52 protein-coding genes and 2 tRNA genes (1 of these 54 running past the window's edge) are annotated in these 57,671 nt (G+C 33.1%); 37 read left to right on the forward strand and 17 right to left on the reverse strand.

Translation table 11 applies throughout. The features are described 5' to 3' along the window. The 12 genes from CF599_RS19720 to CF599_RS08145 form a co-directional block, all read left to right on the forward strand. A partial coding sequence (locus tag CF599_RS19720) for a hypothetical protein (RefSeq protein ID WP_216821871.1) occupies positions 1-270 on the forward strand: 270 nt, incomplete at its 5' end. A gap of 319 nt (positions 271-589) precedes the next feature. After that, positions 590-961, forward strand: coding sequence for a hypothetical protein (locus CF599_RS08095; RefSeq protein WP_254050258.1), 372 nt, complete (start codon positions 590-592; stop codon positions 959-961). Between the two features lie 841 nt (positions 962-1,802). Then, a complete protein-coding gene (locus CF599_RS19815; protein ID WP_254050259.1) occupies positions 1,803-1,967 on the forward strand; it encodes an RHS repeat-associated core domain-containing protein in 165 nt (54 codons plus the stop codon). An 11-nt stretch (positions 1,968-1,978) separates the two neighbouring features. Further along, complete coding sequence (locus CF599_RS19820; RefSeq protein WP_254050260.1) at positions 1,979-2,149, forward strand: hypothetical protein; 171 nt, start codon at positions 1,979-1,981, stop codon at positions 2,147-2,149. Continuing rightward, positions 2,091-2,792, forward strand: a complete 702-nt coding sequence (locus CF599_RS08110) for a hypothetical protein (protein WP_121965535.1) — start codon at positions 2,091-2,093, stop codon at positions 2,790-2,792. Before CF599_RS19820 ends, CF599_RS08110 begins: the two co-directional genes overlap by 59 nt. Positions 2,793-3,096: 304 nt before the next feature. Beyond that, positions 3,097-3,624: a hypothetical protein gene (locus tag CF599_RS08115; protein ID WP_121965536.1), complete on the forward strand. Its 528-nt coding sequence runs from the start codon at positions 3,097-3,099 to the stop codon at positions 3,622-3,624. A gap of 285 nt (positions 3,625-3,909) precedes the next feature. After that, positions 3,910-5,019: a sensor histidine kinase gene (locus tag CF599_RS08120; protein ID WP_121965537.1), complete on the forward strand. Its 1,110-nt coding sequence runs from the start codon at positions 3,910-3,912 to the stop codon at positions 5,017-5,019. Between the two features lie 17 nt (positions 5,020-5,036). Then, positions 5,037-5,795, forward strand: coding sequence for a LytTR family DNA-binding domain-containing protein (locus tag CF599_RS08125; RefSeq protein ID WP_121965538.1), 759 nt, complete (start codon positions 5,037-5,039; stop codon positions 5,793-5,795). 305 nt (positions 5,796-6,100) lie between these two features. After that, positions 6,101-7,285 (forward strand): efflux RND transporter periplasmic adaptor subunit, encoded by a 1,185-nt coding sequence (locus tag CF599_RS08130; RefSeq protein WP_121965539.1) that lies wholly within the window; start codon positions 6,101-6,103, stop codon positions 7,283-7,285. A gap of 45 nt (positions 7,286-7,330) precedes the next feature. Further along, positions 7,331-10,492, forward strand: coding sequence for an efflux RND transporter permease subunit (locus CF599_RS08135; protein WP_121965540.1), 3,162 nt, complete (start codon positions 7,331-7,333; stop codon positions 10,490-10,492). A gap of 29 nt (positions 10,493-10,521) precedes the next feature. Then, complete coding sequence (locus tag CF599_RS08140; protein WP_121965541.1) at positions 10,522-11,913, forward strand: efflux transporter outer membrane subunit; 1,392 nt, start codon at positions 10,522-10,524, stop codon at positions 11,911-11,913. Between the two features lie 142 nt (positions 11,914-12,055). Beyond that, positions 12,056-13,213, forward strand: a complete 1,158-nt coding sequence (locus CF599_RS08145) for a biotin/lipoyl-binding protein (protein ID WP_121965542.1) — start codon at positions 12,056-12,058, stop codon at positions 13,211-13,213. A 151-nt stretch (positions 13,214-13,364) separates the two neighbouring features. Here the strand turns inward: CF599_RS08145 and CF599_RS08150 are convergent, their stop codons facing one another. The 4 genes from CF599_RS08150 to CF599_RS08165 are packed head-to-tail and all read right to left on the reverse strand — an operon-like array spanning position 13,365 to position 16,576. Further along, a complete protein-coding gene (locus tag CF599_RS08150; protein ID WP_143824804.1) occupies positions 13,365-14,258 on the reverse strand; it encodes a hypothetical protein in 894 nt (297 codons plus the stop codon). A gap of 2 nt (positions 14,259-14,260) precedes the next feature. Further along, on the reverse strand, positions 14,261-15,181 hold the full coding sequence (locus CF599_RS08155; protein ID WP_121965544.1) for a DUF6175 family protein: 921 nt from the start codon (positions 15,179-15,181) through the stop codon (positions 14,261-14,263). After that, a complete protein-coding gene (locus CF599_RS08160; RefSeq protein WP_121965545.1) occupies positions 15,181-15,657 on the reverse strand; it encodes a hypothetical protein in 477 nt (158 codons plus the stop codon). The genes CF599_RS08155 and CF599_RS08160 overlap by 1 nt, the downstream gene beginning before the upstream one ends. A 19-nt stretch (positions 15,658-15,676) precedes the next feature. Continuing rightward, entirely contained in the window at positions 15,677-16,576 is a 900-nt protein-coding gene (locus tag CF599_RS08165; RefSeq protein ID WP_121965546.1) for a CsgG/HfaB family protein, read from the reverse strand. Positions 16,577-16,960: 384 nt separating this feature from the next. Here CF599_RS08165 and CF599_RS08170 point away from each other — a divergent pair, with 384 nt between their 5' ends. After that, positions 16,961-18,175 (forward strand): LuxR C-terminal-related transcriptional regulator, encoded by a 1,215-nt coding sequence (locus CF599_RS08170; RefSeq protein WP_121965547.1) that lies wholly within the window; start codon positions 16,961-16,963, stop codon positions 18,173-18,175. 2 nt (positions 18,176-18,177) lie between these two features. Then, positions 18,178-19,371, forward strand: coding sequence for a response regulator transcription factor (locus CF599_RS08175; RefSeq protein ID WP_121965548.1), 1,194 nt, complete (start codon positions 18,178-18,180; stop codon positions 19,369-19,371). A gap of 38 nt (positions 19,372-19,409) precedes the next feature. On the opposite strand, the gene CF599_RS08180 is transcribed toward CF599_RS08175, so the two are convergent. The 4 genes from CF599_RS08180 to CF599_RS08195 form a co-directional block, all read right to left on the reverse strand. Next, positions 19,410-19,817, reverse strand: coding sequence for a hypothetical protein (locus CF599_RS08180; RefSeq protein ID WP_143824805.1), 408 nt, complete (start codon positions 19,815-19,817; stop codon positions 19,410-19,412). A 27-nt stretch (positions 19,818-19,844) separates the two neighbouring features. Continuing rightward, positions 19,845-20,306 (reverse strand): hypothetical protein, encoded by a 462-nt coding sequence (locus CF599_RS08185; protein ID WP_121965550.1) that lies wholly within the window; start codon positions 20,304-20,306, stop codon positions 19,845-19,847. A gap of 474 nt (positions 20,307-20,780) precedes the next feature. Then, positions 20,781-21,713, reverse strand: a complete 933-nt coding sequence (locus CF599_RS08190) for a hypothetical protein (protein WP_121965551.1) — start codon at positions 21,711-21,713, stop codon at positions 20,781-20,783. A 267-nt stretch (positions 21,714-21,980) separates the two neighbouring features. After that, a tRNA-Ser gene (locus CF599_RS08195) sits at positions 21,981-22,065 on the reverse strand. A 257-nt stretch (positions 22,066-22,322) separates the two neighbouring features. Between CF599_RS08195 and CF599_RS08200 the strand changes: the two genes are divergently transcribed. From CF599_RS08200 to CF599_RS08225, 6 genes are all read left to right on the forward strand, one after another. Further along, positions 22,323-22,901, forward strand: a complete 579-nt coding sequence (locus tag CF599_RS08200) for a Crp/Fnr family transcriptional regulator (RefSeq protein ID WP_121965552.1) — start codon at positions 22,323-22,325, stop codon at positions 22,899-22,901. A 113-nt stretch (positions 22,902-23,014) separates the two neighbouring features. Further along, positions 23,015-23,440 (forward strand): acetyltransferase, encoded by a 426-nt coding sequence (locus CF599_RS08205; RefSeq protein WP_121965553.1) that lies wholly within the window; start codon positions 23,015-23,017, stop codon positions 23,438-23,440. Positions 23,441-23,764: 324 nt separating this feature from the next. Beyond that, complete coding sequence (locus CF599_RS08210) at positions 23,765-23,941, forward strand: histone H1 (RefSeq protein WP_121965554.1); 177 nt, start codon at positions 23,765-23,767, stop codon at positions 23,939-23,941. A 73-nt stretch (positions 23,942-24,014) separates the two neighbouring features. Beyond that, the gene (locus tag CF599_RS08215; RefSeq protein ID WP_121965555.1) at positions 24,015-24,665 is read left to right on the forward strand and encodes a metallophosphoesterase; all 651 of its coding nucleotides are present in this window, start codon (positions 24,015-24,017) and stop codon (positions 24,663-24,665) included. A gap of 190 nt (positions 24,666-24,855) precedes the next feature. Then, a complete protein-coding gene (locus CF599_RS08220; RefSeq protein WP_121965589.1) occupies positions 24,856-26,262 on the forward strand; it encodes a PLP-dependent aminotransferase family protein in 1,407 nt (468 codons plus the stop codon). 84 nt (positions 26,263-26,346) lie between these two features. Further along, positions 26,347-26,859 (forward strand): hypothetical protein, encoded by a 513-nt coding sequence (locus tag CF599_RS08225; RefSeq protein WP_121965556.1) that lies wholly within the window; start codon positions 26,347-26,349, stop codon positions 26,857-26,859. Positions 26,860-26,925: 66 nt separating this feature from the next. Here the strand turns inward: CF599_RS08225 and CF599_RS08230 are convergent, their stop codons facing one another. From CF599_RS08230 to CF599_RS08245, 4 genes are all read right to left on the reverse strand, one after another. Next, positions 26,926-27,732 carry a hypothetical protein gene (locus CF599_RS08230; RefSeq protein ID WP_121965557.1) on the reverse strand — a complete coding sequence of 269 codons (807 nt, stop codon included), beginning with the start codon at positions 27,730-27,732 and terminating at the stop codon, positions 26,926-26,928. A 27-nt stretch (positions 27,733-27,759) separates the two neighbouring features. Next, positions 27,760-28,275 (reverse strand): GNAT family N-acetyltransferase, encoded by a 516-nt coding sequence (locus CF599_RS08235; RefSeq protein ID WP_121965558.1) that lies wholly within the window; start codon positions 28,273-28,275, stop codon positions 27,760-27,762. Between the two features lie 531 nt (positions 28,276-28,806). Then, positions 28,807-29,532, reverse strand: a complete 726-nt coding sequence (locus CF599_RS08240) for an SDR family oxidoreductase (protein WP_121965559.1) — start codon at positions 29,530-29,532, stop codon at positions 28,807-28,809. Between the two features lie 182 nt (positions 29,533-29,714). After that, positions 29,715-30,491 carry a DUF3667 domain-containing protein gene (locus CF599_RS08245; protein ID WP_121965560.1) on the reverse strand — a complete coding sequence of 259 codons (777 nt, stop codon included), beginning with the start codon at positions 30,489-30,491 and terminating at the stop codon, positions 29,715-29,717. Between the two features lie 279 nt (positions 30,492-30,770). Between CF599_RS08245 and CF599_RS08250 the strand changes: the two genes are divergently transcribed. Next, positions 30,771-32,450 (forward strand): alpha/beta hydrolase-fold protein, encoded by a 1,680-nt coding sequence (locus CF599_RS08250; protein WP_121965561.1) that lies wholly within the window; start codon positions 30,771-30,773, stop codon positions 32,448-32,450. A 98-nt stretch (positions 32,451-32,548) separates the two neighbouring features. Here the strand turns inward: CF599_RS08250 and CF599_RS08255 are convergent, their stop codons facing one another. After that, positions 32,549-33,091, reverse strand: a complete 543-nt coding sequence (locus CF599_RS08255; protein ID WP_143824806.1) for a cysteine hydrolase family protein — start codon at positions 33,089-33,091, stop codon at positions 32,549-32,551. Between the two features lie 93 nt (positions 33,092-33,184). Here CF599_RS08255 and CF599_RS08260 point away from each other — a divergent pair, with 93 nt between their 5' ends. From CF599_RS08260 to CF599_RS08270, 3 genes are all read left to right on the forward strand, one after another. Continuing rightward, positions 33,185-33,733, forward strand: a complete 549-nt coding sequence (locus CF599_RS08260) for a GNAT family N-acetyltransferase (RefSeq protein ID WP_121965563.1) — start codon at positions 33,185-33,187, stop codon at positions 33,731-33,733. Positions 33,734-33,884: 151 nt separating this feature from the next. Further along, positions 33,885-34,451, forward strand: coding sequence for a hypothetical protein (locus tag CF599_RS08265; protein WP_121965564.1), 567 nt, complete (start codon positions 33,885-33,887; stop codon positions 34,449-34,451). A gap of 267 nt (positions 34,452-34,718) precedes the next feature. Further along, complete coding sequence (locus CF599_RS08270; RefSeq protein WP_158221774.1) at positions 34,719-35,732, forward strand: S41 family peptidase; 1,014 nt, start codon at positions 34,719-34,721, stop codon at positions 35,730-35,732. Between the two features lie 68 nt (positions 35,733-35,800). Here the strand turns inward: CF599_RS08270 and CF599_RS08275 are convergent, their stop codons facing one another. Beyond that, a complete protein-coding gene (locus CF599_RS08275; RefSeq protein ID WP_121965566.1) occupies positions 35,801-36,643 on the reverse strand; it encodes a hypothetical protein in 843 nt (280 codons plus the stop codon). Between the two features lie 455 nt (positions 36,644-37,098). After that, positions 37,099-37,183 (reverse strand) — tRNA-Ser (locus tag CF599_RS08285). Between the two features lie 687 nt (positions 37,184-37,870). On the opposite strand from CF599_RS08285, the gene thrS reads away from it, so the two are divergent. The 5 genes from thrS (at position 37,871) to CF599_RS08310 (ending at position 41,777) form a co-directional block, all read left to right on the forward strand. Beyond that, the gene (gene thrS / locus CF599_RS08290) at positions 37,871-39,823 is read left to right on the forward strand and encodes a threonine--tRNA ligase (protein WP_121965568.1); all 1,953 of its coding nucleotides are present in this window, start codon (positions 37,871-37,873) and stop codon (positions 39,821-39,823) included. Positions 39,824-39,874: 51 nt separating this feature from the next. Further along, a complete protein-coding gene (gene infC / locus CF599_RS08295; RefSeq protein ID WP_121965569.1) occupies positions 39,875-40,423 on the forward strand; it encodes a translation initiation factor IF-3 in 549 nt (182 codons plus the stop codon). Between the two features lie 53 nt (positions 40,424-40,476). Continuing rightward, a complete protein-coding gene (gene rpmI, locus CF599_RS08300; RefSeq protein ID WP_121965570.1) occupies positions 40,477-40,674 on the forward strand; it encodes a 50S ribosomal protein L35 in 198 nt (65 codons plus the stop codon). A gap of 103 nt (positions 40,675-40,777) precedes the next feature. Further along, a complete protein-coding gene (gene rplT, locus CF599_RS08305; protein WP_121965571.1) occupies positions 40,778-41,122 on the forward strand; it encodes a 50S ribosomal protein L20 in 345 nt (114 codons plus the stop codon). 136 nt (positions 41,123-41,258) lie between these two features. Further along, the gene (locus tag CF599_RS08310) at positions 41,259-41,777 is read left to right on the forward strand and encodes a class IV adenylate cyclase (RefSeq protein WP_121965572.1); all 519 of its coding nucleotides are present in this window, start codon (positions 41,259-41,261) and stop codon (positions 41,775-41,777) included. Between the two features lie 66 nt (positions 41,778-41,843). On the opposite strand, the gene CF599_RS08315 is transcribed toward CF599_RS08310, so the two are convergent. Then, positions 41,844-42,533: a cell division ATP-binding protein FtsE gene (locus tag CF599_RS08315; protein WP_121965573.1), complete on the reverse strand. Its 690-nt coding sequence runs from the start codon at positions 42,531-42,533 to the stop codon at positions 41,844-41,846. Positions 42,534-42,970: 437 nt separating this feature from the next. On the opposite strand from CF599_RS08315, the gene CF599_RS08320 reads away from it, so the two are divergent. The 8 genes from CF599_RS08320 to secDF all read left to right on the forward strand — a co-directional run bounded on the left by CF599_RS08320 (position 42,971) and on the right by secDF (position 56,658). Then, a complete protein-coding gene (locus CF599_RS08320) occupies positions 42,971-43,315 on the forward strand; it encodes a CidA/LrgA family protein (protein ID WP_121965574.1) in 345 nt (114 codons plus the stop codon). After that, the gene (locus CF599_RS08325) at positions 43,312-44,010 is read left to right on the forward strand and encodes an LrgB family protein (protein ID WP_121965575.1); all 699 of its coding nucleotides are present in this window, start codon (positions 43,312-43,314) and stop codon (positions 44,008-44,010) included. The genes CF599_RS08320 and CF599_RS08325 overlap by 4 nt, the downstream gene beginning before the upstream one ends. A 246-nt stretch (positions 44,011-44,256) precedes the next feature. Then, on the forward strand, positions 44,257-47,280 hold the full coding sequence (locus CF599_RS08330; RefSeq protein WP_121965576.1) for a tetratricopeptide repeat protein: 3,024 nt from the start codon (positions 44,257-44,259) through the stop codon (positions 47,278-47,280). 25 nt (positions 47,281-47,305) lie between these two features. Then, a complete protein-coding gene (locus tag CF599_RS08335) occupies positions 47,306-49,069 on the forward strand; it encodes a TonB-dependent receptor (RefSeq protein ID WP_121965577.1) in 1,764 nt (587 codons plus the stop codon). A 123-nt stretch (positions 49,070-49,192) separates the two neighbouring features. Continuing rightward, positions 49,193-49,690 carry a hypothetical protein gene (locus tag CF599_RS08340; RefSeq protein WP_254050262.1) on the forward strand — a complete coding sequence of 166 codons (498 nt, stop codon included), beginning with the start codon at positions 49,193-49,195 and terminating at the stop codon, positions 49,688-49,690. A gap of 834 nt (positions 49,691-50,524) precedes the next feature. After that, entirely contained in the window at positions 50,525-52,465 is a 1,941-nt protein-coding gene (gyrB, locus tag CF599_RS08345; RefSeq protein ID WP_121965578.1) for a DNA topoisomerase (ATP-hydrolyzing) subunit B, read from the forward strand. 119 nt (positions 52,466-52,584) lie between these two features. Then, positions 52,585-53,514, forward strand: a complete 930-nt coding sequence (mdh, locus tag CF599_RS08350; RefSeq protein WP_121965579.1) for a malate dehydrogenase — start codon at positions 52,585-52,587, stop codon at positions 53,512-53,514. A gap of 141 nt (positions 53,515-53,655) precedes the next feature. Further along, complete coding sequence (gene secDF / locus CF599_RS08355; protein WP_121965580.1) at positions 53,656-56,658, forward strand: protein translocase subunit SecDF; 3,003 nt, start codon at positions 53,656-53,658, stop codon at positions 56,656-56,658. A gap of 230 nt (positions 56,659-56,888) precedes the next feature. On the opposite strand, the gene CF599_RS08360 is transcribed toward secDF, so the two are convergent. Next, on the reverse strand, positions 56,889-57,671 hold the end of the coding sequence (locus tag CF599_RS08360) for a M48 family metalloprotease (RefSeq protein ID WP_121965581.1). 1,266 nt of this gene lie beyond the right edge of the window; the window shows 783 of its 2,049 coding nt (coding positions 1,267-2,049); its start codon lies beyond the right edge, outside the window — the gene reads right to left on this strand; the stop codon is at positions 56,889-56,891.

The raw sequence follows: 57,671 nt of genomic DNA on the forward strand, positions 1-57,671 counted from the left end.
TTTACTAGAAAAATATGTACTTTTACTCATCGTGTTTATTGTTTTGCAAGACTAAACTACGATAACTTTTTAGAAGTCAGCTTGCTGGCTTCTTTTTTTTTATCGGACAACAATGATTATAACCAAAAACGGAGCATAGAGTTTAGAGTGTCTATAACCATTCTTATGGTTTTATTCTCCCTTGTTTTGCTTGGATATATGTTGGTTCGAGTTCAATATAAAGCTGCGGAAAGAAATTATTTAGAAAGCAGATCGGATATAAATTATTAGAGATTATAATAATAAAGGTCCTGATTTTGTTTATGCTTTATGGGCTTATAGTAGTACCAATGTTAGGGCATGAAATAGTATATATAAAATAGATTTGAGTGTATGTTAATAGGACTTATTATTTGATTAATATTATGTTTCTGTGTTAGAACTGCAGATGTGGGGGGAAGGAATCTTAATGGAATGATTGAGGCTGCTAGTACAGATGGATTATCAATAACACTAGGGATGGGGAATTTCTGTAACTCCTGAATCTGTAATTATCCTTTAACATGTCCATACAAGAGTTTCATAGTAGAATTCAAAATAAACAAAAAATATGGAGAATAACACCATCAAACCACTAGTAGATTTTAAAGAATTAGTAGAGAGTCATCTGACATATTATATTGTATCTAAGTTGACATTTGAAGAGTATAAAAGTTTTGTCTTTTATTTTTTTACAGAGTTAAATAGGGTTAGAAATGAGGGAGTTAAGAAAGAAGAGGTAGATACTTTTTTAAATAAACATTATAGTAATGTTATGGTTTCTTCTGATGATAATGATGTAATGTTTGAAAGAAAATTTACAGCTATAATGGAAGAGTTAACAGAGTTTTGTTCATCTCCACATTTTTGGAAAACGGATTTTACTATATATATGCAAAAATGGGGAAGGCTTTTTTTAATTAGTTGGTTTAAACAGATTTAGTGTATATAGAATAAGAGGTGAATATTTGAGTATTAGTGGGGCAGACTATAGTTATGACAGCTATGGTAACTTAGAAGTAGATTTGAGTGCATGTTAATTGGACTTATTGTTTGGTTAATGTTATGTTTAGGTGTTAGTGGAGGTGCTATAGTTTTATCTAAAAACTAGAAAATGACTACAGTAAATCTACCTAATGGAACTAATCGTACCAATATGGATAATACATTTGCTCCATTCTTAATTCCTATTTTTATAGAATGAATAATGGAATTAATTCTGTGAAATTAATTAATAGAATGAAATTTGATAATGTTTAAATTATTAATAATGGAGAGCTTGATAACAGAAAACAAAATAGTTCATCAGGCTCTTTGTAAAAAAGAAGTTATATGAAGCTGAAAATTTTACACATATTTATAATTGTTTTTTTTCTACTGATAGGTATTAGTTATAATAATTCACAAGCTTACCCTATTGTACTATTTATTTCAGAAACAATAAAAAAGAATGTAGAAAATGACTTTGCATTTAGTATATCTTTTGAAGGTTTAAATTTTAATCTATTACTTCTAGAATTATTGATTGTATTAATTTTTATGTTGTGGTCATTAGTTGTAAAGAACAATATATTAAAGTTGATTTCGGTTGTATGTATGTTTTGTTTATGGTTAAAGAATTTTGTTTTCTTAGATTGGATTATTAATTCATCAATTTATTTTTGGAGTTCTTTACCGTATTTAATCCTTACAATCATTTATATCTTTATTCTAGTTAAAAGAATAAAAAAAACTTAAAGAAGAACTTAGCACATACAGGGTATAATGAGAAGTCATATAATCTGATGAAGGATTATAAGTATCAGTATAACGCTAAAGAGAAGCAGGAAGAACTTGGACTGAACTACTATGACTATGGGGCTCGTAATTATGATGCGACTATCAGTAGATGGATGAATGTGGATCCGCTAATGGAGAAGTATGTGAGATTTAGTCCTTATGCTATGTAGGGAATAATCCTATGAATGCTATTAATCCTAATGGAATGGAAATAGAACCTGAAGAGTTGAAAAGTCTTTTGAATAAAACACCAAGTAGTAGAACTTCTGCAGAAAGCCAAAAACTTAAAGCGCATGAAAAAGCAACACAACAGAGAGGATCAAGACATAGTAAAGGAGGAAAAAAAAGATAAGTTGATTAGTAGATTATCTAAATTAACTTGGGAAGAAGATTATAATCTAGTTTATGATTTTTGTCATTCTGATATTAAATTAGAATTGAATGATATTAAAAAATTGTTATTAATAGATGATAAGAGCTTAGTTGATGTTTTTCTTAGTGAGTATATTCTGTTTGATGACGAAGATAAAGCTTATTTAATTGAGTACATTAATGATAATCTTTCTCATGAAAGTACAGAGTTTCTTTCTGACCTTGTTTATATTGCTAATGATTTGTCATTGAATATTGATTATGTGAAGGTTTTAGGTTTGATTATTAAATATGTTGGAGATGAAAATTATGTTGTATTAGGTGCTTTACATTATATTTCAAATAATATAAAATATCGTTACATAGAAGAGATATTTGAGGCATTGGAAGAGGTGGTGAATTCGACTAATTATTATCAAGTTGAGCAAACCTTAGCAAGTATCACTCTTTATAGGGTAACTAATAAGGTTACTTATCTTGATTTTGTGAAAGAGTTGTTATTATACGATAAAGATAATGCTGTTTTTATAGTTAATCTCTTAAAAGAAGAACCTTATCAAGAAAAGTATTTTAATGTAAAAACATTTGTAAAAAGAGTTAATTTGCCTACTGATATTACCTAAGTGGATTTCAGTATGTAGGAGGTAAGCTGAGCTTCTTTCCTACCGCTGAGGGATTCTATAACCTAGTAAACAATGGATATGGCTATTCTACATACAGTGTGCTATCATAATAGGTCTGATTTTGTTTATCCTTTATGGGCTTGTAATACTTCCAATGTTAGGGCCTGAAATAGTATATGTGAAATAGATATTTGATATTCTTTTTTAGTAATTAATATCAATGTTATCAGATTGTTATGTTTTAGTTTAGGTGTTGGATGGTTGCTTTTAATTAGGTAGTTTTAACCTAACCAATACAACTACTATGAATGAATTTCTACGTTATCGATTTCTGATAGATTCAGGTGTTGATGTACTGTTTAAAAATGAGATAAACAGTCTACAGTTTACTTATAACTTCTCAGATGATTATTTTCGGTTTTTGTTAGTGAATAGCAATTCTGCTTTAAAGAGAATAGCTGGTGATGTGTCTATTTTCTTTGGGTATGGAGAGGATAGTCTTGATGTATTAGAAGAGATAAATGAAGAGAGTTTTTTCTCTCCTTATATATTTATTATGGGGAGATGGGATAAGGATACATTGATCGGAGAGGTGTTAGTAGGGGAGCATAAAGGAGCTATCGTACTTCTAGATGAAGAGCAATACTGTGATATAGATAGTATAGAAGAGTTATTTGAAGATATAGATAACGTTGAATGTCTTATGAAATGCGATGCATCGATCGTTAGAATGTTATTATCAGAAGAGCTAGGCGTAGCGAAGGTATTAGAATGTTCATTTATTGAGTTTTTAGAGAATAGACTATTACTTGGTAATGGTCATAGATGTTAGATTACGTGTTTTTTTTAGGTTAGGTTTTTTTAATGTGAAATAGTGTAGTGAAGGGGACTACACTATTTTTTTTGTTTTTTATAGAAATCTCTTCACTTTGTATATATAGATGGTTATTTCGTATTTATTGCATTGTTTTGGATAATTAAAAATTAATATGAGGAGATATTAGTACAGGTTGGTTCCTTATTTTTCCGTTTCAAGTTGCGATATATCATTTTGGGTGATGTAGATTTATATTTATAGAAATATAAAAGTACTTTTGTTAAAGAATTTAATAAAAGTATGGCAGCAAAGAAAGTAAAAGAAGAATCTATGTTCTTAAAACATTATAGACTAATGGTCATCCCATTGGTGTTTATTCTTTATTTATTTTCTCACTTTCTTTTGAATCCCTATGATGCCGACTGGACAGAGATGGGATTAGATGAGATGTGGGAATCTGCCTTAGTACTCTTTATTTACTGTATGGCGATTACTGAAGTGAGCCTTTGGTTAAGTAGGATTCTTAATAAGTTTTTGCCTTGGCATAAGCTTCCTATTATGCGTGTGGTGGTACAGTTCGTCTTACTACTCGTATTTATCTTTATCATATACTTTGTGATTAACTTCGTTTATATCTTATTGTCTCCTTATGAGTCATTTGATATTATTGATCTAGAGGCTAAAATAGATATCTGGCAGTCGTTAATCATTAGTATTAATACAGGTATATTTATTAGTGCGATACACACAGGGTACTTTTTGATCAACAACTGGAAGAAGTCAATGGTAGATGCGTCTGACCTAAAGTTAAAGGCAGAGCAGTTAGAGCGTGTCGCTAGTCAAGCAGAGTTAGAATCTCTAAAGATGCAACTAGACCCTCACTTCTTATTTAATAACTTCAGTACCTTATCTGAGTTAGTAGTAGAGGATCAGGATATCGCGGTTAAGTTTATAGATCACTTGTCTTTAGTATACCGATATATGCTGTCTAATGTCAGAAAGAATACGATTAGCTTAGCAGAAGAATTGAGTTTCGTAGAGTCTTATTTCTACTTGATAAAAGAGAGAATGGGGAGTAAGGTGATCCTAAATATTAATGTATTAGAGGAAGTCAAGAAGGGGTTTTATGTAGCTCCTATATCTATCCAATTATTAGTAGAGAACGCTGTGAAACACAATAGTGCTTCTAAAGAAAAACCACTAAAGATAGATATCTATGTAGATGGTAATTATGTGGTGGTGAGTAATAATATACAAGAGTTAGTGGTGACATTACCTTCTTCTAAGGTAGGGCTAACTAATATAATAGAACGATATAGACTATTGAGTAAAAATAAGGTGATTATAGAGAAGTCTTCAGACAACTTTATAGTTAGACTGCCTTTATTAATCAATAAAAGTGACAAATAAATAAAATAGGTAGACAGATGAAAGTTTTGATAGTAGAGGATGAGGTAAGAAATGCTAATAAGTTATCTCGTTTATTACAGACGCTAGATCCTAATATAGAGATACTCGCTGTGGTAGAAAGTGTAAAAGAGTGTGTGAGTTGGTTGCAGGACAATGACGAACCTTCTTTGATTATGATGGATATTAGATTAGAAGATGGACTGTGCTTTGAGATTTTCGAACAAGTGGAGGTCAAGACTCCTGTCATCTTCACAACATCATACGATGAGTATGCCTTAAAAGCATTTAAGGTTAATAGTATTGATTATATTATGAAACCTGTTAGGGAGGAAGAGTTAGAGCAGGCTTTAGCTAAGTTTAAATCTCTTCGTTCTGCTCCTGTATTAAGTGATTCTATCAAGGATATCCTTGGGCATCTACACAAGAAAGAGGCATTCTATAGATCTCGTTTTCTTATTCCGTATAAGGACGGCTTTAAGACTGTGAAAGTAGAAGAGATAGACTTCATATTCTCTGAATTAAAGATTACACACTTAGTGCTTAAAGATAAGTCGGTGATTATAGTCGGACAAACTTTAGAGGAGTTAGAAGAGGAGTTAGATCCTGCAGTATTTTTTAGAGCAAATAGACAGCATATCATCAGTGTGGACAGTATAAATAATATTCAAAATTATCACAACGGAAAGCTTAAAGTTAGCTTAGTAAAAGATCCACAGCGTGAAGTGATTATTAGTAGAGAAAAAGCTCCGTTATTAAAGAGCTGGTTGAATAGCTAGTAAGAATTAAGATAGTCAAAAGAAAAGCCCACATAGTAGAGATGCTATGTGGGCTTTTCGTTTGGCTAAGATTATGTGTTATTAGATGTGTTTAGGGGTTGAGTTTATTAAAATATTTTTAATTAATTCACTGTGATATATGGTTATTAGCCAGTTTAGAATGTCTGTTTTCTAGTTGCTAATTAATGCTGTTTCGTATTAGTAACAAGTTTTGACGTTTCAGGTTCGAATTTGTACGCTTCGAATTAATTATAGAAGTTGGCGTTCTATTTTTTTGGACTTTTGTTGTGTTAAAAGCGTTAGAAATGAATAAAATTTATAGAAGTACGAAAGTTTTGTTTTTAGGAGGACTATTATTTGGTTTATCTGTATTTTTCGTTAGTTGTAAAAATCAGTCAAATGAGGGAGCTGAAGAAGTAGCTGCTTTAGAAGTAAAAACAAATGTAGTGGAGAAAGGTGATGCCTTAGTATTAAAAAAATATACTGCATCATTAGAAGGAAGAGTTAACGTAGAAGTACGTGCACAAGCTTCTGGGTATATAGAAAAGATATTAGTAGAAGAGGGAAGCTATGTGAAAAAAGGTCAAGCATTAATGTTAATCGATGCTCAACCTTACCGCATACAGCTAAACAATGCTAATGCTAGCTTAAGAGCAGCACAGGCAGCGTTAGTTAATGCGCAATTAGAAAAAGATAAAGTACAATCTCTATTAGATAATAAGTTCGTATCACCGATACAGTTAAAGACAGCAGAGGCAGTCTTAGACAATGCAAAAGCTAATGTAGCTCAAGCTCAGGCAGCTGTAGCAGAGGCTAAGTTAAACTTAAGCTACTGTACGATCACAGCTCCAGTAGATGGGTTCTTAGGACGTATCACTAAGCGTGTGGGTAACTTAGTAACAGCAGGTGAGGCAGAAGAGTTAACTACGATGTCTGATATCTCTCAGATGTATGCTTACTTCTCATTAACAGAGGCTGATTATTTCAACTTGATTAAGGAGAATGGATCTGCTGAGAATGTATTGAAGATGCCAATCGAATTAGAATTGAGCAATGGAGATAAATATCCTATCACAGGTAAAGTAGATGTAATCAACGGAGAGTTTGATGCAGGGACTAACTCTATCAGTGTGCGTGCTGTATTTGATAATCCAGATCGATTATTGAGAAATGGTGGTACAGGTATCGTTAATCTAATGGCTACGCATAAGAATGTAGTACAGATTCCTATCGCTGCTACTTCTGATCTACAAGATAAGATCTTCGCTTATGTAGTGAATAAAGATAACACTGTAGATCAACGTCAGTTAAAAATCATCGGTAAGAACTTGCACACTTACTTCATAGAAAGTGGAGTGAATCAAGGAGAGGTACTAGCTATAACAGGTGTGAACCAATTACAAGATGGTATGACAGTAACTGCGCTACCTGCATCAGCTAAGAAAGCAGGTGGTAATGTAGAGCCACAAACTGCGAAAGCAAGCGAGTAAGCAATCTCAAAAGATTCTTTATTTTAATTAAAACAAACAGAACAAATGCTTAAAAAGATAATACATAGACCTGTACTGGCTACGGTTATATCTCTTATTATAGTAATATTAGGGGCAGTAGGGCTGACACAGTTACCTATAGCACAGTTCCCTGATATTGCACCTCCTAGTGTTACTGTAGCAGCGTCTTACCCTGGTGGTAATGCGGAGACAGTTCTAAAATCAGTAGTTACCCCACTAGAAGAGGTAATTAACGGAGTTGAAAATATGACTCACATAGAGTCTACAGCAAGTAATGATGGTACTGCATCTATCACTGTATTCTTTGATTTAGAGACAGATCCTGATCAGGCAGCAGTAAACGTTCAGAATAGGGTAGCTCAGGTATCTGGTATTCTTCCTGCGGAAGTATTACAGGCGGGGGTAATCACACAAAAGGAACAACGTGGTATGATTATGATTATTGACCTTATTAGTGAGGACAATACATTATATGATGAGACATTCGTACAGAACTACGCTCGTATAAACTTAGTACGTGAGTTAAAACGTATTAAAGGGGTAGGTAAAGTACAGTTATATGGAGAGAAAGATTATGCAATGCGTGTGTGGCTTGACCCTCACAAATTAGCAAATAGAGGATTGACTCCTAAAGATGTAGAGCGTGCTATTCAAAGTCAAAGTATGGAGGTAGCTGCTGGTAACTTAGGTCAGAATGCAGGTGGAGCAGTACAGTACACACTGACTTATCCAGGGAAATATAATACTCCAGAACAATTCGAAGAAATAGTAGTTCAGGCTGATAAAAGTGGTAATGTTCTGTACTTAAAAGATATTGCACGTATAGAATTTGGTGCGGTAGCTTATGACGAGGAGAATAAGATCAACAGCTTAGATGCTGTGAGTATGGCAGTATTCCAAACAAAGGGATCAAATGCTAATGAGATTCAAACTCAAGTATATAAAGTAATTGAGGATTTAACTCCACAGTTGCCTAAAGGGTTAAAGTACAATGTAACATTTGCAAATAAAACACAGTTAGATGAATCTATTAATCAGGTAAAAACAACCTTGATAGAAGCGTTCTTATTGGTATTCGTAATTGTATATATTTTCTTACAAGATTTTAGATCGACACTTATTCCAGCGATAGCTGTGCCAGTATCATTGATCGGTACATTCTTCTTCTTGAATATGTTAGGGTTCTCTATTAATATGTTGACGCTATTCGCATTAGTACTAGCGATCGGTATTGTCGTCGATGACGCCATCGTCGTCGTCGAGGCCGTCCATAGTACGATGGAACTTGAGGGACTTAATGCTAAGGAGGCAACTTCTAAAGCGATGAGTGAGATCTCAGGAGCGATTATCTCTATTACCTTAGTAATGTCTGCGGTATTCTTACCAGTAGGATTTATGGAAGGACCAGTAGGGGTATTCTATAAGCAGTTCGCTTATACTTTAGCGATAGCGATTATGATTTCGGCAGTAAATGCTTTGACCATGAGTCCTGCGCTGTGTGCTCTTTTATTAAAGAACCACCACCACGATTTAGAAAATACAGGAGAAGTAAAGAAGAATGGATTCAAAACAAGATTCTTCAGATCGTTTAATGCAGGATTTACTTCATTAACGAATAGATACATAGGAGGAGTTAAATTCCTAATCAAGAGAAAAGTATTGAGCTTATGTATTCTTGCTGGATCTATTGTAGGGATGGTATTATTAATGAATAGTACACCTAAAGGATTTATTCCTAACGAGGATCAAGGATTTGCAATGTTTGCTCTTTCATTACCTCCAGGTTCATCTATTGATAGAACAGCTGCAGTATTAAAAGAGGGGGACGAGATTATGAGAAAGCACCCTGCTATAAAAACGGTGACTACAATCTCAGGATTTAATATCCTTGGTAACGCAGCCAGTCCAGCTTATGGTATGGGATTCATCTCGTTCAAGGATTTAAAAGAAAGAGGAGAAGTTAGAGATATTAATGAAATCATAGCTGAGTTGAACAGTCAATTGACTTCATTAAAAGAAGGAGAGTTTTATGTGTTCGCTAACCCTACGGTACCAGGATTCGGAGATTTCGATGGATTAGAGATGGTAGTACAAGATAAAAGAGGAGGAAGCATAGACGACTTCGCTAATGTAGTGAATCAGTTTAATAAAGATTTGACTGAGACAGATGAGGTACAGAGTGCCTTCACGATGTTTAAAGCGGATTTCCCTATGTATAAAATAGTGGTAGACCCTGTTAAAGCGAAGATGCACGGAGTAGATGTAAGTGATATGATGAGTGCTGTACAGTTATTCTACGGATCTGCACAGGTAAATGATTTTAACCGTTTTGGTAAGCAGTTTAAGGTATTCGTACAAGGTGATGCAAAGTTTAGAGCAGATGAAGAATCGTTTAAAACGATCTATGTAACTGCTGGATCAGGAGAGATGATACCGATTAGTTCATTAGCACATTTAGAAAAAGTGTATGGACCTCAAGCTATCAGCCGTCACAACTTATTTAACTCTATCGCTGTAAACGGAATTATCAAACCAGGTACAAGTACTGGAGATGCGATGAAAGCTGTAGAGAAAGTAGCTGCTGAGAAATTACCAGCAGGTTATGGTATCGAGTGGTTAGGATTAAGTAAAGAGGAACAGAAGTCAGGTAATCAGATGGTATTCATCTTTGGTCTATCATTATTGTTCATTTACTTCATTTTATCAGCACAGTATGAGAGTTACATTTTGCCATTGGTAGTATTATTATCATTGCCAGTAGGTATTATGGGAGTGTTTATAGCTATCGGAGCAGTGGGTATTGCAAATAATATTTATGTTCAGGTGGGACTGATTATGCTCGTCGGGCTGCTGGCAAAGAATGCTATTTTGATTGTAGAGTTCGCAGTACAGAAACGCCAAGGAGGTATGAGTATTGTTGATTCTGCAATAGAAGCTTCACGCTTGCGTTTACGTCCTATTTTGATGACATCATTTGCATTTATTGCTGGGTTAATTCCGTTGATGTTTGTACAAGGATCATCAGCTCAAGGTAACCACTCTATCAGTATAGGTACTGCAGGAGGAATGATTATGGGAGTTATCTTAGGAGTATTCGTTATCCCATTCCTTTATGTGTTCTTCCAATACCTTCAAGAGAAAGTTAGTGGAAAGGCACCAGAACAACCAGAAGTATTAGAAGACTAGTATTTCAACAGACTATAATTAATTAGAGAATGAGAAAAGTAGTATATATAGTAATAGGTTCAATGTTATTCACTGCGTGTAAAGTAGGGGAGAACTATGAAAGACCATCTGTAGAAACACCAAAGCAGTTTTATAGTGAAACTGCTTCGGATACTATAGCTAATGATTTGGCACAGTTAGGATATGAGCAATTCTTTAGAAACGAAGAGTTGACTGGATTAATCACAACTGCGTTAGAGCGAAATACTGATTTGCAATTAGCGGTAAAGAATATAGAGCAAACAAAGTTGTTATTCACACAATCGAAGATGGCTTTATTACCTCAATTGTCAATGAATGTTGGGGCTAACAGAACAGAGTCATCTAAGAATAGCTATTTAGCAGCCAATGATGCAGGTCGTATTAACGATGATTTTAATGCAAGACTTGACTTATCGTGGGAAGCGGATATATGGGGAAAGATTAGAAGAGAGAAAGAGGCTGCTCTAGCAACTCTAATGCAGACAGAAGAAGTAAAACGCGCTGTACAAAATAGATTAATCGCTGAGGTAGCGACTAGTTATATCAACTTGCTAATGTTAGATGAGCAACTTAAGATAGCTAAAGAGGGAATTGTCTTAAGAGAGAATACTTATTCTTTAACGAAGAAGATGTTCGAAGTTGGTAATGAGACTATCGTCGCAGTACAGCAGGCAGAAGCACAATGGTTAGAATCTAAGGAGCTTTTGCCACAGATAGAGCAAGAAATAGCTCTACAGGAGAGTGGATTGAATTTGCTTTTAAATAAGTATCCGCAGGCGATATCCCGCTCTGTTACAATAGGTGATTTGAATTTCATTACGGATTTAAACACTGGAGTGCCTGCGGATTTTTTAAGTAATCGTCCAGATGTACAGATAGCAGAGTATGCTTTAAAGGCTGCTAATGCTAAAGCAGGAGCTGCTCAAGGGCAGATGTACCCTAGCTTAGTCATCTCTGCACAAGGAGGTTTTAATGCTTTTGAAGCATCTAATTGGTTTAGTGCACCAGCATCTTTATTTGGTATGGTAGCAGGTGGATTGACACAGCCGTTATTTAATCAAAAGAAACTAAGGACTGCTTATGAGATAGCTGTAATAGAAAGAGATAAAGCAGGTATTGACTTTAAAAATAAAGTTGTAGTTGGATTTACTGATGTACATAATGCATTGGTAAAAATAGATAAGATTTCTCAAAAAGAGGAAGTAATGCAAAAGAGAGTGGATATATTAAACACTTCTCTTTCGAGTACTAAATTTATGTTTGAGATGGATAAGGCATCTTACTTAGAGGTTGTAAATGCGCAAGGCCTAGCATTGCAAGGTAATTTAAACTTTGCAGAGTTAAAGAGAGATTATTTAGCATCTCTAGTTGACTTGTATAGAGCTTTGGGGGGTCATTAATAACACAAGTAGATTTTTGATTGAGGATTAAACCAATATTGTTCGCAATATTGGTTTTTTTTGTATAGTAAGGTGTGATTGGTTTGAATTTTTTTCTGTCCTTTGCATCAGTTAGTTATCTTTGTAACGACAAGAGTGATATATGAATAATAAAAGTGTTAAAATACAGCAGGTTGTAATGACTGTACTAAGTGTAGCTTTCTTAGTAGGGGTGGGTTATTATGGAAATAAGAATAATCACCAAGAGGGGGAAGAACCAACTGAAGTAGCTGATATAGAGAAAGTAGCTGATCATCATATTGAGGAGCAAGTAGCAGAGAATGAAGTACTAGCTGAAGAAACTAAAGAGGAAACAGCAGAAGTATTAGCTCCATCTGTGTTGCTATTAAATAGTAAGTATCATACCTATACTAGAGAATATGTGGCGAAAGTGAAGATGAAGTATAATACACCTGTTAAGGAGACTTTAGAAGGGCGTGTAGTATCTGTACTAGCTAAGGAAGGACAATTAGTCTCTGACGGTCAGGTGATGTATGAGATAGAAGTAGGGAATCTACAGGTATCTAAGAAAGAAAAAGATAGAGAACTTAGCGAGTATAAGAGCCTTAAGAAAGATATAGAACGCGCTGAGAATAAGATGCAAAAGTTGGCTAGAAAAGATACTGTGGCATTCTTAAAGCAACGTCAGTTAGTAGATGATATGCGTAAAGACCTTAAAGCGCTTAACGAAAGCATTAATGGAGGAGATAGTAAGTATACTAGATATTCTATTAAGGCAGAGCGCGAGGGTATCGTGAGAAACTTAAGTGTAAAAGTAGGTGATATGTTGTCTGCTAATGATAAGAATACACTGTATAGTTTAGTAGGATACGATGTTTACTTTGATGTTCCGACTAGTGAATTACCACAGTGGAAAAGAGGATTATCTACTGATAATGCCAATACTGTAGTGAGTTCTTTTGAAGGGACAGCAGGACAGCGTATCGCGTTTAAACTGAACTTTAAAGGGGATAGCGAGATAGTCTTTATCGATAGGTCTGCTCAGGTGTTAGAGAACCTTAGATTTAAAGAGGATGGTAGTATAGATAATAAGATTATTCTATCTATCGTGTATAAAGATGTTATAGAGATACCGATGTCAGCTATAAGCACAGACGCAGAAGGTAAACAAGATATTACTGTAGTGAACACAGCGGGAGAAGATGTGAAAAAAAGCATTAATCCTATTCGCAAGTATGCATCTTACGTATTAGTAAGTGATAGTACATTAGAAGGTGTTTCTATTCGAAATAATAAATAAGCTTTTAAACAAAAAACGAGTCGCTAATAGTGACTCGTTTTTTGTTTAATCTAGAATAAGTGGATAGACATACTAGATATAAAAAAATCGTAATTAGGGTACAATAGTACCACTAATTACGATCACGTTATTCAATAAACAAATCAATTCATTATTCTTGTATTGTTAATCCAATGTAATTAGACTCTTTAGCAATTATTTCCATTTTTTGCAAGTCTGTTAATTTACTGAATTTAAGCTTTTCCATTTCGAAGTTGCGTATTGTAGCTTCATCTATTTTATCACTGATCTTGTTTATTAAAGCTGTAGCAGAATTATAACACTTAGTATTTGTTTCAACAAATTGTAAAAAATACAAAGCTTTAGTATAATCTCTTTTTGCTTCTTCTTCAAGGGCTTTTTGTACCAATGCTCTACAACTTTCTTCTTTTGAATCTAAAAAAATCTTAGTGATTATTCGTTCAGATTCTTTGTAGCAAGAAGTAGTTTCGGGTACATAGCTAAGATAACTAATGGCTTTTAAGTATTCTTTTCGCTCTATATTTACTTTAACTGTATTGAGTACAGTAGAGCAATTCGATTCATAGAATGCTACAATGTTTTGATTACTTTGTTCAAAAAACGCCTTTAATTTCCTTTCTTTTCTAAACAATACTAAGGCTTTATCAATTGCCTTAGAACGGTCCTCAGCTGTTATGATATAAGAATGTCTAAATCTATTAAATATAGATCTATCATCTTTACCTTGAGAGGTTAGTCCTATTTCTAGTTTAATGACTTTAACTACTTGTACCTCTCCAGCAGTTTGTTCACTAATAATAGTAATAGAAGGAATTAAGACAAAAGGGCTTTGATTTGAAAACAGTGAACCTCCAGTGTAGTTTTCTTTAAGAATCTCATTTAGCTCATCAAGCTGTGATTTGCTAGCTACTTGTTTGTTAATGGGCTCTTCTATTATATAATTAGCTTGGTACTCCTTTTTTTGTCCCAATGTAACAATAGACCAAAATAGCAAAAGGAGTAAAGTATGTACTTTATACTTCATTTTTATTGTTTAATAGTTACATACATTTTTTGACCGTGTATATTCCTTGTAGCTTGCACTCCTTTAGAACGAAGGTATTTGATCACTTCTGTAGCAAAGCGATTTAGATTATACGGCTTATTAGTATCTTGATCATAAAGCGGTATTCTTACCTCGTCAAAAAGCATTTTATTGTCTAAAATACCCGATAAGTTAGCTCTTCCTTTATAGGCATTAGTAGCTACCCAATCTTCTATTAACTCGTTTAGATACTCACCTGATGCTAATGCGCTATCAAAGTCTATAGTAGCGTTTTCATCTAGATTAAACTCTACTGTAGTAGCTCTACCAATCTCGCGTATTTCATCTGTTTTAACCATTAACGTATTTAGAAACTCTTCTTGAATACGTTCAAATGCCTTTGATATTAGTTTCTCGTAGTCATTACTTACGAATTTACTTGTACCTGTTTTGTTAGAAAAACTTGCACCTGTATGAGTTTCAAAAGCAGTAAGATTTAATACTGTATTCGTACCTGTGCCATCTGTAGTTAACTGAACATCTACTTGTACATAGAAGTCGGCACCTGATGTAGTTAATAGATCAGATTTAAAGTTAGATTGTCTATCTGTAGTGAATGCAGCATTCGCCTGAGCAGCTCTAAGATTAGCGACAAAGTCAACAGTAGACCACCCACGCTGATCAAAAGCCTCTTTTACTTTAGAAACAGCTGTTCTTATATAAGGGTTGTCATCTAAAATAGTTCGAATATCTTCATTTTGTTTGTTATAAGGAATAACCATTATTTTAGCAGCAGCTCTAACTGACTCCTCACTTCTTGTACCCGCGATAGTGGGTGCTTGTGCAAAGGCGTATTCACCAACAGTGAAGACCATCAGAGTAAGTATTAATTGGTATAGATATTTACTTTTCGTAATTGGCATTAGAACCCTATTTTATTGATTATTTTATTGTCTTCTAACTCTTTTCTCAACATATTATAGTTTAAGGTAAATACAGAAACAGCACTTACACAATTGCTTTTTTGTGCACAGTCATAGAAGTCACTCTTTGAGTCAGTAACGAAACGCTGATATCCACTACTCCAGAATTTATCAAAGTAAGCTTTGTGTTTACTTTCAACAGCAACACCCTCGCGAATAATAGGGTTTTTAAAGTCAGTACCAACAAATCCAAAGTACAAGAGTTGTTGTATTGCTTTTTTATGAGCAAGTTTTATCGCTTCTTCTTTTGCTTTTCCATTTTTACCATCTACTTCATTTCCAATACCTCTTAAGGTAAGAGAGCCTTGTGTCGTATGATTAACTAATTGTGAATCTGAATAAGGGCTGTACATTTTTTTAGCACAACTACCTAATAGCAATGATATTACTACTATTGTAAAATAAATTTTTCTCATAGGTTTAAAATATTAAGGGTTATCTTGTTATAACTTTAAATGGAGCATTATTGTCACGAAGTTTTTTAAATGATTTCTCTGAGTTTAGAATTATTCCATCAGCGAAATAAGGATCTTCTACTTTGATGATACAACCAGTTGCTATTTTTTGAGTTCGCTGTACATTACGCTCTCCTATTGTCACTTCTGTAATGTTCATTATATCTATCATTTGACCAGGAATAAGACCTACGTTACTTCCCGCAGAGATGGTTAAAGCATTTTTGTTTTTAGCATCCCAATTTGTAATCTCTAAGGTTAACGGGAAGTGTTTTGTAGTAAATGCTTTTACATTATCACTAAAGCGTTCTAAAGCTATAATAAAAGCATCTTCCTGATGTTTTTGTACTTTCTGTAGCCTATCTTGACGAGCGTCAAATTCTTTTATTTCTTTTTTTGAGAGACATTTAGATCGAGCATCTTGAATTGCTTTTTCAGGATTGATGTATTCACTGTTTATATTTGATGTAGCTAAGATTTCACCTGTAGAGACATCTAAAACTTTTATCTGTACCTGTAACATCGTTTCCCAATCTTTCTTGTTATTGGTATGCCTAACCCCTAATATACTTGGTGAGATAAGGTAACTTGCTCCTTTGCTAATACCATCTGTAATGACATCATTACTATCCATAAAGGATTCAGTTCTTTGAAGTTTCTTTTCTACCTCTATTTCGGCTAGTTTATCTCTGTCTACTACTGTGAATTTTTTAGCCTCTACAAAAGAGTTTAATATTGACTCTTGTATGATTCTAGCATTAGAAGTAGAGATCGTTTCAGAGTCGTAAGTAATTGGAATAAATGCTACGCTTATTTTGTTTTGAGCTTGTGTTTGTATACAAGTTAAGATCAAAAACAATAAGGTTACAGTTGTTTTCATACGGATTTGTTTTAAATGATTTGTTCTTGCAAAACTCGCTAACAGTTGTGCTAAAACAAATTTTCAAGTAGGTAGTTAGCGGGTAGTTCTTTGTTTGATAGGGGATAGAGGAGTGACTACCCGCGGGTAGTTTGTTATTTATCTATTTGATATGCAGTGAGTTGTTTTTGTTGAAACTGATTACTTCTTCTATTCGATAAAGAACGGTTTTACTTTATGGATATGAATAATGTGTATATAACTAAGAGTTTTGTTCTCGAATATTCTAATATTGATGCTAGATGTGTTATGTATAATTATATAATGTGAACTTTTGTTGTTGTTAATCGTAGTTTTCTTGTTTGTAATTATATATTTTTGCGCGAGTTAATTTGTATTACAGTTATGTCAACTAATTTGTTATTTAGAATAGTTGGATCTATTTTTCTTTTCTGCTGTATAGGAAAGTGCTTTTCCCAATCGTATAATTTTGAAGAAATATCTAAAGATGTTACCTCGTTTAATAATGTAGGTAAATATGATGCTACCATTATATTATTAGAAGAGGTTATCACTAATGAGAAAGCTACTGCGTATGAGAAGTATCAAGCTTATTTTTTGAAGTATATCACTTATAAGCGATTGTTTAGTTACGATAAAGCTGAAGCAAATTTAGATTTAGCGTTCCAAGAAGGACTTAAAAGTGATCAGGATAGAGAACAAATTAAGGCAAAAGTAAAACTAGAAAGACTCTTTGTGGCTTTTGATCAACTAAAGTATGACGAGGTTACAGATATACTTGATGATATTACAGCACAGGACTTAAGGTATATCTCTCCTAATACACACTCTTTTTACTTAGCTGTATTAGCAGTAATGGAGACAAGGGCGATGAACTTTAGTAAAGCTATTGAGTACTTAGATGAAGGTATAATATTATTAAAGAAACATAAGCAAGAGGATCTTCCTTTAATGTATCGCAAGAGAATAGATATTTATAGGCAAATGAATCAATATGATAAAGCCTTAGAGAGTTTTGATCAAGGACTTTATTATGCGAAGAAGTATAAGATGGATATTTATATTTTAAATATGTATTATGACTTGGCTTATTTTTATAATCAGATAGAGGATTATGACAATGCTATAATTACTCAAGAAATATGTAATTTACTTTCTAAACAATATGATGAGAGAACGATTATAGGGCGCTTAAATGTATTAGAAAAGAAGTTGCATAATCAACGTATAGCAAGTGAGAAGCGTGAAGATTTACTCTCTATTTCGTTACTTGTAGTCATTTCTCTTTTAGTTATAGCGATACTGTATTTGCTCTATAAATATACCCTTAAGACTAAACAGCGAAAAGAAACTTTAAAGCTCAAGAACGATGAACTTAGGGCTAGTATTATGTCATTACTATCTAAATCCAATCAACAACCACATAACGATCCAACATTACAATTAACTGAACGTCAATCTGAGATTGTCAGATTAGTTAAAGAGGGCAAAACGAATAAGGAGATAGGGGACAAGATACATATCTCAGAAAATACAGTCAAGTATCATTTAAAGAATATTTATAAAGTATTAAGTGTCAATAGTAGAGAAGAACTTTAGTTATGGGAAATAAAGTATTGCTTATCGCATTGTTTTTTATAAGTTCAGCTATGTTGGGTCACACTGTCGATCACATAAAGTTAGGGGAAGAAATAGAACACAATAATATAGCCCTAGACTACAAAGGTTCGATTATTAGACTTCATAAAATTATAGCAGATAAGGACAGTGAAGACATTGATAAAAGTATTGCTTATTACCAAAGATATCAGCTTTTTAAACGCCTTGCTATTTATAGTGAAGCCTTAGTGAATCTAGATGAAGCTTTTGCTTATGGTATAAAAACTGAAAGAAAAGATCTAATTGCAATTAAGTATGAACTTGAAACGGCAAGTACTTATTGTGAAAAATTAGAGTATAAGCAAGCTCTATCAAGGTTTAATAACTTAAAAGTTGATGCAACTCATTTAGAAAGAAATGATTTAGGATTATACCTTTTTTTAAAGGGGATAGATGCTTTAGAAAGAACTTTAGTATATGAGGAAGCAGTAGATAATTTTAGCAAGTCTATAGAGGTATTTAAAGAAGTATATCCACAATATTTGCCAGTTGTTTATAAGGAATTGTTGAGAGCTTATGCCTTTTTAGGACAGCATAATGACGTTGTAGATAGTTATCAAAAGGGTATTGCTTACGCAGAACAGTTTCAATGGAGCAGTGAGCTTATACAGTTGCATCGTTTTATGGCAATTTACTATCAACAAATAGGGGAGAAAAAAAAGAGTCTAAACGCAAGTAGCTTAGTTTTAGCGCTAGCAACGAAGTATGATACCGTTAATCTGAGTAGTTCTCTAAATATCCTAGAGAAACAATTGCTAGAAGAAGATGCTGCATTAAATAGGAATACAGGTATTCAGATTGCTTTACAAATTTTCTTAGGAATAGCTTTCGTTTGTATGGTAATTTATTTACTGTTGTATAGACGTAATATTGTCAAACATAAACAAGTACTTAAAGAAAATGAGTCTCTTAGAGTGAATTACGAATCTTTAAGTGTACAAGATAAGCAAGTTATAAATATTGACAAAGAAGAGCTAACTAGTAGACAAAAAGAGATCGTAATACTTGTTCAAAAGGGAAAAACCAATAAAGAAATAGCAAGTGAATTATTTGTCTCTGAGAATACAGTTAAGTATCATTTAAAGATTATATACGAAGTATTAAAAGTAAAAAGGAGAACCGATTTATTAGTATAATAATCTTCCTTACAATGACTCTATTTTGGTATATAGTATTAACGACTTGTTTTTTGCTTAAGCTTCTTTAGGATGATGTTACCATCTAAGTAAGATATTTTAAATACCCCTAAACTTGTATTCTGAATAAGATTAGGAATGTTACAATATTCATTAGCCTCTACTGTCTTAACGAAGATACTGATGTTGTCTTGTGACAACTTATATGTCCCTTTAGTAGTAATGAAACAATCATTACCACAAGGCCAAGCGTTATAGTTCTCAAAAGTACCTATTTCGGTAAAGTTGATAAATGTCCCAAATATATTATCCCCTTTTGGAGAAAGAATATATTCTTCTGTTTCGGTAGTATAGATAATCTTATCTATCGCCCAAGTACCTGTAAGATCTTGCGCATTCATAGTACAGAAAAAAAGTGTTAGTAGAATAGTAAATAACTGTTTCATAGTGTAGTATGTTACTTGGAATATTTATTATTGTAAGGTGTAATCTTTATTGAAATCAAGTTTGATAGGGGCGTGCTTACCTAATAGATGACGTATGATATTGTATTCTAAAGGTAATTGCCTATAGTTGTCTAATTTTTTGTTTCCATAGATGTATAATAATATATTATCTCCCTCTAATGTAGGATACTTGTTTTTTTCGTGTAAAGTCTTCCTCATAGCTAATCTATCAATACACTCTTTAATCAAATCTTTACTATTCTTTAAATCTAGTTCAAAGATGTGAATTACTTCTCTAATCTCAGCTTTTTCTTTATTGTAGTAGTTGAAAGATAAAGTGCCTTCCAACTCTTGATCTAATAGAACTGTATATCCGTCGTTAAAAGCTGAAATTATATCTATTCGAAGGTAATAATCAGGAGAACTACTGTTGACTTGAGCAACGGTAGGAAGAGATAGTAATAGAATAAATAAAATGAGTGTTTTCATTTTAAGTTGTTGTATAATATTGTGTTATGTAAAAATAAGAAATTATAATATATCTCGGTCTTGTTAAATAACAAATGTAATTGGGGTATTTACTGTAAAATTTACTAATCTGTAGTTATGATTGAGTTCACTTTCTTAAAAGGAGGAATTGAATACTTGAATTATAGTAGGGTAAAGGCATAAGATTTACTTGTGAAACTACTGATATTATTGAGGTTGTGTAACCTTTATAGCCCCCCTTCAACACTTCTTCAACATTACCGCAACATTGTTCTATTATAAGTCCTTTTTGTTGAAGGATTCTTGACCCAATCTTGATGAGCTCTTGTCTCAAATAAATTGCTAAGTCTTTAGCTTTTGATCTCTATAATTTGACTAAATTTAGGTGAAAAGTCAATATAAAAGACTTGCATAAAAATTATACTTGAATATTAAGATAAAATAAGCATTGAAATAACCCCTGATTAGCGGTAATTAAAATTTCCAACAGGATAATATATTTGGTTTGTCATATTCATAACTTATAAACATTTCTTGTTCTTCAAAAATCTGAACTATTCTTGCTTTTTTGTTCAGTGATATTTTGTTGACTATTTCGTTTTTTATAAGCGAATAAAACCAAATATCATTATTGTGGATTAGATATAACACTTCTTCATTTTTAGATACGACAAATTGATCAAATTGAAACTCAAATTTAATTTCTCTATTGTTTTGTGGATTTGATATTGAACAAATTTTGATTTGATTTATTGGTTCAATTCTTTCGTGTGTGTCTGAAGTGGCCTCAATTACTTTTCCCAATTGCAAATAAAACTTGTCTGATTTACTTTTATATGCATTGCAAAAAACTTCTGTCCGTAAAACTTCCTTTAATTTATTATTCGTTAAACTATATTGTTGTACAGATCCCATTTTAGGGCAAAGAATAAAATAGGTACTTTCACTTTCTCTAAAAATTCCACTACAGGACAATAGCTTTTTTTTAAACCCTTTCTCATTTTCGTAGTGGTAAACAAAAAGGAAGTTGGCATTATAATTCATTAATAAAAGCGTGTCTTTATCATTTGATGAAATGTAATCGCTATATTTTTGTATACCTTTTTCAAACTTTTTGATAACTGAAAAGTCTTTTCTGTTTATTTGAAAAATTTTATTATCTGAAACCGCAAAAATATTTGATTTATCAGGATTGAAATACAAACAGCGTACAGAATTTTTGATTGATATAGTATTCAATTCTTTTCCGTTTTCTAATGAAAGTTGTCTCAATTTCATTGAAGGATAAGATGAACCCCACCCGTCTGAAATATAGAATTTTGTATTGTCAAATGGATCTATAATCGGTTTTAGCCCACCATAAATTCCATTTTTTAGTTCTGATGTCCAAATCTCTATTGGTTTCATTGGTTAGCCGTGGTTAATGGTTATTTAAAATTTAGGGACTTAGCACAGTTGAAGTTGGTTATAAATTTAAACTTCAACCTATGTTACTAATTTAATTAGATTTTTCAAATTTAATACTTCCTAAGGTAACTATTATGCTAATAGTGAAATAATTAAATAAGATTTTTGTTGTAACTCAACATCAACTAAAAATATTTGTTCAAGGTGCAAATTAGGTGCACATAGCACAAAAAAAAGCCCTATAACTAGTGTTATCGGGCTTTTCAGCGGAGGAAGAGGGATTCGAACCCCCGGACCTGTTACAGTCAACAGTTTTCAAGACTGCCGCAATCGACCACTCTGCCATTCCTCCTTTGGTCTGCTTTACTTCCGTATTGCGAGTGCAAATATACAGTAAATACCGGGCTTTGCAAGTAGTTTTGTGTAAAAGTAATAAAGTTTTTTACTCTTTATTTATAACTTGTTTGTTTTGAGTGAGTAAAGTTCTTGAGTATTTAAAGAAGATCTATGAAAATCGAGAATAAAGTAAGTAAAGGGTATTTATAGTATCTGTTTTATGCCTTAAATTTGCAGTAAATGCAGAGTTAAGGATATATAAATACGTATAAAATGCTTTTAGAGAAATTACTTGTCGAGTTTGATACAGATATATCAGTGTTCTCTACTGAGCAAATCGCTTTGTTTGATACTTATTTTGAAGAAACTAGTGTGAAGAAGAGTGATTTTCTGATAAGAGAAGGAGAGGTAGAGTTGTATAGTTATTTTATCTATGAGGGGATATTTAGATGTTGGACTTTAAATCCCAATGGAGAGGAGCAGACCTTTTGGTTTTGTAAGGAGGGGACTTTCTCGATGTCTAATATCTCATTTACTTTACAAGAAAGAGCTAATTTCTCAGTACAGGCTGTTACAGATACTATTGTTTATAAAATACACAAAGATAAGATAGATGAATTATATAGCGTTATACCCCATCTAAAATCAGTATTTGGAGGTTTAACAGCTATACTCCTCAATCGTTTGTTACAACGCAATATTGATGTGATCAAATATTCTCCTGAAGAGTATTATTTGAAGTTGATAGATGAGTATGGAGTCGCTATTAATTATATTCCTTTAAAGGATATTGCATCTTATCTAGGGATTACTCCTCAGGCATTAAGTCGCATTCGCAAGCGTATTTTTTAACCTAAAATAAGCAGGAGACAAATTAGCTTACCCTGATTTAAACGTATTTTTTAACTTAGGTTCAGTAGAAAGAAAAGCAATGTGGAGAACTTTGCCTTACTAAATTTAATATTATGATTAGAAGAGTTAAGATTAATGAATATCCTAGATTAGAAGAAGTTTGGGACAGTGCAGTAAGTAATACACATCACTTTCTAGTGAAAGAGGACTTTGAGTACTTTAAGAAGAATATTGTAAACTATTTTGAATTCGTCGAACTGTATGTGCATATAAATAGTACTGAGCAAATAACAGGATTTATAGGTGTTGCAGATGACAATTTAGAAATGTTATTTATCCACAATGATTTTAGAGGGAGTGGGTTAGGTAAATTATTGCTTAACTATGCTATAGATAGATTACATATTTCGAAAGTTGATGTCAATGAACAGAATCAGCAAGCAGTTGGTTTTTATGAGCATATGGGATTCAGATTATTAAACAGATCTGAAACAGATGGACAAGGAAAGCCTTATCCTATCTTACATTTAGGCTTGTGATTATTTCTGTTTGTGAGGAATGAGTAATGCTTTTTTGTATAAAAACACTGTGTTTTAGGACCTAAATCTATAATGTCTCCATTATTTTGAGCAGTATCTATTCACTTTTTTAGCTAAGAGTAGTAATGACGGGCATTCAACTGTTTTAGGTTAAGGATATTGAATGTGAGTGAATTAGGTTTGTATTGCAAAATAAAAAGTAAGAATGTATAATTAGTATGTGTCAAAACAGAGGGGTAAAGTGATAAAAAAGTCAGCAAATACTGTGTATATGTGAGATTATATTCTATTTTTGTAATACATATTTAAAATGTAAAAATTACCATGAAAGAATTAATTGAAAAAATCAACGCTGAATTTGAAGCGTTCAAACAAGATTCAGCTTTACAATCAGAAAACGGAAACAAAGCTGCAGGTACTAGAGCTCGTAAAGCTTCTTTATCTATCGAGAAACTTTTAAAAGAGTTTAGAAAAGCTTCATTAGACGCTTCAAAACAATAATAATAAAAAGCTCCTACCGAATAAGTAGGAGCTTTTTTTATTCCCTATTTTTGCAAGGTTCAAATAAGATCTTATGCAATATTTTATCATTGGTGATATACACGGTTGTTACCACACATTTTGTTCTCTTTTAGAACAGTGGGATTCTCAGACAGAACACCTGATTCTAGTAGGGGACCTTATTGATCGAGGAAATTATAGTTGGTTAGTCATCAATAAATGTTGTGCTTTATTAGCAGAACCATCCGTGTCAGTCACTATTCTTAAAGGAAATCACGAAGCTGAGTTAATTCAATATATCCATGATGGGCATCACGAGATATGGACTTCGCAGTGTGGATTAGCTACTTTAGCAGACTTTGAGAAGCATAGTGTTGACTTGTCTCATTTATTACCTTGGTTAGAGAACCTTTCCCTTAAGTATGAGACTTCCTCATTTATAATTACACACGCAGGAGTATCTGATACGATTAATCCATATGACGAGTCTAATTGGGATGGAGTATTATGGACACGTAAGCCACTAGCTAATCTTCATAAACTACAAGTGCACGGACATACTCCTTTAAAACAAAACCACCCTCAATATACTCTAGATAGCAATTCGTATAATATAGATACAGGCGCTTATTATGGATATGGCTTGACAGGGATTAAACTTAGCCCTCAAGCTGAAGTATTAGATATTATCACTATTCCTACTGATATAAGGGATATAGAATAAGGAGTAAATTTGATTTAGTTGGGCGAAAGGCTGTGAATAATATCCTTAGTCTAAACTAATGGAGGTTGGGGCAAATAATGAGAATAGTAATTATAAAAGTAAATAAAAATCTATCATTTTAGTGCGTAAATCTGAGTTTCTGTATTTAATATTTTAGTTATAATTGTATTTTTGTTCAGTACAGATTTATATTATGGGAAAGGATTATAAATACAAAATCTTCACTTCTAAGATAGAAGAGGCTATACTAACAGGGTTATTAAAAGAAGGAGATAGACTCCCATCAATTAGAACGATTAAATCAGAGTATAATCTAAGTGTCAGTTCCGTGCAGAGTGGTTATGATTACCTTGTGTTTAAAGGATTAGTTACCGCAGTACCACGTTCTGGATATATAGTAGCTCGTCAATCTATACAACAATTACCTCAAATAGAATTATCTACGATTCCTAAAGACGCCGTTTTTAGAAAGAAGGTGCATCTGATTACTAATCAAAGTAATTATAGAGGACAAACAGTACTTAATGAAGCAAGCCCTTCCGATATTTTTATTCCACAGAAGTTGGTATTAAAGACAATGCAGAAGGTTATAAAGGAGAAAGGAGCATCCTTACTCCGATATTATCCTAATAATGGTTCTGAAGAACTTAAGGAGTTATTAGTGAGGAGATCAGCATTACACGGAGCTTCTATCTCTAGTGATGAACTACTCATTACAGATGGAGCCTTACAAGCTTTATATATTGCTTTAGCATCTATTACTTCACCGAATGATATTATTGCAGTGGAGAGCCCTTGTATCTTTTCTATTCTAGAAGTTATTGCTAATCTTAAGTTGAGAACAGTAGAAATACCTGTGCGTTTTTATGAAGGTTTTGATACAGATTATTTAAAAAAAGTATGTCTGACGAATGATATAAAAGCTATTGTATTAACTCCTAATTTTCATAATCCGACAGGTGTATTAATGACTGATGAGAGTAAAAAAGCTGTCTATCAAGTTGCCTTACATCATCATATCCCTATAATAGAGAATGATATTTTTGGAGATCTTTACTTTAATGGTACTCGACCAAGTAATATTCGCAACTATGATGAAGCAGGATTAGTACTTACTTATTCATCATTTTCTAAATCACTAGCACCAGGTATAAGGTTAGGTTGGCTAGCAGCAGGGCAGTTCTTTTCTAAGATAGAACGCCTTAAGTTTGCACTTGGTCGATCAGTATCTCCCTTAAATCAAGAAGTAATGATAAAGCTCTTACAGTCTTCAGCATATGACAAGCATCTTAGAGTATTTCGTCAACAGTTAGAACGTCAAGCTATGCAACTAGTAGGACAGTTGATTAGTGCGTTTCCTGATTCTCTTCATATACAGTTTCCAAAAGGAGGATATTGTATTTGGGCGCAGTTACCGCTAGATACTGATATGGTTCAGTTTTATAAGCGATGTACTGAAGAAGGAGTACAGTTTACTCCAGGAGCGACTTTTTCTTTTACTGATGTCTATGATACTTGTTTTAGAGCAGTTTTTGCTAAACAGTTAACACTATTTGATTTACAGGCTATAAAGAGAGTCGGAGGGACTACGTTATAAACAGTGTACTGATAGTTTTTTGACAAACTGTATCGATGAGAGTTGATAGGTTGTTTTTATATTTGTATCAAACCAAATAAATCAATGGATATAATATCAAAATTCACAATAGCAACAGAGGAAGGGTTAAGACAGTTATTCTCTCTGCGCAAAGCTCAATTTAATCTATGGTATAGTAATACCGTAGATGCTGATGCTCTTAATCAGTATATCAGTACACAACTAGATTCTAAAGAGGCTACACTAGAGCTTAATAATCTAAGTACGCAGATGTTATCTGTATTTGTCAAAGAGGAAGCTGTGGGGTATGTTATTATACAGCAAGTGCCTAGTCCGGATAGTCTTAAAGAACTAAAAGTGATTAACTATGCGCCTTTCTATATTATCCCAGCTCATAATACGGCTGAAGTAAGAGAATCTCTGTGGAATAAATGTCTATCGCTAACGCGCAACTATGATGCGATTTGGATAGAAGTACTGCAGGATGATGTTCAGATTCCATTCTTAGAACAGTGTGGATTTAAGATAGAAGAACAGCGATTTATGCCTCCTTTTGGCAAGCCATCTTATATTATGATTCGCAAAAAAGACAGTTAATTAGTCGATGTCATATTAAAACCTAAAGTCAATAACTAGAAGTGTATATCTATGGTTGTTGACTTTTTAATTTGAGAGTATAATGCTAGTTAGACCTACTTTGATTCTACGCTTATTTACTTTATAAATGTTATCATAAGGTAATAGTTTTAAGTTACCTTGTTCGTTGTAATAAGATTGTGTACCGTATTTTTGTAGTTTTCCATCATCAACTAATATTTTATCATATAAGTAAACAACTTCTTTATTCGTTAGATATCTTTTTTTGATTGCTTTTTCTATTAGATGAAGATATTTTTTCTGAAACCTAGTATTCGAATGTAATAGTATTATTAATGCATAATGACTACTTTCTTGTTTATCCTTAATAGCATTTAAAAAATCACAATTATCAAATATGTTGAATAATAACCTTTGGTTTAGGGCATCTATTTTTTCATCGTTGTTACCATCAGTTCTATTTTTTTTATCTAATTGGTAAGCTTCTTTTAGCAGTGCATCTATGTTATTACAATCAATGTTTATCTTAGAAACTATACTATCTGCATACACACCATAAGTTAAATAGAAGCTTATATCTTTTTTTAGAACGTTATCTGATTTTTTCAGCTTTCTAAATTTGATAACTAAGGAATCATTCTTTTTGTCTAAATAACGATCTATGTAGAACTTAGACATAGGGTATTCACTTAATTGTTCTTTAGATAATACTTGATTTTTAGGAGATAGTATTTTATATATTCTATTGTTTAGGGAATCAACTTTGATTAAATGCATAATTTGCTTATCGTCTAATTTGATGTATTGTGCATTTGCAGTACTACTAATTAGAATTAATACTAGGAATACAATAAAATAGGGTTGTGATTTCATTTCGTTAGTAGTTTAGTATAAATATAACTATTTCTTTTTTACTAATCTCCATTGAATGAATTCCCCTAAGAGTCCAGTTCTTTTAAACCCTTGTTTCTCTAGTGTCTTGGCAGATCCTGTATTGTCTAAAAGAGATTGTGCAGTGATGAGTTTAACTGAGGGTTGATTAAATGCCCATTGGATTAGACCAGCTATAGCCTCACTTGCATAACCTTTTCTTCTTTCCTTTAAAGTAATACCATATCCTATATCTACAGCACTTCCCAAATTAGGTACTCCTTTAAATCCAATATCTCCAATGATCGTATCATTATCTTTCTTGATGATCATCCACGATTCAAATCCTGACGGAGCAGTTACTTTCTCTAGATTAGTAATAATACGAGGCAAAGTCTCTAGCATATCTTCATCAGGCCAATCTATCGAGGGTTTAAGTCCATACTGAGATAAGATAGCAGTATTCCCTTGAAGTAATTCTTCGCAAATCTCAATAGTAAATGGGATTAAGTAAAGTCTATCTGTAGTAATCTTTTTCAATGTCATTTTTTTAGTTAAACAATAGTACAATAAATATTATTCTGAGGTGATAACAGCTTAACGCTTATAGAGCAGGATTAGTATACTTAATATCGGATTAATGTCTATGCGGTGTTTAGTAAAAGAAGAGTAGCGGAAGAATAAAAGGAGCTTTCTTGGGCAAAAGGCCTTTTAGCCCTACTATAGTCCTATTAATCTCCTATTATTGTCCTAGTATTCGACACCAAAGCCCGAATTTATTGGGGTTAAAGGGGGGGGTAACTTTAGTGGATAATCAGTGTTTTGTTGTTAAGTTGTTGTTTGATAATTAATTATGTTTTTTTAGTATTTAAAAAAATGTGTAAAAAAGTGTATTATCGAAACACTCAAGTACAAATACGATGATAAATGGCCAGAAAAGGACTATTTAGAAGAGTATATTTTAATTTTTTGACTGTTTTAAAGGGGTAAAATAAAAAAACAGGATAAAAAAAAACGCTCATAGTGAATAGACACTATGAGCGTTTTTTTTAAGTTATTTATGTCAATACCTAAGTATTAAGCATCTTGTTTGGTATCAGAGATAATTAGCTCACGTAGTAATACCCCTTGAGGTAAGTCGTAAGTGAATTTGATTGTACGTGCAACGTCGATAGCTCGGATACGGTTAGCCCCTGTGTTCTCTCTCCATTTGTTATAGCCATCTATCATATCGTCATTAGTAGTGTGACCTAATAGTTCAGTAGCTACTGCACCCGGTTCTATAGAGATAACACGTACATTAAATGGGCTAAGCTCTAGACGAGCTGTCTGAGTAACTCCCCTTACAGCGTATTTACTAGCGCAGTAAGCAGCGTGGTTATGGAATGGTAATACTCCTGCGATAGAAGATACATTAATGATCGTACCAGACTGTCTCTCTTTCATATCAGCCATTACTGCTTGCATACCGTTCATCACACCTAAGACATTGATGTCTAGCATACGTTTCCATTCATTAGGATCTTGAGTTGCTAGATCCCCTAATAGCATAACTCCTGCATTATTGATCAATAAGTCTGTCTTTCCATATACAGCTTCAGCTTCACGAATCGCTTTTTCGAAAGCATCTTTATCAGATACATCTACACTTCTGCATAGTGTATTTGGTAGATTAAGAGCTTCCATCTTCTCTAATCTTCTTGCTAACAGTAATAGTGGATGTCCACTATGAGCAAATTCTTTAGCTAGTTCCATACCGAAACCTGAGCTAGCACCTGTGATTACTACTAATTTCTTTTCCATAATTATAATTTATTTTTATACTGCAATTTACTGACAATATTGATCTTATAGCAATAAAGAAGAATCTATTTTATTATATATAGATATTGTAATTAGAACCTTACTTAAACAATTATAAGTACTGAGATAATAAAGAAAAAGGATGTATTTTGGGAATATGTTTAGAGTATATGCTAATTGAGTTAAACTGCTGTAGGCGTGCTTATAAACGATATAATGATAGCAATGAGTATTGCTAATATTAAGAGGATTATATAGGATAGAATTACCCATCCACAGAGCTGAAGTATCTTGATAAAAATACGCTTTGAAGTTTGTTCTTTATAAAACTCTTTAAAGAACCAATATAATACAAAAGGTGTTGTTAGAAGTGATAAGCCTAAAATATTATATACAGCATCTGAGTCTGTAATATAGAAGTATGTTATCGGGTAAACTATCAAAGTGTTTAATATCGTGATAAAAGATAATATGTAAGCATTCATAACGAAATGCTCATAATAGTTATGCCCCCATTTTCTAAAAGTAAACTTCGTTAACAGAGCGAAAAATGGAATGAATAAAAGCATTATGAATGAGTGGTAGTTAGTGAAATAAGCTAAGAACTCACTCATGATTTTATTACTTGCAGGGTTTTTAGGGTTCAAGTCAGAAAGAGGTTTGGCTATCCCAATGAATTGAAATGATACAAGAGCCGAGATACCACTAAGAACAAATGATAACAATATTGGCTTGTATTGATTTATTCTCTTACCATCTATAAATTCTCTAGCTATTTTACCAGGATTGGCAATAACTTTCTTTACTGAATGTAGAAAACCTTTATTAGTATATACTACTACTTCATAGAGTTCTTCTAGTAAATACCCTTTATTTATACGAGTATATTTCTTTTGACCACAGTTGCTACAGAAGTTTTGAGTAACTATTTGGTTGCAGTTTATACAGTTGTCATTCATAGTAATAAAGGTGATTAGTGGTGATTTACTTAATTAGTCACTTAGTAGTGAGCAGTGCAACTAATGTATAAAAAAACTTAATAACGTTTTGTTTTTTTTAAGAATTACTATAGGTATATGTTTAGTTTGGAGTGGTTTTATGATATCTTCGTAGGATAGAATAAAACTTACATAGATGAAGTTTATAAATCTAATAGAATTATTGTTGTTTACTTATACCAAGAATTAGTATTAGAGTCTATTAGGTAGTGTGGTTTAGTTTTATTAATAATTATAATTATGAAGGGATGTACTGTATTACTAGCATTTATGTTTAGTATAGTGGCTTTTGGACAAAATACATATTCAAAGTTGATCAATCAAGCTGATAACTTGTTAGAAGAACATCAGGATGAGCAAAGTAAAAGAGAGGCTTTTTCTCTTTATGAAAAAGCTTTTAAGTTGTACCCTGATAGTATTCAGGCTGTTGATTTGTCTGAAATATCTGTTATAGCATCAGAATTGAAAGAGTCAGATAAAGCTTTTGCCTATCTAGATAGATTAATAAAGATAGAACATGGACAGTACGGTTTTCCGGGATGGCAAAATGTCACGAATAAAAGTGCGCTTGAAGAATACAAGAATCTATTAGAGGATCCTAGATGGACTGTAATAATGAATGAAGCTCAGTCGTTAAAGAGCAAGTTTGAGACTAATTTAAAAAGTATAGAGAAAGAGTTCTATAAAGTGAAATCGACTAAACAATTAAACTTTACTAATGGGAAAAAGTTATATAAAGAGATAAAAGAATATAATCCATATGTATCAAAGGAAAAGCAAGATTACTCTATAAGCTTTAATGTAAATGATACAGCTAAAACTTCTTTCTTTATTCATCTTCCTAAGAACTATTCACCAAATAAGAAGTACCCACTACTATTCTTTTTACACGGAGCGGTTAGATATAATGAGTTTCAAGAGTTTCAAACAAAAGAACTTAGTTTAGAGGGATGGAATAGATATTATACGAAGTATGGCGATATAAATGATGTTATTCTTGTATTTCCAAGTGGAAGTAAGAAGTATAATTGGATGACATCTGATGAAGGTTTCTTTATGGTACCTGCTATGCTAAGAGAAGTGAAAAAAGCAATTAATGTAGATGATAACAAAGTATTTATCGCAGGGCATTCTAATGGAGCGACAGGTTCATTCTCCTATTTGATGAAAGACTCTTCTTCTTTTGCAGGATTCTATGGATTTAATACACAGCCTAAAGTATTTACAGGAGGAACATTTGTAGAGAATAGTAAGAATAGATCTTTTATAAACTTCTCAACAGATGAAGACTATTATTATCCACCTAATGCTAATGATTCATTTACTGCGATGATGAATAGTATTAAAGCAGATTATAAAGAGTACCGTTATAAAGGTTTTCCGCATTGGTTCCCTCAATTTGACGAGTCGGAACCTGCTTATGAAATACTATTTAAGGATTTGAAGGAAAGGAAGCGAAATAGCTTCTCTGAAGAGTTGTCTTGGGAGTTTGATGACAATGTTTACGGTAGTATAGATTGGCTAAGTAATATGAAGTTAGATACACTTGGTCAAAAAGCAGATTGGCATAAAGAACTAAACTTTAAGATAACAAAGTGGTTAGAATATGATAAAGATGATAAACTTCAGATTATAGAGGTAGATAAGAATGCCTTTGATATACCACGTTTATCAGGTAAAGTTATTGCTTGTTATAAAGACAATGAATTTAGAATAGAAACTTCTCGTATTAAATCTCTATCTATTGCTATCTCTCCTGAAATGGCAAATCTAGAAGACAAGATTAAAGTGTATGTAAATGGGAAGTTGTATTATGATAAGAAAGTAGATTATAATACAGCATTTATGCTAGACAGTTTTGATAAAACTAGAGATAGAAGTACGATTTGGATTAATACAATCGATATTACATTAGAATAAGATAGGAGAGTTGGTATGTTATACTAACTCTTTTTTGTATAATATTTTTAGAGAATAAACTTATCTATCTGAAAGTAGAATTACTACTCCTAGATGCTTTATAATAACGATGCTACTATCTCTTGGGTTGGCAATACACTTATTCTATATTTAGTAGGTGTCATATCTGCCCAAAGCCAATTATAATGATTAATAAGGGTAGGAGCATCTACATAAGGGCGGTCAGCTGTAGTGTGAGCATCTGAGGCAATAAAAAGTTCATAGTCTTTAGTCAAAGCAGACTTTACAGTAGCATCTACACAATAGTCAGTAGCACAGCCGCAAATGTATAATTGGGTAATACTGTTTTGCTTAAGGATAGATTCTAATTCTGTCTGATAGAAGGCGTCATTGGCTTCTTTTACTACTGTGATGTCAGTAGTATTTTGTACTAATTCGGGAAGTATATTGTATTCAGTAGTGTTCGGAATTAAACAATTCTCTTTCGATCCATTGTGTTTGATATAGATTATTTTGTCATTTTGCTGATGGAATGCCTCTGCTAGTTGATTGATTTTACTGATCACCTCCATTGTGTTGTATCTAGCAGAATACGGATTGAAACTACCTATCTGCATATCTATAATTAAAAGCGCTTTCATTGACTTAAATTTGGTTGTAAGTAAATGTAAAGAAAATAATGTAGTAATTTTCCCTATTTTAGGAGCCACAATCAAACAAACAAAAAACAACAAATGTTAGAGATTAATTTTAAGATATTTCCTGTTCTAGAGACGGAGAGATTAGTGCTTAGACAAGCAGATCTAAATGATGTAAATGAGATGTATGCTATGCGTTCAGATGCTGAGGTGATGAAGTATATCCCTAGACCACTATCGACAGATGTAAGCGAGGCTGTAGAATATATAAAGTCTATAGATGAACGAATGGAAGAAAAAGAATGTATTAATTGGGCTATTATGCTAAAGGGGGATACTAAGATGATCGGTAATATTGGGTTTTATCGTATGGCACTTGAGAACTATAGAGCAGAGGCGGGGTATATGCTTTTGCCGGAATATCAAGGTAAGGGGTATATCACAGAGGCGCTTAATCGCTTGATAGATTTCGGGTTTAAAGATATGGGGTTACACTCTATAGAAGCAGTGATAGATCCTGATAATATAGGGTCGATGAAAGTCTTAGAGAAGTGTGGATTCGTTAAAGAAGGACATTTTAAAGAGAACGAGTTTTATGATGGTAAGTTCTTAGATACGGTAGTGTATTCTAGATTAGAGAAGTAGGTATGATATCTTTTTAGTAGTAGGTATGATACTATGTTTTTCTATAATAAAGTATTTTATTCTGCCTTATATCTATCTTTTGATTATTTAGTTAAATTAGCTTTATGTTCTAAAGAATAGATATCTCTAATAGTAGTCAAAACTCAAACTAATGAAGCAAAAAATTAAAACATACTCGATACAGTTTATTAAGGAGATCATCCCTGTAGTGGTGGGTATACTGATAGCCTTGTTTATTGATAATTGGAATTCTCAGCGAAAAGATAAAGCGTATATAGATCAAGTGTTTTTAACGATCAATAGTGAGCTAGAGGATTCTAGAGAAGATATTAAGTTTATTCTTCCCAAACAAAAGGCATTAATTGAGGCATTAGAATTGCATACGGATAATAAAGAGATGACTATACTAGAGATAGTTATGGGATCAAAGGGTATCTATATTCCTCAGATTAAGATTAATGCGTGGCGAGCGGTGTCTACGACTAAGATAGATTTAATAGCTTATGAGAAAGTGACTTCTCTATCTAATATCGCTGAGCTCAAGGAAATATTGAGTAATAAAAGTGAGTTTTTAATGAACTTCTTATATTCTAATGTCAATCAGACTGATAAGAATACAAAGCAGACTTTTAAGCTCATCCTTTTAGACATCATCCAAACAGAAAATACTTTACAGCAGTGTATTGAGTTATTTGAGAAGGAGAATGTGAAGAGGTAACTGTGATGTTTCTTCTGAATTTATATTATATACTTAGTTAATTCATTGTTTATGAAGTGTGCTTTTTCTTTTTATTTAAGTCTGATTTCCATATTTTGTTTTGGACAATACACCCATAAGGATTTTAATAATGATCTAGATTTTGTGTATGAAAATTTAAAGAAATCAGCTTCTTATAAAACACAAAGTTATAAACATAAAGTTATAACTAATAAATATATAGAGCTAAAAGATTCAGTGATAACACTTAATATACTAGATAGCTATATGAAACTGTATAGCTTAGTAGATGAGGTAGATGATTATCACAATGAGATATATGGGAACACTCCAAGCTTTAAATATGAAGATATAAAGGATGAATCATTTTTAACAGGTATTCTCAATGAACCACGTTATAATTTCTATCCCAAATCTATAATGAACCTGGATAGTCTAGAAACGGTTTTGTCTAAAAAGATGTTGACAGATTATGAAGGCATTTACTATTATAAAGAGTATTTTAAATTAGCTATTATACAGAAATCTGCTACGTTATTTGAAGGTATCATTTTAGATACTAAGATACCGTCATGGCGACAAGGCGAAACTATATTGTATTTAGTCTATAAAGGAAATAATAGATTTAGATTGTTCAGTGGTAAGTTCATCGATAAACAACTTATTTCTACTATAGATCATTTTAGAGCAGGAAGATTTCTAAGTTTAAATTGGGAGAAAGAGAGAACAACAATGGATTATTATAATGTTGGTTTTCCAACAGAACCATTTACCAAGAAAGAGCTAAATGCTGAGTGTACTTATATCAAATTAGGAAGCTTCGATTCATCAAATAAAGGTATTAAAGATGCTACTGCTTTTTATAACTCCATTAAAGATAATCTGATAAGTAAGAATCTTATTCTTGATTTAAGAAATAATAGTGGAGGAGGAGACAAGAGCTCTGCACAGTTTTATAACCTGTTTAAGAAGTTTAAAGGAAATATATATGTACTTGTAAATTTTAATACCATTAGTAATGCAGAGCAATTTACACTAAAATTGAAGAAATTTAATAATGTGATGGTATTAGGTGATAATACCAGAGGAATGCTTACTTATGGTAGAAATTATGCTGTAGATAAGGTAAGTTCTTCTGCTCTTTTTAGAATACATTTTACGGATATAAATACGCATTGGCGCGAGTATTTACCCTATGAGGGAAAAGGAGTGACACCTGATTTCTATTTATCATCTACTGAAGACTGGATAGAACAGGTAGTCAGAAAGTATTGTGAATAACAGCAATGTAAATAGTAGAATGTATAGATAGTGTTCCTACTATTTATAGTAACTATCTTAATCCGATATTAGTAAAAGTCAGCTTCTATCCAGTCTTTTTGGTTAGTTAGAATATCTTGAGAATCTACTACTTCATTATTTTTGATTAGCTGTACAGAGATAGTTTGAGGTCGATTATGAAGTTTAATGATATAAAAACCCTTATCATTAATAGCTACCTTCTCTCTATTATTAATGAGAATATGAGTCGTCTTAGTATCAAAAGAGTTTTTGATATGCCCAAATAAAACAAATTCTTCTTTAGTCATATACGGTGGGCTATATTCATTAGTGTAGTTATCTAACATATATTGTTTACTAGATTCTAAACCCAGCTGAATGGTATTCTTTTCAGCATCAATGTCGATAGGATAAGGAAGAGTATCTTGTGTATCTGACCAATACTTTATTTGAAAACCATAGGTCTGAACTTTATTGTTTCGGACATTTAATCTATCTGTAAACCAAGCGTATTCTTGATTTGTAATAATTTGCATAGTAAAGAGATCTGATATAAAGTTTTTGTGTTTCTCTTGTATTTTCCCACCAGCGTGTTGTATGATATAGTATAGGTTAGACAGAGATTCATTGTTTAGGCTGATCTGTTTATTTAAATATGAATCTAGAAGAGGTAAGGCTAATTGTTGATTTTCGATATCAATTTTAGACATTGCTATATAACAGTCAGAAAGCTCTTTTTGATCACTATTAGGATTAGAGCTGAGTTTTTCACAACGTTTACGGATGTCTTGTTCTTTCTGGAACAGTTCTGATATAAGTAAGTTAGGATCCTTGTCTTTCAGTTCTTGTGAGAATACTGTACTCGAAGAAAGTATGCAACTAGTTAATAGAATATGTTTTAAAGTGGTCATTATGTATTTTTTATGGTATAATTACGGATGTTTCTTGATCAGCCCAATATAAATAGAGTTTATTTATTCTTCTACCCTATATTTATGTAGTTTAGAATTGGTTTGTATCATAATAATGTAATAATAGGAAAAAAATATCACATAACGTTAAGTAAAGTGTTGAAATTAGTGTGATTACTTAAAAATAGCTCTGCTTTTGCCTATTTACCTTTGCTAGTATTTCATCTTAGATCATCTTTTATTATTAGCATAATTATAGAGCTAGATAAGGTCTGGGCAGCCTCAGTTAATTTAAACTTTAAACAGGAGAACAGTCCCTGATTAATAGAAGAAGCATCGTCGACTAACGTAGCCTCAGTTCCATTATGTACGGGGTATTCTCCACTAATTGGGTGCAAATTAGGTGCACATTGAGTAAAAAAAAGCCCGACAACTAGTGTTATCGGGCTTTTCAGCGGAGGAAGAGGGATTCGAACCCCCGGACCTGTTACAGTCAACAGTTTTCAAGACTGCCGCAATCGACCACTCTGCCATTCCTCCTTTGGTCTGCTATACTTTCGTATTGCGAGTGCAAATATACAGCAAAGTATGATGTTTGCAAGGTTTTTTGAAATAAATATTAGTGTTTTTTATATTGGTTTTTGTAACTTGTTTATTTTGAATTGATAAAGGCGTTGTAGAATAACTACTGATAGGTTAAAGAACTTAAATGGATGTTGCACTATACAAAAGTTTCAATGTATTTGATGTGATTGTGTTTAAAGGGAATTGCTATAATTACTGTTTACGGTTATTGATGACTATTTGGTCTGCTTTTTATACTAGTTGTAATTTGGTATTCAATGTTTCTGTAAGAGAATTTAGGTTGAGGTATGATGAGGTAATATTTTAGTGATTAGATATTGAGATAAGGATCAGCAAACCTAGAATCAAAATAAGCAGTGGATAATTATGAGTTGGGATGCTTTAGGAGAAGTGATTTTGGGAGTTAGACGGAGTGTAGTGAATAGTGTCAGAAGGAATATTGTCAGAAGGAATATTGTAGTTGATTCTTGACGTATTAAGTAGAGTGGATTATGTGTATTCATATAAAATACTGTTTATTAATGAAATAAGTTTTTTAGAAGAGTAGAATAATAAGTGTTAAAAAAAATGTCTTCAACTAGCTTAAATGTTGTGATTCTGTTGTAAAACTTGTATATTTGCGTTTTATTTTTTAAAAGTATTATGATAAAAATTACATTACCAGACGGTTCAGTGAAAGAGTTCGCCTCAGGCGTAACTCCTTTTGATGTTGCAAAAAGTATAAGTGAAGGATTAGCTAGAAATATTATTTCGGCAAGCTTCAATGGTACCACCATCGAAACCATGACACCAATGACCACGGATGGTAGTTTAGTTTTATATTCTTGGAATGATGATGAGGGGAAGAAAGCTTTTTGGCACTCAACTTCTCACGTTATGGCACAGGCGTTACAAGATTTATATCCAGGTATTAAGTTGACTATAGGGCCAGCGATAACAAATGGATTCTACTACGATGTGGATTTTATGGATCATAAAGTAACAGATGCTGATTTCAAGACTATTGAAGATAAAGTGTTAGAAATTGCACGTGGTAAACATGAATTTACAATGCGTTCAGCATCTAAAGCTGAAGCATTAGAGTTTTATAAAAAAGAAGAAAATCCTTATAAAGTTGAGTTGATTGAGAACTTAGCTGATGGAACGATTACTTTCTGTGATCACGATACGTTTACAGATTTATGTCGTGGAGGTCATATTCCTAATACAGGAATTATCAAAGCGTTTAAGGTGTTGTCTATCGCAGGTGCTTACTGGAGAGGAGATGAAAAAAATAAACAGTTAACACGTGTTTATGGTATTTCTTTCCCTAAACAGAAAGACTTAACTGAATACTTAGCATTATTAGAGGAAGCGAAGAAACGCGATCACCGTAAGTTAGGTAAAGAATTAGAGTTGTTTACATTCTCTCAAAAAGTAGGTCAAGGGTTGCCATTATGGTTACCAAAAGGAGCTGCATTGAGAGATAGATTAGAGCAGTTCTTGCGTAAAGCACAGAAAAAAGCAGGATATGAGCAGGTAGTAACTCCTCATATTGGTCAAAAAGAGCTTTATGTTACATCTGGACATTATGCAAAATATGGAGCTGATAGCTTCCAACCAATACATACTCCGGTAGAAGGAGAAGAGTTCTTATTAAAACCAATGAACTGTCCTCACCACTGTGAGATTTACAATGCAAAACCTTGGTCTTATAAAGATTTACCTAAGCGTTTTGCTGAGTTCGGAACAGTATATCGTTATGAGCAATCAGGAGAATTACACGGATTAACTCGTGTAAGAGGATTTACTCAAGATGATGCGCATATCTTCTGTACTCCAGAACAATTAGATGAAGAGTTTAAAAAAGTAATTGACTTAGTATTATACGTTTTTGGATCTTTAGGATTCGAGAACTTTACAGCTCAAGTATCAGTACGTGATTTAAGCAATCCTGATAAGTATATAGGAAATGTAGAGAATTGGGAGAAAGCTGAGAATGCGATCATCAATGCGGCTAAAGATAAGGGACTTAATTATGTGATCGAGAGTGGAGAAGCTGCTTTCTATGGTCCTAAATTAGACTTTATGGTTAAAGATGCATTAGGTAGAAGTTGGCAGTTGGGAACTATTCAGGTAGATTATAATTTACCAGAACGTTTCGAGTTAACATATAAAGGATCAGATAACGAATTACACCGTCCTGTGATGATTCACAGAGCGCCATTCGGATCTATGGAGCGTTTTATCGCAATTCTTTTAGAGCATACAGGGGGTAATTTCCCATTATGGTTAATGCCAGAGCAGGCTATAATCCTGTCTTTGAGTGAGAAGTATGAAAAATATGCTAAAAAAGTTTTAGATTTGCTAGAAAATAGCGAAATTCGCGCCGTGGTAGATAATCGTAATGAGACTATCGGTAGAAAGATTAGAGAAGCAGAGGTACAGAAATACCCATATATGTTGATCGTAGGGGAGGAAGAAGAGAAAAATGGTACGATTTCTGTAAGAAGACATGGTGATGACGGTAAGTCTAATCAAACAATGAAAATAGAAGAGTTTATCGCTCAAGTAAATTTAGAGGTAAGCAGTTCTGTTAAACAATTTGGAGAATAAAGAACGTATAACGCTTGATGTACAAGCACATAAAATATTATAGCCATAGCAATAAGACAAAACAGAGGTAGAAATCCTCGCGAAGAAAAGAAAGATGCGCACAAAATAAACGGTGCCATCCGAGTTCCTGAAGTTCGTCTTGTAGGAGACAACGTCGAAGCAGGTGTGTTTAAATTAGCTGACGCAATGCGTTTAGCTGAAGAATTAGAGTTGGATTTAGTTGAAATTTCACCAAACGCTGAACCTCCTGTTTGTAAGATTACTGATTATAATAAATTTCTTTACGAACAAAAGAAGCGTGAAAAAATACTTAAAGCTAAATCTACGCAAATCACTGTAAAAGAGATCCGTTTCGGTCCTCAAACAGATGAGCATGATTATGAGTTTAAGAAAAAAAATGCGGTTAAGTTCTTGAAAGAAGGATCTAAATTAAAAGCATTCGTATTCTTTAAAGGAAGATCTATTATTTATAAAGATCAAGGACAAATCTTATTATTAAGATTAGCTCAAGATCTTGAGGAGTTTGGTAAAGTAGAAACTATGCCAGTTTTAGAGGGTAAACGTATGACTATGTTTATCGCGCCTAAAAAGAAAAAATAGTATTTAGTATATTAAGATAGTTAAGTAAGATAATCATTAATACCTAGGAAATAATGCCTAAAATGAAAACTAAATCTAGTGCTAAGAAACGTTTCAAGTTGACTGGTTCTGGAAAAATCAAAAGAAAACACGCTTTTAAAAGTCACATTTTGACTAAAAAATCTAAAAAGCGTAAATTAGCTTTAACTCACTCTGGATTAGTGTCTAAAGCAGATACTCATAGTATCAAAAATCAATTAAGATTAGTTTAATCTTAATCTCGGTTAAAATTATTTAATAACCCTGGAGTGGTGCAAATTAATTTTTGGAAGTGTTTGAAATAAAGCCGCCCACTACAAAAACACATTTTTAGAAATGGCAAGATCAGTAAACTCAGTAGCTTCAAGAGCAAGAAGAAAAAGAATTTTGAAGCAAGCCAAAGGATTCTTTGGTAGACGTAAAAACGTTTGGACAGTAGCGAAAAACGCGGTAGAAAAAGCAATGGTATATGCTTACCGTGACAGAAAACAAAAGAAAAGAAACTTCCGTGCTTTATGGATTATGCGTATCAACGCTGGTGCAAGATTACATGGAATGAGCTATTCTCAATTCATGGGTAAAATCAAAGCTAACAATATCGAATTGAACCGTAAAGTTCTTGCAGATTTAGCAATGAATCACCCTGAAGCTTTCGCAGCTATCGTTAATAGAGTAAAATAATAAACGTTTGTCAAATCGGATTAATCTTACTTAATATATTTAAAGCCCTACTGTACGCAGTAGGGCTTTTTTATTTTACAATAGTTGATAGTTTATTTTTTAGGTTTAAGTTTGGTATTACTAAACTTAAAGCAATATGGAATTAAAGAATGTAGAGTTTAAAGCTCGTGTAGCTGATCTAGCTGTGATGGAAGAAAGGTTAAGTGGATTAGAGTTTGTTTTAGACGGTGTTTATACCCAAGTGGATACTTATTATAATGTGCCTATCGGTAGGGTGAAATTGAGAGAATATGATACATATAGCTCTTTGATCTATTATAATCGTGCTGATGGAATAGATGCAAAAGGATCTGATGTTATCTATTATAAACACGAGAAGAATGCTGCTTTAGGAGGCATCTTAGAATTGCAGTTTGGGATAAAAGTAAAGGTGTCTAAGGTGCGTAAGGTTTTGAAGTATAAGAACGTCAGTGTACATCTCGATAATGTAGAGGGTTTAGGTCTTTTTGTAGAAGTAGAAGCGTGTAGTGTAGGTGCGGAAGAAGGTGTGGATTTAAAAGTACAATGCGATGAGTTTTTTAAACTTCTTCAGTTAAAGCAAGAGGATTTGGTAGCGGTGTCTTATAGTGATTTGTTATTGGCACAAGAGAAATAGTTTAAAAAGAAACGACCATAAAAACTTAGTTTTTATGGTCGTTTCTTTTTTATAGTTGATCCTGTTTTATCCATGAGTAGTACGGTGTACTACTTCGAATAGTGTACCTGCATCACATTTTAATGTTTTGGCAGGGAATTTTAATAGTAAAGCATAGTCATGTGTCACCATGATAATTGTTCTACCATTTTTATTGATATTTAGGAGTAACTCCATTACTTCTGCACTTGTTTGAGGATCTAGGTTACCAGTAGGCTCATCAGCTAAGATAAGGTCTGGATCATTTAATAGTGCTCTAGCGATAGCAATTCTTTGTTGTTCTCCACCTGATAGTTGATGAGGCATTTTCTCGATATGTGCTAGCATGTTTACATTGTCTAGAACTTCGTGTATTTTTCTGCTCATCGCTTCTTTTTCTGACCAACCCGTAGCCTTTAATGCGAAGTATAAGTTAGCGTAGACTGTTCTATCAGGAAGTAGTTTGAAATCTTGAAATACGATACCTAATGATCTTCTTAAGTAAGGGATGTCCTTTTCTTTTAACATTTTTAGATCATAGTCAACGATCGATCCCTCACCAACTTCTAATGGTAAGTCGGCATAAAGTGTCTTCATAAAGCTACTTTTACCTGAACCTGTTTTACCTATAATATATAGGAATTCTCCTTTATTAACCTCTAAGTTTACATTAGAAAGTACTTTGTGTTTATTCTGGAAGATATCAACTCCTTGAAGGGATAAAACTGTCTTTGACATAGTAATCGTAAATTTTGTGGTAAAAGTACTAAGATAAACAATAATAACGTAGTTGTTGTAGTGAAAATATCATCAGATAGAAGAAAGTTTAGAGGTGTAATAGAAATTGTATCTAAATATAGACAAACTATAGATATTGATATTAAAATCAAAAGGGGAAACCTGCTTCAGATTTCCCCTTTTGTTCTAACTAACCAATATTATTTACTTATATTTTATTTCATAATGTTCTTGTTTGTTTACAGTACAAAGATGTTGTTTTTGTTTGTCTTCTAGATTAAGTAAAAGTTATGAAATAGCTAATAGATTGTATTGTTTTTGTATTGCTACTTAACCACAATGTGATCAAACTGTTTTGTTAAAATAATTATATTTATCGCAATATGTAGTTTGGTGGAGATTGAGTTTAGTAATTTTGTGATAAATATTTAGATAAAATGAATTTAATTAAACAGGTGGCAATTGTTATTGGTTGTCTTGCCTTTGGAGAATTAGTAGTTTATCTGACAGGATTAAAACTACCATCAAGTATTATAGGCTTAATAGCATTATTTACACTGCTTAAACTTAAGTGGGTGAAGGTAGTTGACATCGGTGGAATCACTGATTTCTTAATTAAGAACATGGGGATTTTCTTTGTACCACCTTGTGTAGCTATGTTGAATTATTTTGGTATTCTAAGTAAATCGATAGTTCCTATTGTTGTTGCAACACTTGTTAGTACAGCGATTGTGATTTTTGTAACTGGATTTACTCATCAATTATTAAGAAAGAAGAAATGAGTTTTTTAGCAAACCCAACTTTTTTGTTGTTTATGACATTGGCTCTTTATGCTGGTGGAATGTGGTTGTCAACAAAGAAGAAGTGGATTATATTTAATCCTATTATTTTATCTATGGTCATTTTGATGGCTTATTTGTTCATTTTAGATATTCCTTATAGCAATTATGAAGAGGCAGGACAGTATATTGATTTTTTCTTAAAACCGTCTATTGTGGTTTTAGCTGTACCATTATATATTCAGTGGGAAAAGATACAGAAGCAATTGTTTCCTATCTTGTTTAGTCAACTCGTAGGATGTGTCGTTGGAGTGGTATCAGTAGTTATTTTAGCTAAAGTAACAGGCGCTGACCAAGAGATTATTCTGTCATTAGCGCCTAAATCTGTTAGTACACCTATCGCTTTAGAAATATCTAAGTCAGTAGGTGGAATACCTTCAGTGACAGCAGCAGTGGTTATGATAGCAGGTATATTTGGAAGTATGGTGGGGTTTAAAGTACTTAATCTTACTCGTATCAGTAATCCTATGTCTCAAGGGATAGCAATGGGGACATCCTCTCACGCAATGGGGACGATGAAAGCGATGGAGCTTAGTGATAAGTATGGTGCATTCGCTAGTGTAGGGATGATTTTTAATGGAATCTTCACGGCTATTTTGGCTCCTATAATATTGGGATTACTTTCCCCTTATTTGTGATATATATAAAGTCAACTCGAGTCTAAAAGACTCGAGTTTTTTGTTTAGTAGATAATTATATAGGTAAGTGGGTATTATCAGAGCTGTATGTTTTAAGATGAGATGGTGTTTTATATAATTGCTTTGCGTATTGTTAAATTCGCTTTTAAATATATTTTTGATAATATATAGGGCAATATATTGCTGAAAAATAAGTTTAAAAGAGTATAAAATGATATATTTGACGTTATATAAAACTGAATTGAAATGCATAAAAATAATAGATTAACTTTATTAACTCTTGCACTAGGGAGTATAACTGCAAGTGCTCAACAGTCAGCTGTTTATGTAGATAGGTTAGCTGATTATAATCATGCTGTGGCCCTATATAATGAAGAACAATATCTAGCAGCTCAATTGTTGTTCTCTAAAGTAAAGCAAGCTCATGTAGGCGAAAATACGGAGGTGGAGTCTGATTGTGCTTATTATATTGCTCATTGTGCTATACGTCTAAATCAAGATGGAGCTGAGGATAAAATAGATGAGTTCGTTAAGAATTATCCTACTAGTTCTAAGCAAAATCAAGCTTATGTAGAGGTTACTGATTATTACTTTAGTAAAGGTGACTTCCCTAAAGCGCTTAAATATGCTGTTAAGGTAAAGGAGAATGCTATTACAAACGAAAAAAAACTAGACCGTTTCAACTTTGAGAAAGGGTATAGTTACTTTTATACAAAAAATAAGAAAGAGGCTGAACGCTACCTTAAGAAGGTTAATTCTCGTGGTGAATGGGGAGAACAAGCCACTTATTATTTAGGATATATCGCTTATGATTCTGATAAGTTTGATGAAGCAAAACAATTGTTTAACAAGGTAGAGACAAAGTCTTCTTATCAAGAGAAGATGGGGTACTACCAAGCTGACATGAGTTTTAAGACAGGTAATTTTCAAACTGCTATTGACCAAGGAACAGCTCAAATAGGAGTGTCAAATGCTCAAGAGAAGTCTGAGTTATCAAAGATCATAGGAGAGAGTTACTTTAATTTAAAACAATATGATAAGGCATTGCCTCACCTTTTAGCTTATCAAGGTAAAGGTGGGAAGTGGAGTAATACTGACTTCTACCAATTAGGATATACGTACTACAAGTCAAAAGATTATCCTAAAGCAATCGAACAGTTTAATAAAATTATCGGTGGTGATAATGCGATCGCTCAGAATGCATATTATCATTTAGGAGAGAGTTACTTACAGACTCATAAGAAAACACAGGCATTAAATGCATTTAAGAATGCTTCTGAAATGCGCTTCGATGCAGGTATTCAAGAAGATGCTTTCTTAAACTATGCTAAGCTTAGTTATGATATAGGTAATGCTTATGAGAGTACGCCAAGTGTATTAAATAATTATATCACTAAATATCCTAACTCTGCTTATAAAGCTGAAATAGAGGGGTTATTGGTTGATTCATATGTTTCGTCACGTAACTATAAAGAGGCTTTGGCTCTATTAGAGAAGAATCGCTCTGTAGGAAATAAAGAAGTGTACCAACAGGTAACTTTATTACGTGGACAAGAATTGTTTAACGAGGGAGATTTTAAAGGTGCTTTAGGGCTTTTTGACAAGTCATTGGCAGAGAAACAAAACTTAAAATATACTGCAAAAGCACAATACTGGAAAGGGGAGACTCTGTTCTATCTAAATGATTTTAAAGAGTCAATAGCACAGTTTAATGCTTTTGAACAAAACACATCGTCTAAAGGATTGTCAGAACGCGATAATTTATACTATGCTTTAGCTTATTCTTACTTTAAACAAAAGGATTATACTAAGGCGGGAGAATACTTTAAACAATATACTGATGGTACGCCTAAGGATGAGTCTCGTCGATTAGATGCTTTCTTGAGATTAGGAGATTGTAACTTCGTAACAGGTAAATATTGGCCTGCAATGGAAGCTTATAACAAAGTTATTGAAGCAAATAAAGTGGATGTTGAATACGCTCGTTTTCAAAAGGCTGTTAGTTACGGATTCGTAGATAGAAACCCACGTAAGATAGAAGACTTGACACAATTCGTTAAAGACTTTCCAAAGTCTAATTTGGCAGATGATGCACAGTACGAGATTGGGGTTACTTATGATGTGATGAATCAAGATCAGAAGGCATTAGTTGCTTTTGATAAACTATTAAAGGATTATCCAACGTCAAGTTATAAGCCTAGAGCAGTATTGCGTCAAGGGTTAATTAATTACAATGCGAATAAACCTAATGAGGCTTTAGTTAAGTTTAAACAAGTGGTGAAGGAGTCTCCGGATTCTTCAGAAGCATTAGAGGCAGTGCAAAATGCTCGTTTAATCTATGTAGATAATGGTAAGGTAGATGAGTATGCGGCTTGGGTAAAGGGATTGTCTTTTGTACAGGTTACAGATGCTGAGTTAGATAAAGATACTTATGAATCAGCGGAGAAGCAGTATATTCAGAATAATACAAAAACAGCTATAGAGGGGTATGAGAAATATCTAAAAAGCTTCCCAACTGGTCAAAAGGCATTACAAGCACATTTTTACTTAGGTCAAATGTATTTTGCAGAGAACAATATAGATAAGGCTGTGGTGAATTATGAAGCGGTCGTAAGTAAAGATAAGAATGAGTTTTCTGAGATTTCACTAGCTCGTTTAGCAGAGATTTACCTTAAGAATAAAAATACTTCTAAAGCGATTAGTTCTTTAAAACGATTAGATACAGAAGCTGTACAAGAGCAGAATGTTGTGTTCGCTAAGTCTAACTTGATGAAGTTGTACTATGAGCAAAACAGCTATGCTGAAGCGCTTACTTATGCTGAGGCTGTATTAAAAATGCCAAAGACTGATAATAAAGTTAAGAGTGATGCTCAGGTAGTTATCGCTAGAACAGCTATGGCTACTAATGAGGAGGCGAAAGCTAAAAAAGCATATCAAGAAGTATTAAAGATAGCTAAGGGAGAGCTAGCTGCTGAGGCATTGTATTATGATGCTTATTTTAAAAATAAAGATGGTAAGTACGAGACATCAAATGAAACAGTACAAAAATTAGCTAAGGAGTATTCAGGTTATAAGTATTATGGAGCAAAAGGATTAGTCTTAATGGCTAAGAACTTTTATCAATTAAAAGATAGTTACCAAGCAACTTATATTCTAGAGAGTGTTACTAAGAATTTTACTGATTACCCTGATGTAGTAAGTGAGGCAAAACAGGAATTGCAAACAATCAAAAGTCAAGAGGCTAAACGCAACTCTTCGATTGCTCAATAGTACTTTAATTAAGAATAGATTTAAAATGAACAATAAGAACATATATACGATATTATCTGCTGTCACATTAGTATGTGGAGTAGGTTTTGCTCAAGATAAAAATACAGATCCCAATAAATTAGGGACTGAGGTAGTTAATGTTGTAAGAGCTTATGATGCGACTATTTCGGATGCATTTAAAGTTAGAACAACAGCTAATAATGACGATGACGCGATAGGTAATAAGAAACCAGTCATTTATACGATAAGTTCATTTCCAGTAGCGTCAACTTTCGTTCCAGAGAAGGGACAAGCGGCAGCTGTGGAGAAAACGAGTAGATTAATGAGTTTTAATAATTACGCGTTGTTATCAGCAGGTAATTATACGAATATTAACGGAGAGGTTTTTCTAAGTCATAAACTAAATAAGAATAGTTTCTTAGCTGGGTATGCTAGTCATTTCTCATCTCAAGGAGGAATTAAAAACCAGATTTTAGACGATAGTTTTTCGAATACTAAAGGAGGATTAGTTTATGGAGGACAATTAAAAGACTTTGGTTGGACGGTAGAAGCAGGAGCTCGTTACCAATTGAGTAACTATTACGGATTACCAACTAAGGAGATTGACTTTAATCGCGCAGATGTTAATGGTGTTAGCGAAGCGCAACATTATAAGAATGTTTTTGTGAATGGTGGAGTAGAGTTTAGAAACTCACCATTTACGAATATGGATTTTAGATATGATTATTTTTGGGATGATTTTGGAACTGTAGAAAATCACTTTAAAATACGTCCAAATGTAAAGACGGCATTAGAGATTGGTGATCTTAATATCGGTGTGATTGTTGATTACGTTGGTACAGAGTATAAGAATCCATTTACAGCAGATAAGGTAAAGTATAGTCACTTAAATATAGGGGCTCAGCCTAATATTACCTTTAGAAAAGACAATTATTCTGTACAGTTAGGAGTAGGGGTGTTCTTTAATAATGGAGATATCGCAGGTAAGTCTGAGAACAACTTCTATATCTATCCTCAAGTAAAGGCTTCGTATGATTTAGTACCAGGACTTTTAATCACTTATGCAGGATTAGAGGGAGGGTTGCAACAGAATTCTTTTCAACAATTTTCAGAAGAGAACCCGTTTATCTCACCTAATGTATTAATCACTCCAACTGATAAGAAATACGACTTATACATTGGATTAAAAGGGAAGTTAGATAATAATATCTCTTATAATGTAAAGGGATCTTATAAGCGTGAGAAAGACAAAGCGATGTTCGTACATAACGAGTATTCATTGAATAAAAGGAGAGTTCCTTATATGTTCGGTAACTCTTTCGGAGTGGAGTATGGAGATGTAAAGACATTTAATCTGTTTGGTGAATTGCGATTTGATTTTGAAGACAATGTTTCGGTTGGATTACACGGAGAATATAATAGTTATAATACAAGTACATTAGAAGCATGGAATTTACCTCAAGTAAAAGCAGGTGCTGATTTTAAGTTTGATTTTACAGAGCAATGGTTTGCTACTATGGATGTCTTTTATGTAGGTAAACGCAAGGATGTATTCGTGATAGATGCTACAGGATTAATAGGGGAGTACAATACTTGGGAGAGTCCAACAGTGGTAGATGTTAAGGATTATGTAGACCTAAATATGAAAGTAGGGTATAGACCAACTAAGAATTGGACTGTGTTTTTAAAGGTTAACAACTTGTTTAATCAGAAGTATAATCAGTGGGATAATTTTAGAACACAAGGATTGCAAGTTATGGGCGGAGCAATGTATAAATTCGATTTTTGAGATTTTGTAATTAGAAATAAAGCTAAAAAATGATAATTTATGATTAAAAGGTGCTAAAAGATGCACAATGCTGTTTTATTACATTAATTAATAACTTACTTTTGTCGTCACAAACAACAAAACATGTTTTACTTTTTCGCAAGGAAAGTAAAGGGATTAAAAGACGTAATGATGACATTAAAAAAGAAGTTAAAAACAATTTGTTTAGAACGGTTAAATGACAAGGTGGAAGCGTTGCAGGGAATCATAACAGATATGTCTTTAGACGCACAGAACGACGCCAAAAGTTCTGCTGGGGATAAGCATGAGACAGGACTGTCAATGATGCATTTAGAACAAGAAAACTTGAGTAAAAAAATCTTAGAAAATATTGCGATGCGCGATATAGTCAATAAGATAGACGAAGAGAAAGTCAGCTCAGTAGTAGAATTCGGAAGCTTAGTGCAAATTAATACAGTGTATTTATTTTTCTCAGCTGCATTACCTAAGATCATCGTAGATGATCGTTCAGTATTAGCTGTTTCTATGGATGCTCCAATCGCCAAGGAGATATTAGGAAGAAAGTTACATGATAGATTCACATTTAATAATTGTGAGTTTACAATACATGAATTAGTCTAGAAAGACTTTTTAAAAAAGATAAAAAACGCAGATGTGTATACATCTGCGTTTTTTTGTTTATTCTAAATTTAATAGAAGATATATGATTGATACGTAATGAAGGAGAAAATAATCTTATGATGGCGGAATGATGGTAGTCTGATGGCATAATGGTCACATTAAAAAGGGGGTAAACTATGTGACCACTATGCCATCATTATGCGATCACTATGCGACCATTGTAAAAAATGTGCCTCATCCTACCATAACTGTACAGTTATTGTTTATAATCCTAGTTCTGACTGTACACTTGTTTTAGTAATCCTGTCATTACTGTACAAGTTCTTTTTCTTGTGTTTTTTTCTTATAATAGTTCTTCCACCTTTTAGTTAAGACACCTGTTTTAAGATGTTCTTGTATTGGAGTTAATCTATTAGTCTTGTTCTACGATAACTATACAGTTATAATCCTACAATTGAACCTCTGGTAGAATAAGTGTTTCTGAGTATTATGTCAACTATGTTGTTCACTATTCTAGTGTTAGGTTTTAGCCTTTTTAAGCAAGGAATAGGAGTGTGGTGTGGTAATGAGTCAGCTGTATCTTGATAAACTCTAAATTGGTCTTGGTGTACCTTTATAGAGATTAGTCGTCTTAATGTTTTTTTGGGTTATAAAATATATATTGAACATTTCGATTAGTGGTTTAGAGTTGATTTAAAGATGACGGTTCCCTATTTATTAAAAGTATATATTTTTTAAAAAAGGAAGATAATAATGGTATTTTAAGATGGGTTAGGGTTGATAAAGTCTATAAAATTTGTTATATTTGTACGTTAGATATTTTAGATTATTATTATGAGCCAAGAAACAAATAAGAATAATTATTCAGCTGATAGTATCCAAGCTCTTGAGGGAATGGAACACGTAAGGATGCGTCCTTCGATGTATATTGGTGATGTGGGGGTAAGAGGACTACACCATTTAGTTTATGAGGTGGTAGATAACTCTATTGATGAGGCTTTAGCTGGTTACTGTGATACGATAAGTGTTACTATAAATGAAGATAATTCTGTTACTGTAGAGGATAATGGACGTGGTATCCCTGTAGATATTCACAAGAAAGAAGGAGTGTCAGCATTGGAAGTTGTAATGACTAAGATTGGTGCAGGAGGTAAGTTTGACAAGGATTCTTATAAGGTGTCAGGTGGTCTTCACGGAGTAGGGGTATCGTGTGTTAACGCGTTATCAGACTTGTTGAGAGCAACTGTTTATAAAGAAGGAAAAGTCTATGAACAAGAGTATTCAAAAGGTAAGGCTTTATTTCCTGTTAAGGTAGTTGGTGAAACGGAGAAACGTGGTACAGCAGTTATGTTTAAGCCAGATCCGACTATATTTACTCAGACATTAGAATTTTCGTATGATACTTTAGCTGGTCGTTTAAGAGAGTTGTCTTTCTTGAATAAAGGATTGAGAATTACTTTGACTGATAAGAGAGTAGTTGAAGAAAAAGGAGAGTATAAAAATGATGTATTCTTCTCAGAAGAAGGTTTAAAAGAGTTTATCAAATTCTTAGATGGAAGCCGTGTGCCGATTATCGAAGATGTTATCTCAATGGAGCTTGATAAAGGAGAAGTACCTGTAGAGGTTGCTTTAATTTATAATGATACTTATGCAGAAAATATTTATTCTTATGTGAATAATATTAATACGCACGAAGGAGGAACACACTTACAAGGGTTCCGTATGGGGTTAACTAGAACACTTAAGAAGTATGCAGATGCTTCTGGTATGCTAGAGAAGTTGAAGTTCGAGATTACTGGGGATGACTTTAGAGAAGGTTTAACAGCTATTATTTCTGTAAAAGTTATGGAACCTCAGTTTGAGGGACAAACTAAAACTAAGCTTGGTAACAGAGAAGTAGTTTCTCCTGTGAGTCAGGCTGTAGCTGAGATGTTAGAGAACTATTTAGAGGAACATCCTAATGATGCGAAGATAATTGTACAAAAGGTAATCTTAGCTGCTCAAGCTCGTCATGCTGCTAAAAAAGCACGTGAGATGGTTCAGCGTAAAACGGTTATGATAGGTGGTGGATTGCCAGGTAAACTATCTGACTGTTCTGAACAAGATGCTTCTAAATGTGAGGTATTCCTAGTGGAGGGAGATTCTGCAGGGGGTACAGCAAAACAGGGACGTGATCGTAATTTCCAAGCTATTCTACCATTAAGAGGTAAGATTCTTAACGTGGAGAAAGCGATGGGACACAAAGTTTTTGAGAACGAAGAGATTAAAAATATATTTACTGCTTTAGGTGTTACTATGGGAACAGCAGAAGACAGTAAGGCATTAAACCTTGAAAAGCTACGTTATCATAAAGTAGTAATCATGTGTGATGCCGATGTGGACGGTAGCCACATCGCAACGTTAATCTTGACTTTCTTCTTCCGTTATATGAGAGGGTTAATAGAGAATGGGCATGTATTTATTGCTACGCCACCTCTTTATATGGTTAAAAAAGGTCAGAAGAAAGAATATGCTTGGACAGATGAAGAACGCCTTGGTTTAATGGAACAAATGGGTAGTGGTTCAAGTGTACAACGTTATAAAGGTCTTGGAGAGATGAATGCTGAGCAGTTATGGGATACAACTATGAACCCAGAACACCGTATTCTTAGACAAGTTACTATTGATAGCTTACAAGAAGCAGATAGAGTTTTCTCTATGTTAATGGGGGATGAAGTTCCACCTCGTAGAGACTTTATCGAGAAGAATGCTACTTACGCTAAAATTGATGCTTAGTATTTGAGCAAGTTTAGAGTTTTTACAATTCAAATTTAAAGAAGCTTAGATAAATAAAATTTAATAAAGGTCAAGCATTTTATGTCTTGACCTTTTTTTTAACCTAAAATATAGAATCTATGAAAGTTACAATTATTGGAGCAGGTAATGTTGGGGCTACATGTGCTGACGTTATTGCTAACAGAAGAATTGCTAGTGAAGTCGTTTTAGTAGATATCTCTGAAGGATACGCTGAAGGTAAAGCAATGGATATTATGCAATGTGCATCAAATTCTAAATTTGATACTATAGTAAAAGGTACTACAGGTGATTATAGTCAGACGGCTAATAGTGAAGTTATTGTTGTAACGTCAGGTATTCCTAGAAAGCCAGGTATGACTCGTGAAGAGTTGATAGGGACTAATGCTTCAGTAGTGAAGTCTGTTATAGAAAATGCATTGAAGTATTCTCCTAATGCTATTTTTGTAATGGTAACGAATCCTTTAGATACAATGACTCTTGCTGCGTTAAAGATAAGTGGACTAGATCGTAAGAGAGTGATAGGAATGGGAGGAGCTCTTGATTCTGCACGTTTTAAATATTTCTTGTCTAAGAAGTTAGATAAGCCAGTTTATGATATAGAAGGTATGGTTATCGGTGGACATGGAGATACTACTATGATTCCATTGATTAGATATGCTACTTATAAAGGTATTCCTGTTACTCAATTATTAAGTGTTGAGGAGCAAGAAGAAGTTTGTAAATCTACAATGGTAGGTGGAGCAACTTTAACTAAGTTGTTAGGTACATCTGCATGGTATGCTCCTGGAGCAGCTGTAGCAAATGTGGTAGAGAGTATACTAAATGATTTTAAACGATTGATACCTTGTTCAGTATTTTTAGAAGGAGAGTATGGTCAAGAAGGTATTTGTATTGGTGTGCCTTGTATTATAGGAAAGAATGGAGTGGAACAAATCGTTGATATTAAATTAAACGATAAGGAGTTAGAGAAGTTCATTGCAAGTGCTAATGCAGTACGTGATACTAATAAAGAACTGACCAATATATAGTTGTTAGAGCTTAAATGTTAAAATATAGGTTAAATTAATTGTTTCTTTTTGTTGATATTCTTAACGAAAGAATTGGTTAATCATTGGCTATATCATATATTTGCTCGTTTTAAAAAAAGTAAATAATTAATTTTAGTAATAATGCAAAACAAAGGACTCGTTAAATTTTTTGCAATTATCTTTGCATTGGTAAGTATTTACCAACTGTCATTTACCTTTGTTACCAATCACTTTGAAGATAAAGCGAAAGCTTTTGCTAATGGTGATTCGACAAAAGAATTACAATACCTTGATTCAATTGGTAACCAAACGGTATTTCTAGGACAAACATTCAATGAAGTGAGATCTAAACAAATCAATAAAGGTTTGGACTTAGAAGGAGGAATTAATGTTACGTTACAGATATCAATCAAAGACATTTTAAAAGGTTTAGCTAATAATTCAAAAAACGCTACTTTCAACAAAGCTCTAGCGGAAGCTGAATCACAAAGACAAGGTAATCAAAGCTATTTAGACGCTTTTTACAGTGCTTTTGACAAAGAATCAAAAGGTGCTGTAAAATTAGCTTCAGCTGATATCTTCGCTAATAGAAATCTTAGTGAGATCACTGTAGGTATGTCAGATAGCCAAGTAAAAACTATCTTAGACAGAAAGATAAAAGAATCAATCGAAAGTGCTTACCGTGTATTCAGAGAGCGTATCGACAAGTTCGGTGTATCTCAACCAAACATCCAAATGCTTGGTGATTCAGGTCGTATCTTAGTTGAGTTACCTGGAGCAAAAGACGTTGACCGTATTAAGAATTTATTACAAAGTACAGCTCAGTTAGAGTTTTGGGAAACTTATAAAGTAGATGAAATAGGAAACTATTTAATGGCTGCTAATGAGTATTTAAAGACTACTGAGAAACAAACTAACCAAAAGAATCAAGTAGCTGACAAAGGTCAAGCAGATGCAAAAGGGAAATCTGATGTAGAAGCTTTATTAGGTACAGTAGCTAAAGATTCAATGGGGAATGAAACTACTAAGGAATTTAATCCTTTATTAGATTTATTCGCAATGGGTGGACAACAAGGAAGCCCAATCTTAGGATATTTCCAAACGAAAGATACTGCTAAAGTTAGTTCATTTATTAATAGAACTGATGTGCGTAACTTATTACCTGCTGATCAGAAATATGCTCGTTTTGCATGGGGTAAACCAAGTAAAAAAGCTCCTGATTTAGTAGAGTTATATGCTTTAAAAACAAATAGAGATGGTGTTCCACCATTAAGTGGAAGTGTTATTACTGGTGCTCAAGATGAGTATGATCAGTTTAGCCGTCCTGTAGTAGGTATGACTATGAGCCCTAAAGGAGCTAAAATATGGGAAGAACTTACTGGGAAAGCTTATACTGAACAATCGAATATTGCTATCGTATTAGATAATATCGTTTATTCTGCTCCTGGTGTTACTAGTGGACCTATCTCAGGTGGTAGATCTTCTATCTCTGGAGACTTCACAGTTGCTGATGCAAAAGACTTAGCGAATATCTTACGTGCTGGTAAATTACCTGCAGGTGCTGATATCGTTCAATCTGAAATCGTAGGGCCATCATTAGGACAACAAGCTATCGACGCAGGTATGTTATCTGCTGTAGCTGGTTTAATTATTGTAGCTGCTTGGATGGCATTCTACTATGGTAGAGCTGGATGGTATGCTAACGTTGCTTTATTAGCTAACTTGTTATTTATGTTCGGTATCCTAGCTAGCTTAGGTGCTGTATTAACATTACCTGGTATTGCTGGTATCGTACTTACTATGGGTACTGCAGTGGATGCTAATATTATTATTTCTGAACGAGCGAAAGAATGTCTTCGTAAAGGAATGAGCTTAGCTGATACGATTAAAGAATCTTATTCTTGGCATGGGGCTATGCGTCCTATCGTTGATGCTAACGTTACACATATCTTGACTGGGGTTATTTTATTTGCATTCGGTTCAGGACCTATTAAAGGATTTGCTACTACATTATTAATTGGTATCGCTACTTCTTTATTTACATCTATCTTTATCGCTCGTATCTTTATGGATAGAGATGTTAAAGCTGGTAGAACATTGAAGTTCTGTACTAACGTAACTAAAAACTGGTTTACTAACTTTAACTTTGATTTCCTTAAAGTTAAGAAAGTAACTTATGGTTTATCTATTATCATTGTAGTTGTTTCTTTTGCTTCATTCTTCGTGAATGGATTTGACCAAGGAACTGACTTCGTTGGAGGTAGAACATTCCAAGTTAAGTTTGATAAAGAAGTTACTGCTAATGAAGTAAGTGATAAATTAGGTGAAGTATTTGGTGTAAGTGTTGAGGCTAAAGTGTTTGGTAACAAACAACAATTAAAACTTACTACTAAATATAAAGTAGAAGAAGAAGGTGCATCTGTTGACCAAGAAGTTAATGAGAAATTATACGAAGGGTTAAAAGGGTACTATTCTACACCAATGACTTATGAGCAATTCGTAAATGCTACTGAAGGTAAAACATTAGGAGTTATTCAAGCTTCTAAAGTAGGACCAAGTATGGCAAAAGACGTTAAACAAAATGCGTATTGGGCTGTATTAGGATCTATGTTAGCTATCTTCGTTTACTTAGTGATTTCATTCCGTAAATGGCAATATTCATTAGGAGCTATTGTATCTGTTGCGCATGACGTTGTTTTTGTATTGGGTATTTACTCTTTAACTTACAAGTTTATGCCATGGCATATGGAGATTGATCAGCACTTTATCGCTGCAATCTTGACTGTTATCGGATATTCTATGAATGATACCGTTATTGTATTTGACCGTGTACGTGAGTACATCGCAGGTAAAACAAAAGGAGATTTCAATAAAATCGTTAATGATTCAGTAAACACTACATTATCTAGAACTATTAATACATCGCTTACTTTAATCCTTGTATTGTTAATCATGTTCGTATTCGGAGGTGATTCTATCAGAGGATTTATCTTTGCTATGTTAATCGGTATTATCGTAGGTACTTACTCTTCATTATTCTTAGCTACTCCAGTATTAGTGGATACTATGCCAAGAAAAGATAAAGAAGAAATTGAAAGAAGACACAAAGAGGCTCAAGAAGAGCTATTAGCTGAGAAAGCTTAATCTTTGAAGACTTAAAATATAAAAGCCACTCTATTTAGTTAGAGTGGCTTTTTTTGTTAGTTGAAGTAACTGTGTATTTCTAAACGTTAAGCGGAGTATTATTATAGGAAGCTATAGAAACTTCTATCTATAGAAATAAGCCTTTAAATATATTTACAATAACTTTATACTAATACGAGTCACATACAAACTAAAAGGTTGTTATTAGGACTGACTAATAACAACCTTTTTTATAATAATGATACTTGATAATCTAGTACTCTTTTCTTTTGGTAAAAGAAGTGTCTTAAAGTTAACAACTTATATGTGTCAAGACAGTTTATTAAGGCTTCAAAACTTACTTCATTTAATCTATTTCCATATAGAAAGGTCTTAGTTTCTATTAAATCATTAAAGTATTTAGACATCTCTAATGTTATATCTTTTTGATTAGCTTCTAGCTCTAATAGAAACTGCATTTCTTCTTTAAAAGGCTTTAAAGCGACGTTAAGTTGATTGATTATTACCTTGGCTCTATCTAGATCGATGTCACCAGCTAAGTAAGCAGTCTGTTCCATTACAGCATTGTAGTACTCCATTCTCTTATCATATCTTACATCTTCATCGAATAAATCTTGATAATAAGTCTTTAATTTAGAGGTAGTATCTATGTTTTGGGAGCGTTCTAATTGTAGAAAATATTGATATACTTTTATATCATGCTCTTTTAACTTATCCTCTATCTCTTTAGTATTTTCTATTAGGTTATTATTTAGTTGTTTAAAATGCTTCTGTACATATTTTTCTTTATTATAATGTAAGTACTTTAGGCCATTGTTATCTTCTATAAGCTCATTCATTGTTTTCTGATCATCATATAAGCCAGCTAATTGTAGAGATAGCTCTATATTAGTAATGTTATAGACTTCTTGATGATCTATAGGTTTTTCTATATATGACGCTTTACCTAGATCAAATAGTTTAATGTTGTTATAATCGTAATAATGATTATAGTATTTATTGAATGTATTCTC

This window comes from Myroides sp. N17-2, from assembly GCF_002286775.1.
Lineage (GTDB): Bacteria > Bacteroidota > Bacteroidia > Flavobacteriales > Flavobacteriaceae > Flavobacterium.

Bases quoted from the DNA above. Each gene is read 5' to 3' on its own strand.
- CF599_RS08095 (WP_254050258.1), top strand. From the start codon at position 590: ATGGAGAATAACACCATCAAACCACTAGTAGATTTTAAAGAATTAGTA.
- CF599_RS19815 (WP_254050259.1), top strand. From the start codon at position 1,803: ATGAAGGATTATAAGTATCAGTATAACGCTAAAGAGAAGCAGGAAGAA.
- CF599_RS19820 (WP_254050260.1), top strand. From the start codon at position 1,979: ATGAATGCTATTAATCCTAATGGAATGGAAATAGAACCTGAAGAGTTG.
- CF599_RS08110 (WP_121965535.1), top strand. From the start codon at position 2,091: ATGAAAAAGCAACACAACAGAGAGGATCAAGACATAGTAAAGGAGGAA.
- CF599_RS08115 (WP_121965536.1), top strand. From the start codon at position 3,097: ATGAATGAATTTCTACGTTATCGATTTCTGATAGATTCAGGTGTTGAT.
- CF599_RS08120 (WP_121965537.1), top strand. From the start codon at position 3,910: ATGGCAGCAAAGAAAGTAAAAGAAGAATCTATGTTCTTAAAACATTAT.
- CF599_RS08125 (WP_121965538.1), top strand. From the start codon at position 5,037: ATGAAAGTTTTGATAGTAGAGGATGAGGTAAGAAATGCTAATAAGTTA.
- CF599_RS08130 (WP_121965539.1), top strand. From the start codon at position 6,101: ATGAATAAAATTTATAGAAGTACGAAAGTTTTGTTTTTAGGAGGACTA.
- CF599_RS08135 (WP_121965540.1), top strand. From the start codon at position 7,331: ATGCTTAAAAAGATAATACATAGACCTGTACTGGCTACGGTTATATCT.
- CF599_RS08140 (WP_121965541.1), top strand. From the start codon at position 10,522: ATGAGAAAAGTAGTATATATAGTAATAGGTTCAATGTTATTCACTGCG.
- CF599_RS08145 (WP_121965542.1), top strand. From the start codon at position 12,056: ATGAATAATAAAAGTGTTAAAATACAGCAGGTTGTAATGACTGTACTA.
- CF599_RS08150 (WP_143824804.1), bottom strand. From the start codon at position 14,258: ATGAAGTATAAAGTACATACTTTACTCCTTTTGCTATTTTGGTCTATT.
- CF599_RS08155 (WP_121965544.1), bottom strand. From the start codon at position 15,181: ATGCCAATTACGAAAAGTAAATATCTATACCAATTAATACTTACTCTG.
- CF599_RS08160 (WP_121965545.1), bottom strand. From the start codon at position 15,657: ATGAGAAAAATTTATTTTACAATAGTAGTAATATCATTGCTATTAGGT.
- CF599_RS08165 (WP_121965546.1), bottom strand. From the start codon at position 16,576: ATGAAAACAACTGTAACCTTATTGTTTTTGATCTTAACTTGTATACAA.
- CF599_RS08170 (WP_121965547.1), top strand. From the start codon at position 16,961: ATGTCAACTAATTTGTTATTTAGAATAGTTGGATCTATTTTTCTTTTC.
- CF599_RS08175 (WP_121965548.1), top strand. From the start codon at position 18,178: ATGGGAAATAAAGTATTGCTTATCGCATTGTTTTTTATAAGTTCAGCT.
- CF599_RS08180 (WP_143824805.1), bottom strand. From the start codon at position 19,817: ATGAAACAGTTATTTACTATTCTACTAACACTTTTTTTCTGTACTATG.
- CF599_RS08185 (WP_121965550.1), bottom strand. From the start codon at position 20,306: ATGAAAACACTCATTTTATTTATTCTATTACTATCTCTTCCTACCGTT.
- CF599_RS08190 (WP_121965551.1), bottom strand. From the start codon at position 21,713: ATGAAACCAATAGAGATTTGGACATCAGAACTAAAAAATGGAATTTAT.
- CF599_RS08200 (WP_121965552.1), top strand. From the start codon at position 22,323: ATGCTTTTAGAGAAATTACTTGTCGAGTTTGATACAGATATATCAGTG.
- CF599_RS08205 (WP_121965553.1), top strand. From the start codon at position 23,015: ATGATTAGAAGAGTTAAGATTAATGAATATCCTAGATTAGAAGAAGTT.
- CF599_RS08210 (WP_121965554.1), top strand. From the start codon at position 23,765: ATGAAAGAATTAATTGAAAAAATCAACGCTGAATTTGAAGCGTTCAAA.
- CF599_RS08215 (WP_121965555.1), top strand. From the start codon at position 24,015: ATGCAATATTTTATCATTGGTGATATACACGGTTGTTACCACACATTT.
- CF599_RS08225 (WP_121965556.1), top strand. From the start codon at position 26,347: ATGGATATAATATCAAAATTCACAATAGCAACAGAGGAAGGGTTAAGA.
- CF599_RS08230 (WP_121965557.1), bottom strand. From the start codon at position 27,732: ATGAAATCACAACCCTATTTTATTGTATTCCTAGTATTAATTCTAATT.
- CF599_RS08235 (WP_121965558.1), bottom strand. From the start codon at position 28,275: ATGACATTGAAAAAGATTACTACAGATAGACTTTACTTAATCCCATTT.
- CF599_RS08240 (WP_121965559.1), bottom strand. From the start codon at position 29,532: ATGGAAAAGAAATTAGTAGTAATCACAGGTGCTAGCTCAGGTTTCGGT.
- CF599_RS08245 (WP_121965560.1), bottom strand. From the start codon at position 30,491: ATGAATGACAACTGTATAAACTGCAACCAAATAGTTACTCAAAACTTC.
- CF599_RS08250 (WP_121965561.1), top strand. From the start codon at position 30,771: ATGAAGGGATGTACTGTATTACTAGCATTTATGTTTAGTATAGTGGCT.
- CF599_RS08255 (WP_143824806.1), bottom strand. From the start codon at position 33,091: ATGAAAGCGCTTTTAATTATAGATATGCAGATAGGTAGTTTCAATCCG.
- CF599_RS08260 (WP_121965563.1), top strand. From the start codon at position 33,185: ATGTTAGAGATTAATTTTAAGATATTTCCTGTTCTAGAGACGGAGAGA.
- CF599_RS08265 (WP_121965564.1), top strand. From the start codon at position 33,885: ATGAAGCAAAAAATTAAAACATACTCGATACAGTTTATTAAGGAGATC.
- CF599_RS08270 (WP_158221774.1), top strand. From the start codon at position 34,719: ATGAAACTGTATAGCTTAGTAGATGAGGTAGATGATTATCACAATGAG.
- CF599_RS08275 (WP_121965566.1), bottom strand. From the start codon at position 36,643: ATGACCACTTTAAAACATATTCTATTAACTAGTTGCATACTTTCTTCG.
- thrS (WP_121965568.1), top strand. From the start codon at position 37,871: ATGATAAAAATTACATTACCAGACGGTTCAGTGAAAGAGTTCGCCTCA.
- rpmI (WP_121965570.1), top strand. From the start codon at position 40,477: ATGCCTAAAATGAAAACTAAATCTAGTGCTAAGAAACGTTTCAAGTTG.
- rplT (WP_121965571.1), top strand. From the start codon at position 40,778: ATGGCAAGATCAGTAAACTCAGTAGCTTCAAGAGCAAGAAGAAAAAGA.
- CF599_RS08310 (WP_121965572.1), top strand. From the start codon at position 41,259: ATGGAATTAAAGAATGTAGAGTTTAAAGCTCGTGTAGCTGATCTAGCT.
- CF599_RS08315 (WP_121965573.1), bottom strand. From the start codon at position 42,533: ATGTCAAAGACAGTTTTATCCCTTCAAGGAGTTGATATCTTCCAGAAT.
- CF599_RS08320 (WP_121965574.1), top strand. From the start codon at position 42,971: ATGAATTTAATTAAACAGGTGGCAATTGTTATTGGTTGTCTTGCCTTT.
- CF599_RS08325 (WP_121965575.1), top strand. From the start codon at position 43,312: ATGAGTTTTTTAGCAAACCCAACTTTTTTGTTGTTTATGACATTGGCT.
- CF599_RS08330 (WP_121965576.1), top strand. From the start codon at position 44,257: ATGCATAAAAATAATAGATTAACTTTATTAACTCTTGCACTAGGGAGT.
- CF599_RS08335 (WP_121965577.1), top strand. From the start codon at position 47,306: ATGAACAATAAGAACATATATACGATATTATCTGCTGTCACATTAGTA.
- CF599_RS08340 (WP_254050262.1), top strand. From the start codon at position 49,193: ATGTTTTACTTTTTCGCAAGGAAAGTAAAGGGATTAAAAGACGTAATG.
- gyrB (WP_121965578.1), top strand. From the start codon at position 50,525: ATGAGCCAAGAAACAAATAAGAATAATTATTCAGCTGATAGTATCCAA.
- mdh (WP_121965579.1), top strand. From the start codon at position 52,585: ATGAAAGTTACAATTATTGGAGCAGGTAATGTTGGGGCTACATGTGCT.
- secDF (WP_121965580.1), top strand. From the start codon at position 53,656: ATGCAAAACAAAGGACTCGTTAAATTTTTTGCAATTATCTTTGCATTG.